The 45,825-nt window shown below is 53.8% G+C and carries 42 protein-coding genes; 12 read left to right on the forward strand and 30 right to left on the reverse strand.

Annotated features, from left to right (window positions below; translation table 11 throughout):
* From ABF287_RS14590 to ABF287_RS14605, 4 genes are all read left to right on the forward strand, one after another.
* On the forward strand, positions 1-631 hold a 631-nt coding region (locus tag ABF287_RS14590), incomplete at its 5' end, for a cyclase family protein (RefSeq protein WP_347185728.1).
* Entirely contained in the window at positions 628-1,557 is a 930-nt protein-coding gene (locus ABF287_RS14595; protein ID WP_347185729.1) for a 3-keto-5-aminohexanoate cleavage protein, read from the forward strand. The genes ABF287_RS14590 and ABF287_RS14595, both read left to right, overlap by 4 nt.
* Positions 1,558-1,566: 9 nt before the next feature.
* A complete protein-coding gene (locus ABF287_RS14600) occupies positions 1,567-2,142 on the forward strand; it encodes an OsmC family protein (RefSeq protein ID WP_347185730.1) in 576 nt (191 codons plus the stop codon).
* 69 nt (positions 2,143-2,211) lie between these two features.
* The gene (locus ABF287_RS14605) at positions 2,212-3,198 is read left to right on the forward strand and encodes a fumarylacetoacetate hydrolase family protein (protein ID WP_347185731.1); all 987 of its coding nucleotides are present in this window, start codon (positions 2,212-2,214) and stop codon (positions 3,196-3,198) included.
* A 110-nt stretch (positions 3,199-3,308) separates the two neighbouring features.
* Here ABF287_RS14605 and ABF287_RS14610 read toward each other — a convergent pair whose 3' ends face one another.
* The 3 genes from ABF287_RS14610 to ABF287_RS14620 all read right to left on the reverse strand — a co-directional run bounded on the left by ABF287_RS14610 (position 3,309) and on the right by ABF287_RS14620 (position 6,587).
* Positions 3,309-4,073, reverse strand: coding sequence for an ATP-binding cassette domain-containing protein (locus ABF287_RS14610; protein ID WP_347185732.1), 765 nt, complete (start codon positions 4,071-4,073; stop codon positions 3,309-3,311).
* Between the two features lie 10 nt (positions 4,074-4,083).
* Positions 4,084-5,394 carry a sugar ABC transporter permease gene (locus ABF287_RS14615; RefSeq protein ID WP_347185733.1) on the reverse strand — a complete coding sequence of 437 codons (1,311 nt, stop codon included), beginning with the start codon at positions 5,392-5,394 and terminating at the stop codon, positions 4,084-4,086.
* A gap of 164 nt (positions 5,395-5,558) precedes the next feature.
* Complete coding sequence (locus ABF287_RS14620; RefSeq protein WP_347185734.1) at positions 5,559-6,587, reverse strand: substrate-binding domain-containing protein; 1,029 nt, start codon at positions 6,585-6,587, stop codon at positions 5,559-5,561.
* Between the two features lie 319 nt (positions 6,588-6,906).
* Between ABF287_RS14620 and ABF287_RS14625 the strand changes: the two genes are divergently transcribed.
* On the forward strand, positions 6,907-8,058 hold the full coding sequence (locus ABF287_RS14625; protein ID WP_347185735.1) for an ROK family transcriptional regulator: 1,152 nt from the start codon (positions 6,907-6,909) through the stop codon (positions 8,056-8,058).
* Positions 8,055-9,536 carry a CRTAC1 family protein gene (locus ABF287_RS14630; RefSeq protein WP_347185736.1) on the forward strand — a complete coding sequence of 494 codons (1,482 nt, stop codon included), beginning with the start codon at positions 8,055-8,057 and terminating at the stop codon, positions 9,534-9,536. Before ABF287_RS14625 ends, ABF287_RS14630 begins: the two co-directional genes overlap by 4 nt.
* Here the strand turns inward: ABF287_RS14630 and ABF287_RS14635 are convergent.
* Entirely contained in the window at positions 9,533-10,849 is a 1,317-nt protein-coding gene (locus ABF287_RS14635; RefSeq protein WP_347185737.1) for a cytochrome c peroxidase, read from the reverse strand. The genes ABF287_RS14630 and ABF287_RS14635 overlap by 4 nt on opposite strands.
* A 380-nt stretch (positions 10,850-11,229) precedes the next feature.
* On the opposite strand from ABF287_RS14635, the gene ABF287_RS14640 reads away from it, so the two are divergent.
* Together ABF287_RS14640 and ABF287_RS14645 are read left to right on the forward strand one after the other, a co-directional pair.
* A complete protein-coding gene (locus ABF287_RS14640; RefSeq protein WP_347185738.1) occupies positions 11,230-11,841 on the forward strand; it encodes a TetR/AcrR family transcriptional regulator in 612 nt (203 codons plus the stop codon).
* Positions 11,838-12,608 carry a CPBP family intramembrane glutamic endopeptidase gene (locus tag ABF287_RS14645; RefSeq protein ID WP_347185739.1) on the forward strand — a complete coding sequence of 257 codons (771 nt, stop codon included), beginning with the start codon at positions 11,838-11,840 and terminating at the stop codon, positions 12,606-12,608. Before ABF287_RS14640 ends, ABF287_RS14645 begins: the two co-directional genes overlap by 4 nt.
* Positions 12,609-12,700: 92 nt before the next feature.
* Here ABF287_RS14645 and ABF287_RS14650 read toward each other — a convergent pair whose 3' ends face one another.
* The 16 genes from ABF287_RS14650 to ABF287_RS14725 all read right to left on the reverse strand — a co-directional run bounded on the left by ABF287_RS14650 (position 12,701) and on the right by ABF287_RS14725 (position 30,026).
* Entirely contained in the window at positions 12,701-14,203 is a 1,503-nt protein-coding gene (locus tag ABF287_RS14650; RefSeq protein ID WP_347185740.1) for a mannitol dehydrogenase family protein, read from the reverse strand.
* A complete protein-coding gene (locus tag ABF287_RS14655; RefSeq protein WP_347185741.1) occupies positions 14,203-14,976 on the reverse strand; it encodes an L-iditol 2-dehydrogenase in 774 nt (257 codons plus the stop codon). Before ABF287_RS14655 ends, ABF287_RS14650 begins: the two co-directional genes overlap by 1 nt.
* A complete protein-coding gene (locus ABF287_RS14660) occupies positions 14,973-15,977 on the reverse strand; it encodes an ABC transporter ATP-binding protein (RefSeq protein ID WP_347185742.1) in 1,005 nt (334 codons plus the stop codon). Before ABF287_RS14660 ends, ABF287_RS14655 begins: the two co-directional genes overlap by 4 nt.
* Positions 15,978-15,985: 8 nt before the next feature.
* Positions 15,986-16,819, reverse strand: a complete 834-nt coding sequence (locus tag ABF287_RS14665; protein ID WP_347185743.1) for a carbohydrate ABC transporter permease — start codon at positions 16,817-16,819, stop codon at positions 15,986-15,988.
* A gap of 12 nt (positions 16,820-16,831) precedes the next feature.
* The gene (locus tag ABF287_RS14670; RefSeq protein WP_347185744.1) at positions 16,832-17,770 is read right to left on the reverse strand and encodes a sugar ABC transporter permease; all 939 of its coding nucleotides are present in this window, start codon (positions 17,768-17,770) and stop codon (positions 16,832-16,834) included.
* A 168-nt stretch (positions 17,771-17,938) separates the two neighbouring features.
* Positions 17,939-19,234, reverse strand: a complete 1,296-nt coding sequence (locus ABF287_RS14675) for a sugar ABC transporter substrate-binding protein (protein ID WP_347185745.1) — start codon at positions 19,232-19,234, stop codon at positions 17,939-17,941.
* 116 nt (positions 19,235-19,350) lie between these two features.
* Positions 19,351-20,382 (reverse strand): LacI family DNA-binding transcriptional regulator, encoded by a 1,032-nt coding sequence (locus ABF287_RS14680; protein ID WP_347185746.1) that lies wholly within the window; start codon positions 20,380-20,382, stop codon positions 19,351-19,353.
* 558 nt (positions 20,383-20,940) lie between these two features.
* On the reverse strand, positions 20,941-21,489 hold the full coding sequence (locus ABF287_RS14685) for a Glu/Leu/Phe/Val dehydrogenase family protein (protein ID WP_347185747.1): 549 nt from the start codon (positions 21,487-21,489) through the stop codon (positions 20,941-20,943).
* The gene (locus ABF287_RS14690) at positions 21,387-21,974 is read right to left on the reverse strand and encodes a Glu/Leu/Phe/Val dehydrogenase dimerization domain-containing protein (RefSeq protein WP_347185748.1); all 588 of its coding nucleotides are present in this window, start codon (positions 21,972-21,974) and stop codon (positions 21,387-21,389) included. The genes ABF287_RS14685 and ABF287_RS14690 overlap by 103 nt, the downstream gene beginning before the upstream one ends.
* 78 nt (positions 21,975-22,052) lie before the next feature.
* Positions 22,053-23,435, reverse strand: a complete 1,383-nt coding sequence (gene lpdA / locus ABF287_RS14695) for a dihydrolipoyl dehydrogenase (protein ID WP_347185749.1) — start codon at positions 23,433-23,435, stop codon at positions 22,053-22,055.
* Between the two features lie 4 nt (positions 23,436-23,439).
* Positions 23,440-24,708 carry a dihydrolipoamide acetyltransferase family protein gene (locus tag ABF287_RS14700; protein WP_347185750.1) on the reverse strand — a complete coding sequence of 423 codons (1,269 nt, stop codon included), beginning with the start codon at positions 24,706-24,708 and terminating at the stop codon, positions 23,440-23,442.
* A gap of 3 nt (positions 24,709-24,711) precedes the next feature.
* Positions 24,712-25,725 (reverse strand): alpha-ketoacid dehydrogenase subunit beta, encoded by a 1,014-nt coding sequence (locus tag ABF287_RS14705; protein WP_347185751.1) that lies wholly within the window; start codon positions 25,723-25,725, stop codon positions 24,712-24,714.
* Between the two features lies 1 nt (position 25,726).
* On the reverse strand, positions 25,727-26,959 hold the full coding sequence (locus ABF287_RS14710) for a thiamine pyrophosphate-dependent enzyme (protein WP_347185752.1): 1,233 nt from the start codon (positions 26,957-26,959) through the stop codon (positions 25,727-25,729).
* The gene (locus tag ABF287_RS14715; RefSeq protein ID WP_347185753.1) at positions 26,956-27,705 is read right to left on the reverse strand and encodes an SDR family NAD(P)-dependent oxidoreductase; all 750 of its coding nucleotides are present in this window, start codon (positions 27,703-27,705) and stop codon (positions 26,956-26,958) included. Before ABF287_RS14715 ends, ABF287_RS14710 begins: the two co-directional genes overlap by 4 nt.
* Complete coding sequence (locus tag ABF287_RS14720) at positions 27,702-28,844, reverse strand: acyl-CoA dehydrogenase family protein (protein WP_347185754.1); 1,143 nt, start codon at positions 28,842-28,844, stop codon at positions 27,702-27,704. Before ABF287_RS14720 ends, ABF287_RS14715 begins: the two co-directional genes overlap by 4 nt.
* A 3-nt stretch (positions 28,845-28,847) precedes the next feature.
* Positions 28,848-30,026: a thiolase family protein gene (locus ABF287_RS14725; RefSeq protein ID WP_347185755.1), complete on the reverse strand. Its 1,179-nt coding sequence runs from the start codon at positions 30,024-30,026 to the stop codon at positions 28,848-28,850.
* A gap of 157 nt (positions 30,027-30,183) precedes the next feature.
* Between ABF287_RS14725 and ABF287_RS14730 the strand changes: the two genes are divergently transcribed.
* Together ABF287_RS14730 and ABF287_RS14735 are read left to right on the forward strand one after the other, a co-directional pair.
* Positions 30,184-30,651 (forward strand): Lrp/AsnC family transcriptional regulator, encoded by a 468-nt coding sequence (locus tag ABF287_RS14730; protein ID WP_347185756.1) that lies wholly within the window; start codon positions 30,184-30,186, stop codon positions 30,649-30,651.
* A gap of 266 nt (positions 30,652-30,917) precedes the next feature.
* Positions 30,918-31,550, forward strand: a complete 633-nt coding sequence (locus tag ABF287_RS14735; RefSeq protein ID WP_347185757.1) for a tyrosine-type recombinase/integrase — start codon at positions 30,918-30,920, stop codon at positions 31,548-31,550.
* A 160-nt stretch (positions 31,551-31,710) separates the two neighbouring features.
* Here the strand turns inward: ABF287_RS14735 and ABF287_RS14740 are convergent, their stop codons facing one another.
* The 3 genes from ABF287_RS14740 to ABF287_RS14750 are packed head-to-tail and all read right to left on the reverse strand — an operon-like array spanning position 31,711 to position 33,999.
* The gene (locus ABF287_RS14740; RefSeq protein ID WP_347185758.1) at positions 31,711-32,142 is read right to left on the reverse strand and encodes a GFA family protein; all 432 of its coding nucleotides are present in this window, start codon (positions 32,140-32,142) and stop codon (positions 31,711-31,713) included.
* Between the two features lie 26 nt (positions 32,143-32,168).
* The gene (locus ABF287_RS14745) at positions 32,169-33,146 is read right to left on the reverse strand and encodes a carbon-nitrogen hydrolase family protein (RefSeq protein ID WP_347185759.1); all 978 of its coding nucleotides are present in this window, start codon (positions 33,144-33,146) and stop codon (positions 32,169-32,171) included.
* Between the two features lie 4 nt (positions 33,147-33,150).
* On the reverse strand, positions 33,151-33,999 hold the full coding sequence (locus tag ABF287_RS14750; RefSeq protein WP_347185760.1) for a class I SAM-dependent methyltransferase: 849 nt from the start codon (positions 33,997-33,999) through the stop codon (positions 33,151-33,153).
* 176 nt (positions 34,000-34,175) lie between these two features.
* Between ABF287_RS14750 and ABF287_RS14755 the strand changes: the two genes are divergently transcribed.
* Positions 34,176-35,816, forward strand: coding sequence for a winged helix-turn-helix domain-containing protein (locus tag ABF287_RS14755; protein ID WP_347185761.1), 1,641 nt, complete (start codon positions 34,176-34,178; stop codon positions 35,814-35,816).
* Between the two features lie 596 nt (positions 35,817-36,412).
* On the opposite strand, the gene ABF287_RS14760 is transcribed toward ABF287_RS14755, so the two are convergent.
* Both ABF287_RS14760 and ABF287_RS14765 read right to left on the reverse strand, forming a co-directional pair.
* On the reverse strand, positions 36,413-38,104 hold the full coding sequence (locus ABF287_RS14760; protein WP_347185762.1) for an AMP-binding protein: 1,692 nt from the start codon (positions 38,102-38,104) through the stop codon (positions 36,413-36,415).
* Between the two features lie 6 nt (positions 38,105-38,110).
* Positions 38,111-39,118: a 3-keto-5-aminohexanoate cleavage protein gene (locus ABF287_RS14765; protein ID WP_347185763.1), complete on the reverse strand. Its 1,008-nt coding sequence runs from the start codon at positions 39,116-39,118 to the stop codon at positions 38,111-38,113.
* A gap of 380 nt (positions 39,119-39,498) precedes the next feature.
* Here ABF287_RS14765 and ABF287_RS14770 point away from each other — a divergent pair, with 380 nt between their 5' ends.
* Positions 39,499-40,305: a helix-turn-helix transcriptional regulator gene (locus ABF287_RS14770; RefSeq protein ID WP_347185764.1), complete on the forward strand. Its 807-nt coding sequence runs from the start codon at positions 39,499-39,501 to the stop codon at positions 40,303-40,305.
* Between the two features lie 157 nt (positions 40,306-40,462).
* On the opposite strand, the gene ABF287_RS14775 is transcribed toward ABF287_RS14770, so the two are convergent.
* From ABF287_RS14775 to ABF287_RS14795, 5 genes are all read right to left on the reverse strand, one after another.
* Positions 40,463-41,509 (reverse strand): oligopeptide/dipeptide ABC transporter ATP-binding protein, encoded by a 1,047-nt coding sequence (locus tag ABF287_RS14775; RefSeq protein WP_347185765.1) that lies wholly within the window; start codon positions 41,507-41,509, stop codon positions 40,463-40,465.
* Entirely contained in the window at positions 41,506-42,582 is a 1,077-nt protein-coding gene (locus ABF287_RS14780; protein ID WP_347185766.1) for an ABC transporter ATP-binding protein, read from the reverse strand. Before ABF287_RS14780 ends, ABF287_RS14775 begins: the two co-directional genes overlap by 4 nt.
* Positions 42,579-43,481, reverse strand: coding sequence for an ABC transporter permease (locus ABF287_RS14785; protein WP_347185767.1), 903 nt, complete (start codon positions 43,479-43,481; stop codon positions 42,579-42,581). Before ABF287_RS14785 ends, ABF287_RS14780 begins: the two co-directional genes overlap by 4 nt.
* A gap of 9 nt (positions 43,482-43,490) precedes the next feature.
* Positions 43,491-44,456: an ABC transporter permease gene (locus ABF287_RS14790; RefSeq protein ID WP_347185768.1), complete on the reverse strand. Its 966-nt coding sequence runs from the start codon at positions 44,454-44,456 to the stop codon at positions 43,491-43,493.
* A 90-nt stretch (positions 44,457-44,546) separates the two neighbouring features.
* A partial coding sequence (locus ABF287_RS14795) for an ABC transporter substrate-binding protein (protein ID WP_347185769.1) occupies positions 44,547-45,825 on the reverse strand: 1,279 nt, incomplete at its 5' end.

The following is a 45,825-nucleotide window of genomic DNA, read 5'->3' on the forward strand; positions in this document are numbered from 1 at the left end:
ACCGGGCGGCGAAGGCAGGGCCGTCGAAGATGTACATATGTCGACACACAACGGCACGCATCTAGACGCGCCCTATCACTTTCACTCGACCATGGATGGCGGCGCGCGCGCCATCACCATCGATGAAGTGCCGCTGGAATGGTGTATGGGACCGGGTGTGAAACTTGATTTTCGGCACTTTGAAAATGGCTATGTGGTCACGGCCAAGGATGTCGAAGCGGAATTGGCCCGCGTTGGTCATGAACTGAGCGCAGGCGATATCGTTTTGGTCAACACCGCCGCCGCCGATGCTTATGGCACGCCGCAATATGTCGGCACGGACTGTGGAATGGGGCGCGATGCCACGATCTATCTCACCAGCCGCGGTGTGCGGGTGACCGGCACCGACGCTTGGAGCTGGGATGCGCCCTTTACCTACACTGCCAAGCGCGTATCAGAGACGGGAGATGCATCTTTGATTTGGGAAGGTCACCGCGCAGGCATGGTCCACGGTTATTGCCACATGGAAAAAATGGCCGCTCTGGACACCCTGCCCGCGACGGGGTTCGACGTGATGTGCTTTCCCGTCAAAGTCAAAGGCGCCAGCGCCGGATGGTGCCGCCCTGTGGCTGTTATAAAGGACCAAATATGAACAAAACCATCATCACTTGCGCCATCACGGGCGGGATCGCGACGCCGACCATGTCGGATGCGCTGCCCGTCACACCTGAAGAAATCGGCACGCAATCCATCGACGCGGCCAAGGCCGGCGCTGCGATTTTGCATCTGCACGCCCGCGTCCCTGAAACGGGAAAGCCCTCAGGCGAGATCGAACATTTCGATGCCTACTTGCCACGCGTCAAAGCTTCGACGGATGCCGTTTTGAACATCACCACAGGAGGCTCTCCAAGCATGGCCTTGGAAGAACGCGTCAAAGCCGTCAGTCACTATTCGCCGGAAATGTGTTCACTCAACATGGGGTCGATCAACTTTGCGCTGCACCCCTTGGCAGAGCGCTATTCAAACTGGAAACACGATTGGGAAGAGCCATTTTTGCGCGGCAGCGAAGCGAATGTGTTTCGCAACACCTTTACCGATATTCGGCAAATTTCCGAAATGTTCAGCGGCGCGGATCACCGGATCAAATTCGAACACGAATGCTACGATGTCGGCCATCTGTACAATTTGAAATTCTGTCTAGATCAGGGCTACTTCCAAGCGCCTGTTTTCATCCAATTTGTCTTGGGCACTTTGGGCGGCATTGGCGCTGATATCGACAATCTTTTGTTCATGAAAAAGACGGCGGACAAGCTGTTGGGCGATGCATATCAATGGTCCGTTTTGGCCGCTGGCGCGCAACAAATGCGACTGGCTGCTGTGGCTGCCCAGATGGGCGGGCATGTGCGTGTGGGACTAGAGGACTCTTTGAACATCGCGCGCGGACAATTGGCCAAATCCAATGCCGAGCAAGTGTCGAAAATCCGCGAGATACTTGAAATGCAAGGCAACCAAATCGCCACGCCGGATGAGGCCCGCGCCATGCTTGGGCTCAAAGGCAGCGACAAAACCAACATCTAAGGAACGCCCATGTCCCAGATCGTGACCCGCGCCGAAACAACGCCTGAGCTGACCTCCATGCCGCCCTATCCCCGCGCCAAAATCAAACCAGGCGAACCCATTCGCTTTGCCTACCACGTGGTGGCCGAACCCGGACCGGGTCAAAGCAAACGCGGTGTGATCCTCAGCCCCCGTGCAGATTATAGCAGTTGGGACATTTTGTGCGACGAAGGCACAGGCATGGGCGGTGATGATGCCGCGCCCTCGCCTTTGGGCTATTTGATCATGGGCGCGGCCTTTTGTCTGCTGACCCATATCAAAGGCTATCTGCACAAAGCACCGATGCAGATCGACAAGATCAAAGTCGAAATTCGCGCGGAATACGCCACCATGCCACTTGATCCTGAAAACGGTGGACAGGGTTTCGGCGCATGCGATGCCTATAGCTGCCATGTCTTGATCGCCAGCGATGAGCCTGACGAGAAAATCCAAGCACTTGTCGCCGTGTGCCGCGATGCCTGTATGGCCATCGCCACAGTGGCCAACGCCGTGCCCACCACAACCAAAGTTTTCGTCAATGGCGCCAGCGAAGGCATCACCGTTTAGGCCACGATAAACCCGCCCAGCCCTAACAGCTCTCGGTTTTCACAGCCCTCGGTCTCGGGAACACAGCTCATGAAATTTGTAACTCTTGCCGATGGCACCCCTGATGGTCGACTGCACATTGTCTCACAAGACGGCACGAACGCGGTTCCTGCGCAGGCTGTCACGACCCTGCAAATGGCATTAGAGACTTGGGAGCAAAACAGCCCGACGTGGCAAGGCCAAAGCGAAGCGTTGAACGCTGGCACCGCGGCCGAGGCACAGCCCGTGGCCATAGACACCGCCCTCTCGCCGCTGCCCCGCGCGTGGCAGTGGTTGGATGGCTCGGCCTTTGAAACCCACGCTCTTTTGCTGCAACAAGCATGGGGCCAACCGGTTGTGGGACTGAATGAGCGCCCATTGATGTATCAAGGACTGTCCGACAGGTTCTTGCCCCCCACCGCGCCCGCGCGCTTTCCGTCAGCAGCAGATGGAATTGATATTGAGGGCGAATTTGGCGTGATCTTGGATGCTGTGCCCTTGGGCACCAAGGCCAAAGACGCAGGCAAATACATCCGTCTTGTGGGCATGATCAACGATTGGAGCCTGCGCGCCCTTGGTCCCATCGAGATGGCCACGGGCTTTGGCTGGCTGCAGTGTAAACCGTCTTGCGCCATGGCGCCCTTTGCTGTCACGCCAGACGAACTTGGGCACGCATGGCGCGATCACCGCGTGTGTCTGCCACTGCAAGTGCAGCTGAACGGCGCTGATTTTGGGCATGCCAACGGCAGCGAGATGAAATTCGGCTTTGACGAATTGATCGAACACGCCGCCTATTCTCGCGATCTGCCTGCGGGGACGATCCTTGGGTCTGGAACCGTGTCCAACGCCGATTACGAAAGCGTCGGGTCAAGTTGCATCGCCGAAAAACGCGCCATTGAAACGATCCAACAGGGCGAGGCCAAGACCAGCTTTATGCAAGACGGGGATCACGTGTTGATGCGCACCGCGCTTGCGGATGGCGCCAATGTCTTTGGCGATATCGCGCAAAATGTCACCGTGCTGGAGTCGAAGATTTAATGGAACGTGTCGCTTGAAAGGATGCTTTAAACCTATCCCGTCTCGACGCCTCTTTTGATAAGTGATCAGGACGGCTTAGGCCCTGATCACTCAAATCTAGACCAATGAAATTAGTCTTTTGCCTTTGGGTTTTTCCCCATGATGATCATCGAAAGAATGTCATCTTCTGTCACGTCTTCAACCCGTTCGTTACCGATCAACTGGCCGTTCTTCATCACAGCAACACGGTCACAGAGCTCCATCATTTCACGGGTGTCATGGCTGATCAGGAAAATCCCCAACCCTTGGCTTTTCAGCTCTTTGATGAGCGACGCAACCATTTCGGTTTCGTGCACACCCAAGGCCGCCGTTGGTTCATCCATGATCAAAATGCGTGCGTTGAAGTACACAGCACGCGCAATCGCCACGGACTGGCGTTGCCCACCAGACAGTGCCGAGACAGGCTCTTTGAACTTCTTAAAGTTCGGGTTAAGCCGCGCCATGATTTTGCGCGTTTCCGCTTCCATTTGGCCTTCATCAAGGAAGCCAAGTGGCGTTGTGATCTCGCGTCCCAAAAATAGGTTGCTGGCCGCATCAAGGTTATCAGCCAAAGCAAGCGTTTGGTAGATTGTCTCGATGTTCAAATCGCGGCTGTCGCGCGGGCTGGTGATCGTGGCAGGTTTGCCGTCGACAAAAAATTCACCGCTATCGGCCTGATACGCCCCTGAAAGACACTTGATCAGGGTCGATTTCCCAGCCCCGTTGTGCCCCAAAAGGCCCACAACTTCACCGGGGTAAAGATCAAGCGAAACGCCATCGACAGCATGAATACCACCAAAGGCAATAGAGATATCGCGCATTTCAACAAGCGGGGTTCCTGTACGTTCTTTAGACATTGTTCAGCCCCTATTTCGCGTTTTTGCGGTAAAGATTGTCGAGGTACACAGCGAAGACCAAAACCGATCCCACCACGATTTGTTGGATAGATGTGTCGAAGCCGATCAAGACCATGCCCGATTGCAATGACTGCATCACCAAAGCCCCCAAGATCGCGCCATAGATCGTGCCAACACCACCTGCCAGTGACGTGCCACCGATCACCGCCGCGGCAATGACGTAAAGTTCGTCCAAAAGCCCAAGCGCGTTGGTCGCGGAGTTCAGACGCGCGGAAGCCACCACACCCGCAAGACCAGCAAGTGCCCCCATCAGTGCAAAGATCTTAAGCGTCATCCATTTAACGTTGATACCCGCCAGCTCTGCGGCTTCAGGGTTGCCCCCGATCGCAAACACGTTGCGACCAAAACGGGTGCGGTTCACCAAAATCGTCATCAAGATGCCGACAGTGACCAAAATCAAAACAGGGATCGCAAAACCATGGCTAATGAAAATGCCCTCAGGCGGAATCTCGATGTTATTGGCCGCAGCATACTGCTTCACAATGCCTTTGGGCCAAGGGTAGGAATTGACCAGCAAAACAGAGCCGACGACCATCGCACAGGACAAGCCGGCGACAGTCAACTCACCCCACATCGGGCGGGTTGGAAAACCATGAGTGATCCGTTTGCGGCGTCCGTTGACCAACAAATAGATGATCACGATGCAGGCTATGACGCCAACGATCCAGCTGCCAGTGGCGCCGATTGTGCCGTAAGGTCCGCCGCCCAGCAGCTTGAATGTGTCATCAAGCGGGGAAATCGTTTTGCCGTTGTTGGCCAAAAACGCCGTTCCGCGCCAGACCAGCAAGCCGCCAAGGGTGACGATAAACGCTGGGATGCCGCGATAGGCGATCAACCAGCCGTGAAACATGCCGATCGTTGTGCCAAGCAGAATGCCGCAAATCGCCGTAATCACCCACATCAAAGGATGCCCAAGCCCAAGGAATTGCGGGAAAATATCAACCTGCAAGATCCCCATGGTCATGCCGGTGACACCCACAAGTGCACCAACTGACAAATCGATGTTGCGCGTCACAATGACCAGCACCATCCCCGTTGCCATGATCCCGATCGACGATGTCTGCACAGACAGGTTCCACAGGTTGCGCGGGGTCAGCATCGCGCCAAATCCCTTGAAAATCACGCCATAAAAATGGAAGCCCAGCCAGATCAGGGCCAGCGCGCCGAACATGCCCAAGAGCCGTGTGTCAATCTCGGTTCCGTTTACGAATTTGCGAAATAAATTCGGGCTCGCGGACTTGGTTTCGGGTAAATCTGTCATTTTGTATCGTCATCCCTAGCTCAAGCGAAGGCAGAAGGCCTCTGTGCTTGGTTGACCTAAACACGGGGGCTTAAGTCGCGTGCGGCTTTGCCGCGTCATGTTGGAAAATGGGTTGGGGTGGGGTGGTGTCGCGATCCCCAAAGACCGCGACACCTGTGTTCGGCTTACATGCCGCAACCGTCAACACCGTCCATAGCGCCTTCACAGGCTTGCTCTTTGGAGATGTGACCCGCATCGATAGCAACGCTCAGGTTGTCTTTCGTCAGCGGAGTTGGGTCCAGCAAGATTGACGGAACAGGTGTGCCCTTTTCGCCGCCAGTGAACATGCTTGCACCATCGATGTCAGCCATCATTGTGCCAGATGCCAATGCAGATGCGATTTCGCCAGCTGCAGTACCAAGATCAACGGAGTTCTTCCAAACGGACACAGTCTGCGTACCACGTGCAACGCGGTTGATCGCAGCCAAGTCACCGTCTTGACCACCAACAGGGATCACAAGACCCTGTGCGGACAAAGCAGCCACAACGCCACCGGCCATGCCGTCGTTCTGGGACAGAACAGCGTCAATGTTGTTGTCGTTTGCTGTCAGGATTTGCTCCATGTTTTTCTGAGCATTCTCAGGCTTCCAGCTGTCAGAGAAGTTTTCGCCAGCAATGTTGATTGTGCCCGCGCCCACTGCACCACCGATGACTTCCATCATACCTTGCAGCAAGAAACCTGCGTTGGGATCGCCTGGATCACCTTTGATGATCGCATAGTTGCCATCAGGCTGCACGTCCATCACGGATTTCGCGATGATGCGGCCAACGCCAATGTTGTCGAATGTCAGGTAGAAGGTGCGCTCGTCTTCGATGAGACGGTCGTAGCCGATCATTGGGATGCCTTCGTTGGCCGCTGCGTCGATTGCAGGCCCGATGGCGTCTTTGTCCCATGCGTTGATGATCAGCGCGTCAACGCCTTGGGTCATCAAAGCTTCGATGTCTGTCAACTGCTTGGCAGATGAAGACTGCGCATCGGCGGACACATATGTGTTGCCTGCTGCTTCAATTGCCGCAACCATTGCTGCTTCGTCAGTTTTCCAACGCTCTTCTTGGAAGCTGGCCCAAGAAACGCCGATCAGCTTGCCTTCGGCGAAAGCCGCAGAGCTGAATCCAACTGTTGCGACCATTGCCGCCGTCATAAGTTTTTTCATATTGTCCTCCCAGACGATTTTGGCAGCACTCCCTAACGCCGCCAATCTTTAGGACTCCAATACAAGTTGAAACCGGTTGCAATGTCAAAATAAATTCACTCAATGAAGTAAGTATTATTGCAAACAGTCATGCAATTGTGTTTTACTGTATGAAAATGGGCCCATCGAGCAATGCATGGCGCATTGAGCTCCTATTAACTTTACTCGGTGAAGTATGTCGCGTGCAATATTACATTCAGACAGCTTAAGTCGGTCCACATCTGGATGCGGCCCAGCCCTGCCCGAGAGTGATTTTGCGAAAAAGTCCACGCGAAAACAAGTGTTTGAATACGTACGCGGACACGGGAGCGCCTCTCGAAGTGATACGGCCCGCGCTCTCTCAATTAGCGCCGGTGCCGTCACGGGCATTGCGGCCGAATTGATCGCAGCAGGCCTTATTCGTGAAATCGAGGACCCGAAACGCGAAACCACGGTGCGTGGTCGTCCGCCCGTCGCACTTGCCATCGTTCCTGACAGTTTTCATGTCATTGGCATCCATCTTGCCAACGAACGGCACTCTGCGATTCTCACTGATTCTATCGGAACCGTATTGGCAGAGACAGCTCTTGACGCCCATGCACCTAAACGGTCCGTGGAGGAACTGGTCGATGAAATCAGCTTATTGATCGCCGATTTGCTCAATGTTTCTGGCATGACCAAAACGCAGATCTCAGCCATCGGTATCGGCTTTGCGGGACTGATCGATCACACGACGGGTACCGTGTCTTGGTCGCCCTTGTTAACCGAGACCGACGTCAAACTTGCGAATATCGTTTCAGAGCAAACCGACACGCCTGTTTTCATCGACAATGATGCCAATATTGTCACCTTAGCCGAGCTTTGGTTCGGCGACGGACGTGGTAAATCCAACTTCGCAGTCATGACTGTGGAACATGGCGTGGGTATGGGGCTGGTGTTGAACAATCGCCTCTTTCGCGGCGCGCGCGGCATGGGCCTCGAGCTAGGACATACAAAAGTACAAATCGGTGGCGCGTTATGCCGCTGCGGACAGCGTGGTTGCCTTGAAGCCTATCTCGCGGATTATGCACTGATCAAAGAAGCCGCTGCGGTTCTTGATATAGCCAAACTTGGCGTTGAGAAAACCGCCATGGAACAGCTTGCGACGGCATCCAAATCTGGCGATCCCTCTGCTCAAGCCATCTTTGACAACGCCAATAAATATCTCGTGCTGGGGCTTGCGAATATCGTCCAGCTGTTTGATCCAGATCTCATCATATTGTCAGGAGAACGCATGCGTTATAGCATCCCGAAAGACGTTCATCTGCGCACTGAGGTGAACAAACTAACATTGAACAAGAACGCCTGCGAGATTGTGGCACATGCTTGGGATGGATCTGTTTGGGCGCGCGGCGCAAGCGCCCTCGCACTGACCGCAGCCACCGATTATGTCACGCGAGAAAGCCGCCAATGAAAACGAACATCACGATCGTATTGATCAGCGCTCTTTGTCTGAGTGCGACTTCTGCAAGTGCGGACATCACCTTTGCCGACCGCACCGACAAATTGCCGATGCACAGCTACGACGGTGGATGGGAACACTTTGTGGGTGGCGGTGTTGCGGTGTTTGATTGCAACAAAGATCAAAAGCCAGATATTTTCGCAGCGGGTGGTGAAAACCCTGCCATCTTGCTGGAAAACCAAGGCGGTTTTGACTTCGCCCCTGCCCCCTTGATGCCTTTGATTGGCACAACAGGGGCCTATCCAATGGACATCGACAACGACGGCAGGACCGACCTTTATGTCATGCGCGTTGGCCCTGATGTCGCACTCAAAGGCGGCCCCGATTGCACGTTCACCGATGCCACGACGCAATGGGGCATCGCGCAAACGGATCAATGGACCACAGCCCTGACGGCATGGTGGGAAGAAGACGCGCGCCCCGTGATCGCGCTGGGGCATTACGTCGACCGCAAGGATGAAAACGGCCCCTTTGAAGCTTGTGACAGCAATACAATCCTGCGCCCAAGCCAGTCCGGCTACGTCGCAGAAACCCTTGCACCAGGCCATTGTGCTTTGTCGATGTTGGCAGGGCCAGACGCGCGCGGCCGCAACACGCTGCGCATCTCAAACGACCGCCATTATTATGTTCGGAACGGGCAGGAACAACTGTGGGACATTGATGAGCGGCGCTTTTTGGGAGACGCCGATGGCTGGCCCAAACTGATGCTTTGGGGCATGGGGATCGCGAGCACGGATTTGACAGGGGATGGACGCGACGAGGTGATGTTGACTTCCATGGGCGACCAACTCATGCAAATTGCCAATGCAGACGGAAGCTATTCCGCTGCACCCTTCGACATTGGCACTTATGCACATCGCCCGCACTTGGGCGACGACGGGCGTCCATCCACAGGCTGGCACGCGGAGTTTGGCGATGTTAACAATGACGGCTTGCCCGATTTGTTCATCGCAAAGGGCAATGTCGATCAAATGCCAAGCAACGCGATGCAAGACCCAAACAATCTGTTGATGCAGAACCTGACGGGTTCATTTGACGAAGTTTCAGTGACGGCGGGCGTGGCGGACATGGCGCGATCCCGCGGCGCTGCGTTTGCGGATTTTGATGATGACGGGCGGTTGGATTTGGTTGTTGTGAACCGCCGCGCGCCCATGCGGATTTACCAAAACACCAGCTCTGCAGACAATTGGATCAGCGTGAATTTGTCCCAAGGCACCAGCAATCGCGACGCCATTGGGGCTGCGGTCACAGTGAACGGGCAGACGCAGCACCGACGCATTGGCGGCGGACATGCTGGGGGCAGTCTCGTGCCGCTCCATTTCGGTTTGGGGCAGGCAAAAGACGCTGCCATCACCGTCACTTGGCCGGACGGGACAACTCAAACTGCGAGCGCCACAGCCAATCAGACCATGACAATACATAAAGACTAGCGCGGCACCGCAAGGCCGCTGGGAACAGCGTCTGGCACCCCCAGTCGTCCCGCCATTGCGGCCGTATCCGTCAAACTGTCGAGAAACGCCAACAGCGCCTTAACCTCAGACTGTTCCAACGCGATAGAAGGCGTGGAAACGGCCTGAGCGATTGACGCCATTTCGGCCTCATCGCCGAGCACCCGAAAATCATCGCCTTCAAGATTGGGCAGCACCGCTTGGGTTTGGTCGTAAGTCTGTAGCCCAACGACCGGATCAAGGTGACTTTCAAGAAACGCCTCAAGCGTGGCATGGGCGCCCGCATGTCCATAAGGCGCGGTCAAAGCCACGTTGCGCAACGACGGCGTTCGGAATTTATAGGCATCCACAGGATTGCCCGTCACCCGAAACCGCCCTTCGTCGCGGGCATGGCTTTCAAAACGGGCCGCTTTGCCTGGGCCAATTTGTGGGGCGCCCATGGCGTGGAAACCGTGATCGGTTTGGAATGGCCCGCTGTGGCACGTCGCACACCTCGCTTCGCCGTAAAAGAGCTCAGCCCCCAAAGCCGCTGCCTCGGAAAGATCCGTCTCATCACGCAAATACGCGTCAAACGGCGCCGTGTCCGACCGCCATTCTAACTCCATAAAAACAGCAATCGCATTTGAAATATCGGTGAACTGTATCTGATCGGCTTGTTCAATATGCGGATACACCGCCGCGAACTGATCCGCGTACGCATCAATCGCTGCGACACGACGCGCAATAATATCCCACGCGCCGCCCTGTCCGGTGATCAATCCCTGCCTCACAGCCTTTGACACGTCGTTCTCACCGTAGTGCCCCGCCATTTCATCAGGACTGAGAACTGGAAACATGGTTTGCGCCGACAATAGCGACGCGAACCCAACGGCCATATCGTCATCCAACGGAGTTCTGAAGCCGCTTGGACGCGTCGGATCAATAGCAATGCGCCCGTCATGGAACAGCACCGTAAATTCATGCGCGCCAAGGTTAAACAACGCGGGAGAATTGCGCGGGATACGTTGCTCTGGCATGTTATCCGGATTGGCTCTGCGCATCGGCCCTAAGCCTTCGCCTCCATCTCCAAGACCAAGCGACAATCCATCAGAGGTCCCGTGGCGCGGGTGGTGACAGGTCGCACAGGCGACGGTCTGATTGCCTGACAAGATCGGATCATAAAACAGCAATTGGCCCAGTTTTGCCTCTTCCAAATCGACGCGCCGGTAGTCAGCATCAACCACTGGCGCAGGCAATTCAGCGGCCATAGCTCCGAATGGTGCCATAGCAAATACAAGGACAATGAAACGATACATGGAATGCTCCCTAACTTGCCGATAGGTTGACGGATGCTCGCACTAGGGTCAATCAGTTGCTGCCCCGATAAGACCCGCAACACTTCAGCGGACTTCTCTTTTCGACAATCATTTCTTGTCGCAAACAGCAGCTACAACACCACCCTTACGCCACCAACCAGCCACCGGCACGTCCAAAACTTCGCTGCGCCTTAGAAATCAAGCGAGACTTGGGGCGGCGAGCCGTCGTTTGCTTCGGTTTGAGTGAGCACAAGGAACATGACTTCAAGACGTAATCATGGCGCGAAATTGGCCGATGTTTATCATGGCAGGTTTGACCTTGGACGCTTTTCAGTTTTTGAAGTTTGACTTTTACCGACATATGTCGGTAAAAGAGATTCATGCGAACACGTTTATCAAAATCTGACCGACGAAAAGAAATTCTGCAGGAAGCACGTGAAGTCTTCGTGGAAAAAGGGCTGGCAGGTGCTGAGATGGAGGACATCCGTTTGGCGTGCGGAATCTCACGCGGGGGGCTCTATCACCACTTTTCAAACAAGCGCGCCGTTCTAGACGCACTTGTCGAGGAAGAAGTCAGCTCACTCGCCAACGTTTTAAAGGCTCCAAACGTTGCGCCAATCCCCGCCTTACTTCGGGCGGGGTCTAGTCATCTTGGTGCAGACAAAGGCATCATTATGGCCTTGAACACGCTTGCTGACAGACGTGACTACCTTTCCGCGTTGGAAAGCGCATTTGCGTCGCTCCTGACGGAGCGCCTCAGCGAAAGCTTGGTCGGCTACGTGCGCGAGGGCGTGAATCCCTCGCACGTTGCTGAGCTGTTTTTGACAATCAATACACATATAAATCGACGTGAAATCTTGGGGCAGTGGTCGAGTGCCGAAGCGGCGAGCTTTGCGATTACGTCTCTGGAGGCGTTTACCCCATTGCTCAAAAACACCAGTGAACTCGCGCCAATCATCGCAAAGTTGAAACAGAAGGGAGTTTCTCAGTGATCCCATTGCCGTTCATCGCGCTCACATTTGCGATCTCTCTGGCAGGTTTTGTCTGCATTCTTGCCATTCCAGCCGCGCGTTCACCTGAAAGTGGCATCGGCCTGCCGATTTGGCTTTTGATGGTGTGGGGACCGTCTCTTGCGGCAATCATTCTATGTTTGCGCGACGGGCAGTTGGTGGATCTGCTTGGTCGGGTCGTGAAAGTCTCTACGGTCCCGCTTGTTGTGTGGGCACTGGTTGCGGCACCGTTGATCTTCCTGATTTTGCTGGGCCCGTTCGCGCCAGACACGGGCTCCCCGCTCGGCATGGGACTTCTTGCATCTATGGTCTTGTTTAACCTGATTCTGGGTCCGCTTGGTGAAGAGCTAGGCTGGCGCGGATACTTGCAAGAACATCTTAACAGCCGCATTGGGTGGCTGGCGGCTTCGCTCCTTATAGGCGCAATCTGGTTTGTCTGGCATCTTCCGCTTTGGGCCATTGACTCCCCGCACGCGCAGATTGCCATCCCACTTTTTGCGGGACATGTGATGTGCTACGCCGTCATAATAGTTGCCGCGTATACCTTATCCGGCGGGTCCATCCTTCCCGCAATTTTGATCCATTTGACCGTGAAACTTGCTTCAAATTTGGCCATATTTTGGGGATTTCGGGATCCAAATGGATGGTTTGGTACAAGTCTTTGGCTTTATTTGGCGCTCGCAATTGTATCAATCGGAACGGTCTATGTTCGAACAGGGCAAGCTGGCTGGCAGCTGCCCAGTTTCTGAGCTCATAAGCGCGATCTGAACCTTAGCGGCACTATAGTTCAATGGTAACTCGGTGCCGTCAAAGTCGAACGGCCCAAAGACAAATGATGGGTTCACTTATGACCCGCCAAATAGGTCTGGATCGCGTTTGCGATGCCATCGGCCCAAATCGCCGAAAGCGCGTTTTGGAAGGCCGTTACAAAACGATCGCTGTCGATCAGGTCGCCATAGATATTTGACATCGAAAGCCATGCAAGAGGATCATCTTTTGCGCGCAGTGCCGTGGCGTTTAGGGTCGCCCAGAAAGGATCGTTGGCGTCGATTTGGCTGCCATCATCCCGCGTCCCTGCGCACATTCTGGCCCAAGCGGCCTCAACCAAAGCGAGCCCTTCAATGGAGGTGCCAGCCGCGAGGCCATCGCGGACAGACGGAAGAACAAACCCCGGATGGCGCGACGAGCCATCAAAGGCAACCCGCCGGGTGGTGTCGACAATCTTGGGATTGGAAAACCGACTTTGGATCAAGTCGACATAAGCCTCGGGCGTCATATCAGGCACGGCATGCACATGCGGTGCTATCTCGTCCCGCGCGACTTTCGTGAACAGCGCGCCGATCAATTCATGCTCCATGCAGTCTGAAATCATCTCAACCCCAAGCACTTGTGCAGGGACGGAAATCACCTGATGGCCGCCGTTTAAAATACGGATTTTCATCGCTTCAAAGGCGTGCACATTGTCTGTGAACTGCGCGCCGACCTTATCCCAATCGGGGCGTCCTGCGCAGAACGTGTCCTCAATAACCCATTGGCGGAAATTCTCGTGGGTGACGGGGGCGGCATCATCAAGTCCGATTCCCAAGGCCAAAGCGCGCTCGGTGTCGCCTGTGGCTGGCACGATGCAATCAACCATGGAGTTGGGGAAACTGCAGTTAGCGTCAATCCAATCGGCAAGCGCGGGGTCTGACATCCGAGCCAAGGACACAACCGTCTGGCGCAACACATCGCCATTGCCCAGCAGGTTGTCACAGCACATCGCAGTAAAGGCGCCAGTCCCCGCTTGCTTGCGCAAAAGAAGCGCGGCGACCATCGCGCCAAACGCGGTGCGCGGCGTGGTCGGGTTGGCGGCATCATGCACAATATCAGGATGGGTGGCATCAAACCCCTTTGTGGCGGGATCAATAAAATAGCCGCCCTCGGTCACGGTCAGAGACACGATGCGAATGCTGGGTTGCGCCATTTGCACAATCAGTGCGGCGTTGTCTTCTTCGATTGGCAAGAAGTCGATCATTGAGCCAATCACTTCGGCTGAGGAGCTGTCAGGTGCCAATTCGATCAAAGTCGTCAAGCAATCCTGCGCGCGCAGTTTATCGCGCATGGCTGCATCTGTGACACGCACGCCCGCGCCGACTATAGCCCAGTCATGAGCCAATCCTTGTTGCATCAAACGGTGCAGATACCACGCCTGATGACCACGGTGAAAATTGCCAACACCGATATGGACGATTCCAGCGCGCAAGGATTTGCGATCATATTGAGGGCGCAAAATTGCTTCGGGCAATGCGGCCAAATTGGCGTTGCTTAGTTTCATCGGGGTCTCTTCCTGCGTGTCGTCTTTCATCAACTCATCCAATTCCCGCCGTCGACGTTATAGGTCTGCGCGACGATGTAATCGGCCTCGGACGACGCCAAAAACACAGCCATTCCGGTGAGATCTTGAGCCGTCGCCATGCGGCCAAAAGGAACGGAAGCGCCAACTTCTGCCTTTTTCTGGCCGCGTGGTTTACCTTCATATTTGGCAAAAAGCGCATCGACTTCGTCCCAATGTTCGCCGTCCACAACACCTGGCGCGATGGCATTGACGTTGATCCCGTGAGTGATCAAATCCAGCCCTGCACTTTGCGTCAGGCTGATCACCGCCGCTTTCGAGGCGCAATAGACCGCCACCAGAGGCTCACCTCTGCGCCCAGCTTGGGAGGCCATATTGATGATCTTTCCCTTAATTCCAGCAGAGATCATATGGCTTGCCACTGCCTGAAGGGTAAACAGCGGGCCTTTGACGTTGATGTCAAAAACGCGGTCGTACTCTTCGGGTGTGATTTCAACAATCGGCGCTGCCGAGAAGACTGCCGCGTTGTTCACCAAGACATCGATCTGCCCGAAAGCTGCAATCGTCCGATCAACAGCCAAAAGCACACTGGCAGGGTCGGAGACGTCTAAATGCAGCGCGATCGCCTGATCGCCCAACGCCTCGGCCGTTTCTTGGCAGCGCTCATAATCAATATCGGCAAGCGCCACACGGGCGCCGTTTTGCAGATAGGCTTCTGCAAAGGCGCGGCCAATCCCGCGTGCGCTTCCCGTGATCAGAGCGGTTTTCCCAAGCAAGCGTGTCATGCCATGCGCAACCCGTCTGCGCCGAACTTGTGCAGCTCGTTTTCCCGTGGGGACAGGGAGACCTTGTCGCCATGTTTCACAGCGATATCGCCAATCGAACGCACGGTCAGGGGCTCAGAAAACCCTTCAACATCCACATGCAAGAAGGTGTCGGAGCCCAAATGTTCGGACACGCTGACGGTGCCCTGCCAAGTCCCTTCGGACGCCACGACATCAATATGTTCAGGACGGATGCCAATGGTGGTGGCGCCGTATTTGGCGGCCTCCGCCCCAGCAATCAGGTTCATCTTGGGCGAGCCGATAAATCCAGCCACAAACAAGTTGCGTGGCGCGCGGTACAGATCAAGCGGCGAGCCGACTTGTTCGATCACCCCTGCCTGCAACACAACGATCTTGTCGGCCATGGTCAGGGCTTCGACCTGATCGTGGGTCACATAGATCATGGTGGTTTTCAGCTTGTTGTGCAGCTCGAGGATTTCCATGCGCATGCCGACCCGCAACGCCGCATCAAGGTTCGACAAAGGTTCGTCAAACAAGAACGCAGAAGGTTCGCGCACAATCGCACGGCCAATCGCAACGCGCTGGCGCTGACCGCCGGACAATTGACCGGGCTTGCGATCCAGATAATCCGTCAGGTTCAAGGACGTGGCCGCAGCATCGACTTTCGCGTCGATTACGGCCTGATCCATCTTTTCCATCCGCAGCGGAAAGCCGATATTTTTGCGCACGGTCATATGCGGATAAAGCGCATAAGACTGAAACACCATCGCCAGACCGCGTTTTGCCGGAGGCACTTGCGTCACGGTTTCACCGTCAATGACGATGTCGCCCGATGTGTTATCTTCGAGCCCCGCAATCAAGCGCAGCAGCGTGGACTTGCCGCAACCCGAAGGGCCGACAAATACCGTGAATTCACCATCTTCGATGGTCAAGTCCAGCGGTGGAATAACCTCCACGTCGCCAAACTTTTTACTAACTTTATCAAGTACGATACGTCCCATGAGAATTCCTATTTCACAGCGCCAAAGGTCAGACCTTGGACAAGTTGCTTTTGGCAGAACCAGCCCAGCACCACGATGGGGCCAACGGCGGCGGTTGATACAGCAGACAGGCGGCCGAAAAACAGGCCCTCTGGTGCGCGGTTGCCTTCGATAAGTTTTGACAAAGTGGCCGCTTCCGTGGTCGTCAAGCGCACGGTCCAATAGGCCTCGTTCCAGCAAAAGATGAACACCAACAATGCGGTCGAAGCGATGCCGCCCCATGCCAGTGGGATCAAGATTTCTTTGACCTCACCCCATGTGTTCAGCCCGTCCATTTGACCCGCTTCAATGATGTCTTTCGGGATGTCTTTGAAGTAGGTGAACAGCATCCAAATCGCGATTGGCAGGTTGATCAGGCATAGCACCATGACGATCAGAAACTTCGTGTCATAGATGCCAAGCGACTTGGCCATAAAGATCATCGGATACAACACAGCTGCAGCGGGCAACATCTTGGTGGACAACATCCACATCAAAATGTCCTTGGTGCCGCGCGTCGGGTTGAACGCCATCGCATAGGCGCAAGGCACCGCTACGAACAGCGTGAACAGGGTTGCGGCGACCGAAGTGATGACCGAATTGGACGCAAAGCGCCAATAGTCATAGTTTTCGGTCATGTTGGTGTAGTTTTCCAAGGTCGGCGTGAAGCTGAACAAGAATTCCGGTTTGACCGCATCCGCATCTGTTTTGAAGCTGGTCAGCACCATGTAGAAGATCGGGAAGAAGAATATCAATCCTACGATCCAGGCTAACGCAGGCCAGGCAACTTTGGATAGTTTGGTATGTTGGGCAACAATGGCCATTGGTTTTGGTCCTTATTCCATCAAGGTTTTGCCAAGCATCCGCAGCAGGAAGATGGCAACAATGTTTGCAAGGATGACGGCAAAGATACCCGTCGCAGAGGCGGCTCCGATGTTGTTGTTGACCAACTCACCGATGTAATACGGCAGGTTTTTGTTGCCGTTGCCGCGGCTGACAATCTCGATCTCGGCATAGAGCGACAGGTGGAAAATCGCTTGGATCATCACAACAATCGCAATGGGCCGCGCCATATGTGGCAGTGTCAAAAACCGAAACTGAGACCAGCGGCTGGCGCCGTCCAGAATGGCGGCTTCCTTTTGCTGCTGATCCTCAGATTGCAGCGAGGTCATCAAAATCAACACCGCGAAAGGGGTCCACTGCCATGTGACCATCATGATCACCGCATAGGCCGAGGTTTGCGTGGCGCGGAATGAAATCGGCTCGATCTGAGGCCAAAGTGAAAAGAACCCGCCCACCAGTGGTGCATCGCGCAAGAGGATCACGATGTCATTCGCGCCCGCCACTGCTGCCCCTTGCAGGCCCAGCACGGGATCAAGCAGCATGTTGATCCACAGCACCGCATTCACGGCCGGCATCACAAAGAAGGGTGAAATCAGCAACACACGCACGATGCCTCGACCCGGAAAGGACCGGTTGATCAAGATGGCAATTGCCACACCGAGGATCACTGTCAAAAACAAGATCGAGCAAACAATCAGCAAAGAATTCTGAATGGCCAGCCAAAATGAGTCTTGGTTCCAAACGTATTGGTAGTTTCCGAAGCCCCGCCAGTTGTCGATCGACGGGGATGTCCATTCAGGACGGCGCAGGCTGTTCAACACGTAGCGAATGAACGAGAAGAACAGTGTCATGCTTAGGGGAACAAGCATCCAGATGAGCAGCAGCACGATGGCTGGTGTCTGAAGCAGGCGGGGAATGGTGCGATTGGCCATGGCTCAATTCTCTCTCAGCATCGCACTTGGTCCGCGACGCTACTAGCTGGTTCAAATTGTGGAGCGGGTCGGGTTTAGGACAGGCTTATATAAGCAATGTCGCTTCACCGAGAAAATAATTGGGAGTCAGGCCTACCGCAGTTGGCAGGCCTGACGAGAGGAGACCTCTTAGAAGTAGCCCGCTTCTTGCATGATCGCAGTCGCTGCCGCTTGAGATGCTTCCAAAGCTTCATCTACAGACTTCGCGCCGGACAGGGCCGCTGCGATTTCTTGGGCAACCGCAGAACCGACCTCTGGGAACTCAGGGATCGCGGCGAATTGAACACCAACGTAAGGCTTGATGTCTGTTGCTTCTGGAGCCGCAGATTCAATCGCTGCCATTTCAGCGGCTGCAAAGCCAGCAGCGGCTTGGAACTCAGGGATCGCATATGTGGAGGCGCGTGTACCTGTTGGAACCTTGCCCCAACCAAAGTCTGGATGGTTGCCGACTGCTTGGATGTACTCTTTTGAAGTTGCCCATTCGATGAAGTCATGTGCAGCTTCTGAGTTAGGTGACCCTGTTGGAACAGCCATCGCCCAAGCCCACAACCAGTTCGCACCCACTGGATTGCCAGCGTTTGGAGACTGAGCGTATGCAACACCGTCTTGTGTCAAGAAGGAAGCAGCGATAGTCGCGTCAATCCACATGCCACACTTGCCTTCATTATAAAGAGCAAGGATTTCGTTGAAGGAGTTACCTTCTGAACCTGGAGGGCCGTAGTTACCCAACAGATCAACGTAGAAGTTGATTGCTTCGCTCCATGCTGCAGAATTCAACGCAGGACGCATGTCCGCATCAAACCAAGCACCACCGAAAGAGTTCACAACAGTTGTGACGAACGCCATGTTGTCACCCCAGCCTGGCTTACCACGAAGACATGCGCCGTAAACGCCGTTGTCTGGGTCGTGCATTGCCATTGCTGCACCTTTGATGTTGGCCCAGCTGTCGTTGTCACGAACAGTTACGCCAGCAGCGTCTGTAAGATCTTTACGGTACATGACCATCGAAGATTCGCCGTAGAATGGCGCCGCGTATAGCGTGCCTTCATGTGACAGACCGTTGCGCATTGCTGGCAGCATGTCGTCAACGTCGTAATCAGCGCTGAAATTCAATGGTTCGATCCAGCCTGCAGCGCCCCAGATTGGTGCTTCTTGCATGCCGATGTTGATGATGTCGTACTGGCCGCCACCGGTGGCAGTGTCAGACGTGACTTGCTCACGCAGAACGCCTTCTTCCAGTGATACCCAGTTCAGGCCCACGCCTGTTTCTGCGGTGTAAGCTTCAGCAACGGATTGCATGTTGATCATGTGGCCGTTGTTAACAATCGCGATTGTCAGTTCTTTTGCATGTCCGTCTGCAAAAGCGCCGCCTGCGGCCATGAGCGTCAGCGCTGTCGCGCCGTAGAGTGTTTTCTTTATCGGCATCCGTAGTCCTCCCAGATTTGAACGATGGGTAAAGGTTAGATGATAATACTTCGCGGCGTCAATTATTATTTTACGCGCGTAAATTTTTATTTATTTATGTTTTTAAATTCAATATATTAGGCCGAACCTCTCAAGACAAGACTGCCATTAAAAAGGGACGATTCACGGGCTTTGGACCGCTCACCCTGCTCAATTATGTCCAGAATCGTCTGCACACTGCGTGCGGAAATCGAATCATAATCTTGGGAAATCGTTGTGAGACTCGGGCATGTGAATTTAGAGAACGGATGGTCATCGTGCCCTGCTATCCGCAAGGCACAGCTTTCGTTTTGCCCCACCCGCAAACCGTTTTCATAGGCAGCAGACAGCAGTCCAATCGCCAGACGGTCATTGGAACACAGCACCGTATTGGTCGCGAACTGGCGCGTTGTCAGCGCCGCGGATCCACCGCGAAACCCGATTTCTTCGAACGCCCAACCTTCGCCATCGACCTGCACCAGTTTTGGGTCGTGCCCCAAACGCTCCATCGCCGCGATATAGGCCGACCTGCGTTTATAAGCATTGGGGTTGATCGGTGTTTTCATTTCAAAGAACACCGGCACCTCGCCGCTGCGACAAAGGTAGTCCACAATCAGTCCGATGCTTTGCTCGTTGTCTGAGCCGAAAAACGCCTCACCGACCCCATCAAGATTGGCGTCAAACAGCACCGTTGGAATTTCATCAGCAAAGGTGGCGACACCCGCAGTGTCAGACACACGCCCCAATGGCGCCAACAAAACCCCCGCAGGTTTGAGCGCGCGCAGGCTTTCTAGATTGGCCAGTTCCTGTTCAGGCCCGCCATGTGAGCTGAGCAGCAAAGGGTTAAACCCAGCCTCAAGAATAAGACTTTCAATTGTGCGTGCGATCCCTGCGAAGAACGGATCGGTCATGTTTGGTACGACAAGACCAATCGTCTTTGTCTGCCGGCGGTTCTGATTGATCGCATAAATGTTAGGCCGATAATCGTGCTGCTTCAAAGCCTTCTCGATACGCGCTCTGGTGGTCGCACGCACGCTATTAGGGTCGTTGAAATACTTGGACAGCGTCGGGCGAGAGATGCCACTCACCGACGCAAAATCCTCCATATTTTTGATTTTAGCTTCTGCCATGTTCACTCCCTGACTTCATCGCACGACTCGAGTTCAAGATTTCAACCCTGCCCACAAAATTTACGCGCGTTAACAAGAAGATTCAAATGATGAAATTTTAATTCCGTTCGTCGCCCTTCAATAAGCGCTACTTTGGCGGCAATTCACGCTTTCTTTTCAGACATTCCGAAAACCCAATCCACGCCCTATCTAAAGGACCCGCACGCATGTTCACATGCGGGAGCACGGCAAGGTTTCTTGCAATGTTCAGTCTGTGGTGAGTTACGAAAGAAATCTGGTTGCGGGAGGACACAACCGCCGAAGCCTACCGGTCCAAAAATGTATCATTTAGTATTGCTCCAATGGGCGCATTGCGGTCGCTCTCTGCGGTTTGTATCGAGGTCAACAATGCGGACAAAGCTGACCTCGGGCGGGCTTGTGCGAATGGCAAGTTTCGACGGAAGCTCGGGAATGACTCGGTTTGAACTGTTCTTGGTTTCAAGCGCAACATTTAGCTTTGCCCGTGAAGTATGAGAGTTTCACGGGCAATTTCCTAACCGCTGATTTGTCGTGATTATATTAGTTCCCATTAAGTTGAGCTTCCACATACCGGTCAGCGGCCACATGCATTCCAATATCCTGACTTTCGGCCAAGGCAATTATCTGATCAAGCGTATTGGGAAGTTTGGCAAGTCGGTCGTTTGCAAATGACGGATCATCGGTCTTCAACATTTCCATTGCTGCGTTGATGATGCCGCCTGCGTTCACAACATAGTCTGGCGCGTAAAAAATGCCCTTTTGATGCAACGCATCGCCACTTTGCCGATCAGCAAGTTGGTTGTTTGCAGCGCCAGCTACAACTTTCACCTTCAACTGTTGGATCGTGTTTTGATTGAGGATTGCGCCAAGTGCACATGGTGCAAAAACATCGGCTTGAACAGCGTAAATATCTTCAGGCGCAACCGCCGTAGCACCAAATTGAGTGACAGCTTTGTTAACAACATCCGTGTTGATATCCGTCACAATCAGTTTTGCCTTAGCGTCGTGAAGTCGTTCAGCAAGATACCAGCCAACATGACCCAAGCCCTGTATCGCAACGGTGACATCCGTGAGGTCGGACTTGCCCATATGATGCTCAACCGCACGGCGCAGACAGATAAAACACCTTTGGCTGTGACCGGTGACGGATCCCCACTTGCAAACTCACCGCTATCCAAGCCTGCAACATAAGGCGTCGTCTCGGCGACGAACTCCATGTCCGAAGGCGAAACGCCTACATCCTCGGCGGTGTAATATGATCCGTTTAGACTATCCACAAAACGGCCAAAGGCGCGCATCAGTTCAGGCGTTTTCTGAGAGCCGATGATCACAGACTTGCCACCGCCCAATGGAAGATCTGCAGAGCGGTTCTTATAGGTCATGCCCTTGGAGAGGCGTTGAACATCGGTCGTCGCGGCTTCCAGTGACGGGTAATCCCAGAGCCGACAACCACCTGCTGCTGGGCCATGCTTGGTTGAATGGATTGAAATGAGTGCCTTCAACCCGCTTGCATGATCTTCGCAATAATGAAGTGCTTCGAAGCCGTCCAAAGGATCTATTTGGGTGATCTTCATTGTCTTCCTATCTGTGATTTGATGACTTGTTGTCATTGCGTCGGTATTTGTCAGTGCGACGTCCCAAAATGGGATGCCTTAGATGTGCAGTGCGTGACCCAGTCCCGCCAAAGATGCTTCTTGGATCGCTTCACTTTGGGTGGGGTGCGCATGGATGATCGCGCCGACGTCATCGAGCCGCGCCCCCATTTCAATTGCTGTTGCGAAGCTTGCGGAAAGTTCGGCGACACCAGCACCAGTCGCCTGAAAGCCAAGGATCAAACTGTTGTCTTTGCGGGCGATAACACGCACAAACCCCGTCTCGGCTTCCATCGTCATAGCCCGCCCGTTGGCCGCGAAAGGGAAAGAACTTGTTACACTATCGATGCCCTTTGCCTTGGCTTCGGACGCAGACAATCCGCATGTAACAATTTCAGGGTCGGTGAAACACACAGCGGGAATGCAAGCTTTGTCCCAAACGCGTTTATGGCCTGCGACGATTTCAGCCACCATTTCCCCCTGCGCCATTGCACGGTGTGCAAGCATTGGTTCACCCGTCACATCACCAATGGCATAAACACCGCGCATGGAAGATTGGCAGCGCTCGTCGATCTTGATGAATGGTCCGTCCATCGTAAGTGCGAGGCTTTGGATTGAAGCGCTGTCGCTGCGTGGACGGCGTCCGACTGTCACTAGGATCTTGTCGGCAGACAGCGCGCGCTCTTTGCCATTCTCTTCAATAATCAATCCGTCTTTGCCCGACGTCTTTGCATTGACGCTCGTCAAAACCTTGACGCCAAGCGTCTTAAGCGATGCGACAAGTGGCGCGGTAAGTGCTGCATCGTACTGCGGCAATACGCGGTCGGCGGCCTCGACCACTGTGACTTCGCTGCCCAATTTGCGGAATGCTGTCCCAATCTCAAGCCCGATGTAGCCGCCGCCGACAACGACCAGCTTTTTGGGGATGTCGCGCATTGACAGTGCCTCTGTTGAGCTGATGATCTTGTCCCCAAACGGTAGAAACGGCAGCTCAACGGGGCTAGATCCCGTTGCAATAACGAGGTTTTCAGCCGAAATTGTCGTTTCTCCATCTGCACCAGTTACTCTGACGGTCTTGCCATCTATAACGGTAGCGGTCCCTTGGATAAGCTTGACTTTGGCCTTTTTAAGAAGACCTGCGACGCCGCTGTTCAGGCGTGTCACGATCCCGTCTTTCCATGCAATGGTCTGAGCAAGGTCGATTGCTGGATTTTGCGCTGTGATCCCCAAGGGGCCGTCCGATGCGGTACACATCTTATGGAAATGATCTGCTGCGTGGATCATGGCCTTAGAGGGAATGCAGCCCACGTTTAGGCAGGTGCCGCCTAGCTTTTCTTGTTCAATGACAATCGTATCGACGCCCAATTGCCCTGCACGGATGCCACAGACATAGCCGCCCGGACCACCGCCGATGATAAGAAGTTTGCACGTAAGTTCGGTCATTTTCTTACTCCGGGATGAACAAGAGTGCCGGTGTTTCCAGCAAAGATTTCAATTTCTGGACAAACACAGCCGCATCCATTCCGTCGATGACGCGATGATCGAAGGAACAAGAGATGTTCATCATTTTGCGTGGCTGAAATGCACTTCCGTCCCACATGGGGCGCATGGCCATCTTATTGACGCCCACAATCGCAACTTCGGGGTGGTTGATGATTGGTGTCGTTGCAATCGCGCCAAGTGGACCCAGAGAGGATATCGTAATCGTCGACCCTGACAGCTCGTCGCGCGAGACTGTGCCATTTCGAGCAGCCGATGATAGACGTGAAAGTTCCGCGGCATTCGCCCACAAGCTGCCGGCTTCGGCATGCATCACGACAGGTACTGTCAGGCCCGAATCCGTCTGCGCCGCAATGCCGATATTGACCGCATTGCTTTGGTGCACGATGCCTGCCTCATCATCATAGGTCGCATTTATTTCCGACTGTTCAGCCACAGCTTTGACGACTGCGGCCATGACAAACGGCAACATTGTGAGCTTGCCTCTTGTCTCAGCATGAGCCGCATTCAGTTTTCCACGCAGAACTTCCAGATCGGTAACATCGATCCCTTCGACAATCGAGATATGAGGAATGCGCGCCTTGGACAGTGCCATCTTTTCGGCAATTATTCGGCGCATTCCTTTGATCTTGATGTCTGTTCCGCCAACTTTTGGACCGACACCCGTTGCGCGTGTCACCGGACCGGCCGCGATAAAGTTATTGAGATCTTCATGTGTGATGCGTTCTGCCGGACCTGTTCCTTGAACCATGCGCAAGTCAATCCCTGCGTCCAATGCGCGTTTGCGTACCGAAGGCGGTGCCAGCGGTTTTTCACCCGAATTTAAAGGACGTTTGGCTGCCCGAGCCGCAAGCTTGGTCGCTTGAGGCACAGGCGCAGGTGCTGGCGTAGGTACTGGCTTATCCTTAACGTCGACCGTTGGGGTCTGCGCTTTGACTGAATTTTCAGTATCCGGCTCGGAAGGATCTCCGTCGCCGAGAACGTCCAACTTGACCAACACAGCACCGATAGCCAGTTTTTCGCCAGCCTCGCATGCGATCCAAGTGACAGTCCCCGCCGCCGAGGTAGGCACTTCGACCACAGCTTTGTCGGTCATGACCGAGCAAAGGACGTCATCTTCAGCGACGATGTCACCGACCTTGACCATCCATTCGTCAATTTCGGCCTCTGCAATGCCTTCACCGATATCGGGAAGATTGATTTCATAGATTCCCATGGCTTAAGCCTCCATCACGGATTTCAAAGCGGTGCCCACCCGATCAGGACCGGGAAAGTAATCCCATTCCTGCGCATGAGGATAGGGCGTGTCCCAGCCAGCGACACGGGTCACGGGCGCTTCGAGATGGTAGAAACAATGCTCTTGTACTAAGGCGCTCAGTTCTGCGCCAAAGCCGGATGTTTGCGTTGCCTCGTGCACGACAACGCAGCGCCCCGTTTTTTCCACGGAAGCGACGATCGTGTCCAAATCCAAGGGCCAAAGCGTGCGCAAATCTATGATCTCGGCGTCAATGCCGGTTTCTTTTGCCGCAGCTTCCGCGACAAAAACCATCGTGCCATAAGCTAGAATTGTAACGGCTTCGCCCTCGCGGAAAACGGAAGCCTTGCTAAGGGGCGTCACATAATACCCGTCGTCCACATCACCCAATTCGTGGTCTTTCCATGCGGTTACGGCCTTGTCATGGAGGCCATCAAACGGGCCGTTATAAAGCCGCTTTGGTTCAAGGAAAATCACCGGATCGGGGTCTTCGATAGAAGCCAGAAGCAGGCCCTTTGCGTCGCGTGGGTTGGAGGGCATCACCACCTTGAGACCGGCCACATGGGTGAACAAGGCTTCGGGGCTTTGCGAATGTGTCTGGCCGCCGTAGATACCCCCGCCTGTCGGCATGCGGATCACCATCGGGCAGCTAAACTGCTGATTGGACCGATGGCGCAAACGCGCAGCTTCTTGCGTGATTTGGTCATAGGCGGGAAACACATAGTCAGCGAACTGCATTTCAACGCATGGTCGCATGCCCTGTGCTGCCATCCCGATGCCCAACCCAACGATTGCCGATTCATTGATTGGCGTATCGAAGACCCGCTCTTCACCGAATTTGGCCTGTAGGCCAGCGGTGCATCGAAATACCCCTCCGAAGAACCCTATGTCTTCGCCGAAAATAACAACTTTTTCGTCACGGCTCAGCGCTTCGTCCATTGCGCTGCGCAGCGCCTCGATCATGGTCATTTGTGTCATCTTAGAACCCCGCGTCTTGGCGTTGGCGGCGCAGGTGCTCGGGCATCTCAGCATATACACCTTCGAAGGTTGCGGCTTTTGACATTGGCTTGGGGGCGATGAACGTGCCAAATTGTTCGACAGATTTTTGCACGGTTGTCACGTCGTCCAGCATTTCTGCTTCCATCTGTGCATGGCGTTCTTCGCTCCAAATGGCGCGGTTGATCAAATGCGTTTTCAATCGATCGATTGGGTCACCCAAAGGCCATGCACGGGCTTCTCCTTTGGGGCGGTAGCTTGAAGGATCATCGGCAGCAGAATGCGCAGCTGCGCGATATGTAAACCATTCGATGACAACTGGCCCATGGCCTGCACGGGTGCGTTCCACGGCCCAACGGGACACGGCTGCGACAGCCAAATAGTCGTTGCCGTCAACCCGCAATGCTGGCAGGCCATACCCGCGCGCGCGATCGGCATATGTTTTGGATTTACCACTGGCCACTCCAGTATAGGTCGAGATGGCCCACTGATTGTTGACGATGTTCAAGACCACCGGTGGCTGGTAAGTCGATGCTGACAACAGCGCGGAATTGAAATCGTTAGACGCTGTTGCGCCGTCGCCAATCCAACCGGCTGCGATCTGACCGTTACTGGTGAGGGCGTTGGCCATTGCCCAGCCGACGGCCTGAACAAACTGGGTCCCAAGGTTGCCTGAGATTGAGAAGAATCCGTAATCCCGAGACGAATGCATGATCGGCAATTGCCGCCCTTCAAGCGGGTCTTTGCTGTTCGAATAAATTTGCCCCATCAAGGCGTCGAGCGGGTAATCGGCCGCGACCAATAGGCTTTGCTGCCGATAGGTTGGGAAGTTCATGTCACCGGACGCGAGCTGTCTTTGAAATCCACAGCCGATCGCTTCTTCACCGGTGCACTGAAGGTAAAACGACGTTTTCCCTTGGCGTTGGGCGTTCAGCAACCGCACATCAATCGCGCGCATCTTCTGCATATCACGCAGGCCTTGCAGCAAGATGTCGTCGCCCAACTTGGCAACGTAGTCAGCCCAAGGCCCCACAGCGTTGCCTTCATCGTCCAACACGCGGATGAGACCGTTTGCAAAGTCTCGCGCGCCTTGAGCATCCAGATCAAGAGGCGGCACAGGCAGAGTTCCGGCCGCAGGAATATCCAGCAGGGAAAAGTCTGGGCTTTGACCCGGACGCGCGGGTGGTTGCGAGAATGTCAGCTTTGATTGGTTCATTTTGCTTGCATCCGAGTGCCCGCATCAAGGCGGATGATTTCACCATTGAGCATGACGTTGGTTGCGATGTTTTCGACCAAACGCGCGAATTCGTCAGGGCTGCCAAGTCGTTTCGGGAATTCACTGATGTTTGCGAGCGCGTCTTGCACGTCTTGAGGCATGCCGCTCACCATTGGTGTCAGAAACACGCCTGGTGCAATTGCCATAACCCGCACGCCTAATTTCGCCATGTCACGTGCCATTGGCAAAGTCATCGCAGCGACGCCGCCTTTAGAAGACGCGTATGCAATTTGCCCCATTTGCCCCTCAAACGCGGCGATCGAGGCTGTGTTGATAATCACACCGCGTTCCCCATCGTCCATTGGTTCGGCTTGCGACATACCCAGAGCGGATTGGCTGGCCATGTTAAAGGTTCCAATGAGGTTTACATTGATAACCTTGGCGTAAAGCACGGCATCATGAGCGGCCCCACGAGAAACAGTTTTGGCCGAAGGCGCGATACCTGCACAGTTGACTGTAAGGCGCTCCTGACCGTTTTTTGTTCGGATCTCTTTCAGGGCTGCGGCAACCTGTTCGGCGTCGGAGATGTCCGCTTGCGCCGAGACAACTCCGCTAGGTGCTTTGTCAGTATTCAGGTCGATGACACCGACGGGAACACCTAACGACATGAAATGTGAAGCGACTGCAGCCCCGAGGCCCGATGCGCCACCAGAGACAACAACGGGTGTGTCTAATTCAAGTTTCATGCTTGATACCTCTTTGCCAATTCACGGGAAATATTGATTTTCTGGATCTCGGAGGTGCCTTCGTAAATCTGGCAGACCCGAGCATCGCGATAGATCCGCTCGACAGGGTGGTCAGCAAGGTAGCCATACCCGCCCAACACCTGAATAGCGCCGGAACAGACCCGCTCAGCCATTTCACTGGCATAAAGTTTGGCGATTGATGCCTCTCGCAAACACGGGGCGCCAGAATCTTTGACACGCGCAGCGTTCAAGACCAACTGCCGCGCGGCTTCGACTTCGACATCCATCTGCGCCAGTTTGAAGCCAACCGCTTGGTGCTCGAAAATCGGTCGACCAAACGCTTGACGTTCGGCGGCATATTGAACTGCATAGCTAAGCGCGGCTTGCGCCATCCCAACGGCCTGAGCAGAGATCCCGATCCGGCCCGTTTCCAATGCGGAAAGCGCTATGCCAAGACCTTGCCCCTCAGCGCCGATCATATTGTCAGCGCTGACAACCATGTCCTCGAACCGCATGGCGCAGGTGTCCGACGCTCTTTGTCCCATTTTGTCCTCGGGCGGCCCGACGACCATGCCCTTGGTTGTGTTCTCCACATAAAACGCGCTGGTGCCTGCCTTTCCAGCCTCAGGATCGGTGACCGCAAAAACGATCGTTGCACCAGCAATTTTGGCAGACGAAATGAACTGCTTGTCGCCGTTCAATACCCAATCGTTTCCGCGTCGCACTGCACGCGTTCGGATCGCTTTGGCATCTGAGCCGGTGTGTGCCTCGGTCAAAGCAAAGGCACCAATGAACGCCCCTTGTGCTGCTGGTAAAAGCCACGCGCGGCGCTGTGCGTCGTTGCCAAACTTTTCGAGAATGGAGCAAAACGGTGCGTTGTGCACTGACATCATTGTTGAGACAGCACCATCACCTTCAGCGATTTCCATAAGCGCGAGAGCATAAGAAACATAGTCGGCCCCTACGCCGCCATTTTCATCCGACACGGTCACGCCCAATAGGCCCAGTTCACCCATTTGTACGATCACCGAAGGTTCAATGGCACGACTTGTTTCACGCGCTTTTGCGCCCAGCGCCAATACATCCTGCGAGAAACTGCGCGCAGTATTTTGGATAAGGATTTGTTCGTCAGTAAACACTGGTCACTCCCGTTCTATCGCAATGGCCAAACCTTCGCCGCCGCCGATGCAAATTGCGGCCACGCCACGTTGGGCGTCCCTTGCTTCCATGGCGTGCAGCAAAGTAACGATGATCCGCGCACCAGATGCGCCAATGGGGTGACCAAGAGCACACGCCCCGCCGTTCACATTCATCTTTTCAATCGGAATGCCGAGCGCGTGCATGAAGACCATTGGGACAACCGCAAACGCTTCGTTCACCTCCCATAAATCGACCTCGTCGATCGACCATCCAATACGGCTCAGGAGCTTTTGCGTCGCAGGGATTGGAGCCGTGGAAAACCATCTGGGGTCCTGCGCATGACCTGCCCATCCCACAATTTTCGCACGCATGGGCAATTCATCTTCAAGCGCCTTGTCCCGGGACGACAAAACCAATGCCGCCGCACCATCAGAAATCGACGACGCATTCGCGGCTGTAATCGTTCCGTCTTTGGCAAATGCTGGACGCAACAGTGGAATTTTGTCTGGTCGCGCTGACTTGAGCTGTTCGTCCCCATCAACAACAACGTCACCCTTGCGGTTCGTCACCGTTACAGAAGTGATCTCCGGCGCAAACGCCCCGTTTTTCTGGGCAAGATTCGCCCTAGACAAAGACCTGAGCGCATATTCATCCTGCGCCTCGCGCGACAATTGATATTCTGTGGCGCAGACTTCTGCGAAAGCCCCCATCAACGCGCCTTTGTCATAAGCATCCTCAAGCCCATCCAAAAACATGTGGTCGTCAAGCTGGCTATGACCAAGACGGGCACCGGACCGGCTGTTCTTGGACAAGTACGGGGCACGCGTCATGCTTTCCATTCCACCGGCTATGACAAGTTTGGCAGAGTTCGCAAAAATTGCATCATACCCCTGACACACCGCCTTCATGCCCGATCCGCAGACCTTGCTTATTGCCGTTGCAGGAACCTCGTGGCCAAGACCCGCGCCAAGCGCTGCCTGCCGCGCAGGCGCTTGACGAAGACCTGCTGGCAGCACATTCCCCATCAAAACCTCATCGACCGTTAAGTCATGAGACCCCAGTTGAGCTAGGGCGCCTTTGATTGCGACCGACCCGAGAAACGTTGCTTCCACATCTGAGAAGCATCCTTGGAACCCCCCGATAGGGGTGCGTTTTGCAGCGCTGATGATAACTTCGGACAAAATGATACCTCTCTGACTCCGCGAACACGGCTCTTGGGGATCACTCTAGGAAGAAATTTAAAATATGTGCTTTCAAATAATTTGAGATTATTGGCCATATGAAAAAGGAACATCTAAAAATATTGTATTATTAGAAATTTTCTTCTACAAATAGATCATGAAGCCAATAGATACACTTGACTGGAAGATTCTCGCAGCGTTGCAACAAGACGGCCGCCTTTCAAACGTCCAACTCGCCGAGGCAGTTGGCCTATCGGCAAGCCCGTGTTGGCAACGTGTAAAGCGGATGGAGAGCGACGGCCTTATCCAAGGCTACACGACTGTTTTGGATCAACGCCTGTTGGGGCAGTCGGAAATCGTCTTGATAGAGGTCACGCTTGAACGCCACGAGGGCTATCAACTCGAAGATGTCTGCCTACAAATCGCAGAGTTCCCCGAAGTCTTAGAAGTGCACATAACATCCGGCGAACTCGACTGCTTTGTAAAAGTTGCGTGCGACGGCACGCGTGGTTACGAAGAATTTTTGAAGAACAAACTTTACAAAGTTCCTGGAATCCGCAGCTCAAAATCTTCATTTTCACTAAGATGCTTTAAGAGCAGTCAGAGCGCGTTGATCCCCACCTAGGAACAAGACGTGGCGCACGATTGCACTTCAACAAACAGTCAAACAGAAAAATAAGAAGCCAATTTACTTCAGTCACTAGGGACTGGAGCAGCACACCACTACGGGGCCTGAAGGGCTCAAAATGATGCAGATATTCATACATGTTGTAGTATCGGCAAATGAGGGCTCGAAGCCGACCTCGGATGCGGCGCAGCATTTTGTGATATAGTGCAGCGTCAACGTCGGGTTGTCGATGTTGGAGGGCGTGGCGAACAGGAGAAACTGTCGTGCAAACACCAAACTTACCGGCCATTCGCGCGCTTCGCCCTGCTTGGAATAAGGGGCGCATCGTGGGGCAAAAGCGGCCACTGAAGCCCAAACATGTCTGGGCGATCCGTGTCAAGCTGGAACTTGCTGAAAACCATCGCGATCTGGCATTATTCAATATGGCAATCGACAGCAAACTGCGCGGGTGTGATCTTGTGCGTATGAAAGTCGCCGATGTCATGGCGTCCGGACAGATGAAAGAACGGGCATCAGTGCTGCAAAGCAAAACCCAAAAACCGGTGCGGTTCGAGATTTCTGCAGGCACCCGCGTCTCGGTTGCGAAGTGGATGGAAGATCCGTTGATGGTTGGATCCGAATACCTCTGGCCAGGGCGTTTCCACGAGCGGCTTCACATCTCCACGCGCCAGTATGCTCGCATCGTGCGGGATTGGGTTTCATCCATCGGTTTGGAAGTAACCGCCTATGGCACCCATTCGATGCGGCGCACAAAGGTCACTCAGATCTATAAGAAAACGGGCAACTTGCGCGCTGTTCAGCTGCTGTTGGGGCATACGAAGATGGATAGCACAGTTCGTTATTTGGGCGTTGAACTCGAAGATGCGCTAGCAATAGCCGAAGCGATCGAAATGTAAGTATTTGGGCCGTTCGACAAGGACGGCCCCAAACCGAACCTTCGAACATTCAGCAACGAATGACTGCTTTGGGGTTATGCAAGCCAGAGGTTGTATGGATCCAAATTAGTGGCGTGCGGATGGATGATGACCATTCTTTTTGCTTAGGTCGTCTTGCCCGCTATTCGGAAACAACTTCTCCGGAGCCACCGAAATCAGTAGGAAAGTCTTTCATCTTGGGCAGCCCGTCTTTCATCGGCAACACGGACTCGGCGTAGTTCACGTGAATGCCAGGTTTGAACTCGACGCTTTGAACTACGGCGGCATAAACGTCGATCAGCTTAAGACCCGGATGTCCTGTCATCAAATGACCCCCACACTTGGCACACCATTTTCGCTCACTGTTTTCTGTGTGGCTGTATTGGAGAACGTGCTCCTGTCCCTTTGTGATCCTGACTTGGTCCGGCTCCCAAAGTATAAAGGCATTGACCGGCCCGGCAGACCAGTGACGACAGCTCTCGCAGTGGCAGTATCCCATGCCTGCGGGCTCGCCGGTGACTTCGATCGCAACGGCACCGCAAAAGCACCGTCCTCTATGGATTTGAATCGACATGGATATCCTCCTTTTCTAGATGTGGATCAGTCCGTGAACGTTGCCGGTTGAGACGGACTGCGATTAATCGTGAGATTGAAGACGTCTGGCCGTGCATAGTGGCCGCTTGCATCAAACTTGCGTCGGGAGGCGCGTGCCTCTGACGGATCGAGATCAGCGAGCAGAAAACCCTTTTCCTTGTGCATCGGTCCGGCCATCTGTCCGCCGAAAGGCCTGTAGACTACGGCGTCGCCGGGATTGATCCACTCCTCCTTGTTGGGAAAAAGCTCGTCATAGAACGGGATGCCCTCGGGAATATCGGACGTTTCCAGAGAAGTGGCACAACCGACCACCCAACAGCCGCCTTCCCGGGCTATATGTTGCATCGTGGCCAGCCAGGTATCACCGCTGTCCCAGGTTGGGGCACAGAGAATGTCGATGCCTTGCGCGTAGAGTGCAAAACGGGCGAGTGGCATGTAGTTTTCCCAGCAGATAAGGGTCCCAACACGTCCGACCGCGGTCTCTACAACCCGAAGACCTGACGCATCTCCAAACCCCCAGACCATTCGTTCGGGGTTGGTTGGCATCAGTTTGCGGTGATTGTTCACGATCGAACCATCGGCATCGATCACAGCGCATGAGTTGAACAGTGTCGAGCCACTCATTCCACTGTCGAGCTCATTATATCCGACAACAAGAACGACCCCGTGTTCGGCCGCGGCATCTCTCAGCGGATCAAGCCCACCATTTATTCGATCAATTGAGTTGTCCTGAAGAAGAGCAAATAACTCATCCGACTTTCCCATTCCGGCACCTGGCGCTAGACGCCAAACGAACGTGGGATACCCCGGGAACCAAGCTTCAGGGAAGACGATCAGTTCGGCGCCTTGCGCGGCCGCGGAACCGATAAGTTCACAAGCGCGCTCCATCGTTTTTGCAAGGTCGAGATAGACTGGTGGTTCCTGTATTACGCAAAGTTTCACATCGTTTCCTTTCGAGTGATTGATTTTTTCGAGAGTTTGCATTTGCTCACTTGGTGCCGGCAGCGACGACGAGTTCGCAGGGTCCAATGAAACCGTCCGCGGTCTCAAATTCGGAAAGAGCATCACCAATTTCGGCCCAAACCGCTTCCTGCGCTTCGGGCTCAATACCGCTGAGCATCTGATGCAATGCGCCGAATGACTCCCGCTCAAAACGCAGGCAGTCGGCTGCTTTCGGGAAAACGACTGGAGCGCTAATCACCTTCTCTTCGATATCGCGAAAACCGGCGCTCTCCAGCACGCTGGTGAGTGCTCCAGGTGACCCAATACTGAACGGTCCGGGTTGACCGACGGCAGGTGGTGGCAATTGCGCGCGGTCGCGGATGATGGAAATGGGCTTGGAAAAGAAACCGTTATTCTCTGGCGTAGAATAGACAATCGCTGCAAACCGGCCGCCTGGCCTCAATGCGCGCATTATGTTGGTCAATGCCCTTTGCTGATCGGGAAAATAGATGAGTCCAACCCGACTGATTGCCGCATCAAAGCTGTCAGGTGCCACATCAAGATCTTCGCCGTCGGCCTCCAGTGTTTCGACATTGTGCAGCCCTTGGATGCGCGCATTCTCCAGTGCGTATTCGAGAATATCAGGGGAAATGTCAGTGGCTAGGATACGGCCGGATGGACCCGCGCGCTGCGCCGCAACCAACGTCTGCTGTCCCGCGCCTGCCGCAATATCCAGAACCGCGCTCCCTTGCCCGACCTTTGCCATATCGAGCATTACGTCGGTCGCTGGACCCAGCCAGGTTGCCAAGAACCCACCCCAGGCGTTCCACGCTTCCGCCGCATCCTGCCATTGCTGTCGTGTCGTTGCTTTGTATGTCGCTGCATTAAAGGCCATTTTCCGCTCCTCGCTAGTGCCGTTTCGATCTCTTTCGTCCGGGCGTTCCTTCATCATTCGCAAAACGGTCATCAAGCGTCCCGAAGAAAAACCTAAGAAAATGCTACGTTTCGGCTATAGTGCTGAAAAAATGGGAAAAGTGGTCATGTACAGGAGACTCCAAAGCGCGCCCATAGATGGTCGAGCGTATGCCTGAAATACGTTTAGGAGAAGCGCGCGTTCATACCGAGACAGGTAAGATTCGGAGCAAGAAGGGGGAAGCTCATCTTGAACCGAAATCCATGGCTGTTCTGCATTTTCTCGTTGAGCGGCATGGTAAGGTTGTAAGTCGCGAGGAATTGCTGGATGCCGTATGGCCTGGCATACATGTGGGGGATGACTCGCTCACTGCCGCAATCATTAAGATCCGCCGCGCATTGGGCGACGACGCGCGTAACCCGGCGTATATCGAGACAATCCCAAAACGTGGCTACCGCCTGATTCCTGCAGTGGAAGTCTCTGCAAATGCTGCTTCAGGCAGTTCAGAGGCGGTTGGAGAGCCGGGGCTAGTAAGGTCGGGCCACAAGATTCTGCGAGTCCTTACGGCGGTTTTGGCTGTGCTTGGAGTCGCGCTCTATCTCGTCCTTCCCTTGAGCAACCCAGCCGAGCAGAAGCAATCAACTGTCAATGCCCAGGCAGTTATTAAGGTGATGCCATTTGCCAACGTCAGCGGTGATCCCGAGCAGGATTACTTAGCTCTCGGGATCAGTGACACCGTTCTGAATGACTTGGCCCATCAGTCCGAGTTTGCCGTCCGACAGGTGCTCGAAAGCGGGGATGCACTGTCCCCTCCTCCGGACTACATCTTGCAGGGCAGCATTGCTCACATCGGCGATCGTCTGCGGGTTGTCGCCCGTTTGCTTGATGGAGGCGACGGTGAAGTCCTCAAGGCGCTTCAATTCGACAGGCCCTTCGACGAACTGTTGGCCATAGAGGACGAAATACGAAAAAACCTGCTGAGCGAAATCTCTTACTCAATTATTGAAGAGGAAAGGTCCCGGCGCGCACGTGGTTACACTGAAAATGTGACCGCCTATGATTTCTTTTTAAGGGGTCAAAGCCAGCTTCTCGTTCGCACCGCTGCAACAAATTCCCGTGCAAGGGAGCTTTTTCGAACCGCAATCGCAGCTGATGAAGCCTTTGCCCGCGCCTATGGCGGGCTCGCGCTCAGCTATGCTGCGGAATACCGAAACGGTTGGGACGATGACGGCCAAGCAGCGTTGGAAAACGCGCTAAAATTTGCCCAGACTGCGATCGGTATCTCGCCCGACCTGCCCGAGCAGCATTGGGTGATCGGGTACGTCCAAACCCAACAAAGGCAGTACACAGTGGCCGAGACGCATCTCAATCGAGCCATAAAAATCTCTCCAGGGTTTGCTGATGCCTATGCGCTTCTGGGTGGAATTGCGACATATCGTGAAAATCCAGAAGACACGATCCCACTTCTGCGTGAAGCGCTGCGGATCAATCCAAGTGCAGGCTACCTCTACTTTCTTCTTCTTGCCCGAGCGTACTATTTCTTGGGTGACTACGAGCAGGCACATATCAATCTCAGCGAAGCGCTAAACCGAAACCCAGAAAACCTAGAGTCTCATCTCTATTTAGCCGCGACTTTGCTTAATCTCGATCGCGCGGATGAGGCTGAATGGGAAGCAATGGAAGTCTTGGGTCTAGATCCCAACTTCAGCCTTGGAGTTTGGAGCGAAACTTATCCTATGAACCAAGGAGTTCAACTCGATCGGTTTCTGGCAGATCTCCGCCTTGTCGGATTCTCTTAAAAGAACCTCTGTGGTCTTTGTCTCAGTGCGTCGACTACGCTTTTCAACCGACCGGCTGCTTTGGGGGCAAAGCAGACTTTCGCTGCGCAACACACATGTGTTTTATGTTGAAGGTTCGCTTCTTCTTGAATTGAGGTCAAGCTTTGCAACTGCAGCGAATTCACACTTTCCGCCCTTAGCACGGAACACAGGCGGCGCGATCTATGATCTGCAAGCCATGCTTGAGGCCGCACTTTGTTCTACGCAGCTTTCACCGTGCCTCAGCCCCATAAAAGTAGCAGCACCGACCTCGAGCAGCCTTAACGCAAAAAAACCACCCGAAGGTGGCTAAGTTTTTGTCTTTATGCAGATAAATTTGGTTGCGGGAGGGCGCAACCGCAGAAGTCTACCAATGCTCAAGTGCGTGTTTTAGTTTATCGTCCCAACAATTACATGGCCGCTCCAAATCAACAGATGGCAGATGGTCTATTGGCCAACTAGGAGCGAATTTAGTTATGGTGACACGACATCGCCTTTGCAAAACAGATAGCATCGAAGTGAGCACATGCGGGTCGCCGGAACGGCAGGTCCATGTGCTCACGTGTCTTGTCGCTCTTCTATTTTCTCGCCCGCTCAACCGCTTTCATTGCCATTGATCTCACGTCAGCTTTTTGAACTTTGCCATTGGCGTTGCGGGGAATTGCGGCACTGGAAATACCCCAGTAATCTGGCACCTTATAGTCGGCAATTCGGCGCAGAAGGTAATCACGAATGTCTTCGTGGTTTAGCGTCTCGTCCTGTGTGGAAATCAGTGCAAACGCCTTTTCTCCCAAGATGGGGTCCGGAACACCGACAACGGCACAATCTTCGATGGCGTGATGGCTCAATAGTTGGTTTTCAACCTCGGCACTGAAGACCTTAAATCCACCCCGATTGATCATATCTTTCAATCGATCATGCACATAGACAAAGCCATCCGCATCGATGGTTCCGATATCTCCGGTTTTCCAAAAGCCTTGATGGTAGGCGTCTTTGTTCGCAGCCGGGTTGTTCCAGTATCCTGGGCTGACATTCGGACCGCGCACCCAGATTTCTCCGGCTTCACCGTAATCAAGTTCAACCCCGTCCTGATCAACGATTTTGATCTCATCACAGTGGAGAGATAACCCGACGCTCGAAGAATTTTGTTCGGTGAGTTGTGGAGGCATCATGGTACAAACAGCGGTTGTTTCCGTTGCCCCATACGCGTTTACCATACGTAGGCCAGGGATGAGTTCGCCAAACCGTTCAATCGTAGCAGGTGACATCACCGATCCGCCGTAAATGGCATAGATCCATGAACTTAGATCATAATTTTCAGCTGCCGACTTCATCACCAAAAGCTGATACATCGCGGGCACGAGAACGGTATAGGTGACGTTCTCGGTTTCGATGAGTTCCAACAAATCATTTGGAGAAAACTTGGGCATCAAAACAATCGTACCCGCCGAGGCAAGCGTCACGGAAATCAATGGCCCGAAACCCGCGATATGTGTGCCCGGGATCGCGAGTACGCTTTTTATTGGACGGTCGATTGCAAGCGCGTAGACATAATGCAGACAGGTGTGGACCAAATTGGAATGCGTGAGACAGGCCCCCTTTGGTTTTCCTGTCGTTCCGGACGTATAGATAATGACGGCCGTATCAGAGCCATCAATGGCGGGAATCGGTGCCTGTCCGAGCGTCTTGACAGACTCCAACATGCCAGAGAGCCCTTCGTCTGAATCAATAAGAAAGAGCTTTTTGATAGAAGATGTTTTTGGAAACTTGCTGCTCCATTCTGATGCAGAAATTGCAAGAATTGGCCGGCTGTCTGAAAGAATGTGATCAATATCTGCCGGACCAAGACGCGTGCCCAAGGGAATAGCGATACCACCGGCACGGATACAGGCCAGCATCGCGACCAAAAATTCCAGCCGATTGTCGAGCAGCACCACGGCTCTGTCGCCAGGAGCCAAGCCAGCCTCAATGAAGGTATGTGCAACCCTCGTGATCATCGCGTCAAAGTTGCGCCAATTAATTCGCCGCTCGCCACATACAACGGCTTCGCGTTCAGCTGAGGTCAATGCGGAAGCACGGATCATAGCATCGTAATTTTCAGGTTTGTCCCTGAAAACTTGCGACAAATTCAGCCCTGTCTCGAGAACCTCATTTATCTCTTGGTCGACGATCCAGCTTCCATCTTTGTGCTCGCCAAATGGAGGTTGCTCATTGCCAGTTGGTGTTAGCGGGTTGCAGAGCAACCCGTTGATCATTGTTTTATTGGTCATTCGAACCTACGCTTTGCCACTGCACATTTTATTGAACTCTGCGCCAGTCATAAGATCCCGACCCAGACCTTCGCAGATTGTCTTTGCGATTTGGAAGACCTCAAGGTTTGACTGAATCAGCTCATCGCTATGCGGCCACTTCCAAACGGTGTCTTCCATCCCAACGCGAATATGAAGCCCCATAAGAAGGGCAAGCGTTGACAAGTGCAAGCTTGCGCGGCCGCCAGCACACACAACGATGTTCGCATCCGGGTCCACTTGGCGAATGAGATCGACCTGACGCACCAGACCATTGATCATGCTCTCTGGGTTATACATTGGGGTACAACCAGGCAGACCAGCAAGCAGCAACCACGTCACAGGGCCCTTTACGACACCACTGTCAATCAGGAGACGACGCGCATTGTCGATATCACCATCCGTGTACACCGCAAGCTGAGGTGTCATGCCCGCATCAATAACCTGACGCGTCTTTTCAATGATCGTATGAGGCGGCTTAACAAACAGGTTGTCGCCCAAAATCAAAGCCGTTGTGTTGATCGGCACTGCGCTCACAAGACGGTTGTCTAGAACGTGTTTCATCTCATCTGCTTCATCACCATCGACAGCAACGAGACATGCATCGAGCGCGATTTTTGGGTGCGCCGTGCGCAGTTCACCTAGAACTTCGTTGAACAGCCCATAGTCCAGAACGTTGTAACCTTTTTTGTCGCGAACGTGGATGTGAATGATCTGTGCACCCGCATCAACGCATTCATTTGCCGACTGGAGGATTTCCTCAACCGATTGGGCTTGGTTCGGGTTTTCGGCCTTGGTGTAAAAGGCACCGTTGATCGCGACAGAGATTGCGGCACTGGGCGGGCTCTCCCAACGTGGCATCTGTTCCGCGCCAGAGATTGCGCTTGCGCCAACCGACATGACTTCGGGATAGCCATACGGGCGCCAATATGTTGTCGCGCCTTCTGATTCTGTGAACTTCTTTACTCTGTCCCAGACAATCGTGTTATTTTCCATCTTCGATCTCCCATTTCTCAATATCCCCCGAGCACCAGAACCAGCCGTTTGCAAAGCACGGTGCAAGGTCTAGGAGAACCTAGAATCGGGTTCAGATCTTTGCTCTGCAGTGCGCAGTCAAAAAATATTCCAATTCAGCCATTTCCATGAATTCGAGGAACTCTAAGCAATATTTGGGCACCAAGACTTTGGTGAAATTGCCCCATATCGGGCAAAGAGGATTGATGTGGTTCTCTAAATTTTGAATGTGTTCTCAGGCCAGATTTCCACGTCAGTCAGGGGAGGTATGACCATTTGGTTCCACGGGACACTAGCCACCGCGCGTGAAATTTGTTATTGTTTACGTATATTTGGACGCGGAACACAGGACGCTCACTGGCATGAAACAACAATTAGAAGATAGCGACAAATGGAGTCTAGCTAACATTCGAATTCTGGCCATGAGCTTTAAAAGCGGGGACACTGTTGAACGCCATAGCCATTCAACAGGACAGTTGATTTATGCGGTGAGCGGCATCATGGAACTGCGCACAAATGATAAAATCTGGCGCATTCCTCCTCAGCGTGGGCTATGGATGCCGAAGGAAATCGAACATGAAATGACAGCCCTAAGTGATGTTGAGCTGCGAACGGTTTACCTTCGAGATGACGAAACAACCCCCGAAATCAGTGCCGAGCAGCAGGTCATTTCTGTAAATCCTCTGCTGCGAGAATTGATCTTGCGCGGCCTTGATATCGCTGACAGCCAAGATGCAATTGCGTTCAAATCTCAGATTCTGTCGCTTGTTCGGATGGAGCTTCAAGAATTGGTTCTCGACGGCATTCTCAAGTCACGATGGGAACTTCCGCTTCCTGCCGATCTCGACAAACGTCTCTCTAAACTGTGTGAAGCAATCATCGAAGATCCTGGCAGCAAGATGACGCTGGACGAATGGGCCAAGTCGGTTGGAGCTTCAACACGAACGTTGTCTCGTCTCTTCCAATCCGAATTCGGGACGTCCTTTAACAGTTGGCGCCAACAGGTTCGTATCTCATCTGCTATGTTGCAAATAGACCAAGGGAAACAAATCACCACGATTGCGGGTGACCTTGGGTATGAAACGCTTACGGCTTTTTCTCAAATGTTCAAAAAAGCAACTGGCAAGACACCGAGCAGTTATGCCGCTCAAAAGGACTCGAGACGCTAACGCAGGGTCTACAATCATTCCGTTTGATAGTTGGTTAGCGAGTTCCTAACGCGCGGGCCTCGATACACTCGACATACGTTTTGGGGCAATTTCGAACCATCTCGTGTTCGAAATTGCCCCACCAACATTCGCATCTTTTGCCTAACTCGCCACCGCCCTAAACGGCAAGCTGCTCGCCTTCTGAATTGGGGCGACGATGAGCCAATAAGTCGAACAAATGACACCGCACGGCACAATCGTCCGCGGCCAGATAAAGATCAGGTTCCTGCGCCTCGCATAGCGGATCGACATGCATGCAGCGAGACGCGAACCTGCATCCGCGCGGCGTATCGATCGGCGAAGGCACATCGCCCTCAAGAACAACTCGTTCGCGATTCACAAGCGGATCGGTATTCGGAATCGCCTGCATAAGGGCTTGAGTATAGGGATGTTTGGGTCGGCGCATCACGTCTTGGACCGCACCCATTTCAACGACGCGGCCAAGATACATCACTGCAATTTTGTCGCAGATATATCCAACCGTCGCAATGTCATGCGAAATGTACAACACCGCGAGCCCAAGGTCTTGGGACAACTCGTCCAGAATCTGCAGAACGCCAGCCTGCACAGAAACGTCCAGCATCGACACGGGTTCATCCGCCACAATAAATTCCGGATCAAGAACAAGTGCGCGTGCAATTGCGACACGTTGACGTTGTCCCCCAGACAAATCCGCAGGATAGCGGTGCTCATAATCTTCGACGGGCAGACGCACATGCGTCAGCGCCTCGCGGACTTTTTCTCTTCGGGACACGGGATCGCCTTTGCGATGAATCTTCAGCGGTTCTTCGACAATCTCGCCAATTGTCAAACGCGGGTTGAGCGAACTATAGGGGTCTTGAAAGATGATCTGCGCTTTTGATCGAAAGGACTTTAGCTCGTTGCCTTTGATTTCGGTGATCGACTCGCCCTTGAACTGAATGTCGCCTGCGCTTGGTTCGTGCATCCGAACAAGCGTCATCCCAAGTGTAGATTTACCACATCCACTCTCTCCGACCAGGCCAACGACTTCGCCTGATCTGATTGAAATATCGATCCCATCAAGCGCCTTCGCCACTCTCGCCGGCTGACCCGTAAGAGCCGCGATAATACCACCGCTCAGGTTAAAGTGTTTCTTAAGATCTTTGGCTTGTACAACAGTGTCGCCAAGTTTGTGCTTTCTCATGTGAGGTCTCCGGCGCCAATCGCCCAGGTTTCGGATTTATTGGCGATTGTTCTGAACTGTTCGGTCTTGTCGACGTGGTGACAGGCGACCCTACGGCCGTTCGATTTCTGGATCAGTGTGGGCTCTTCTGCGGAACATATCTCGGACGCCAAGGGACAGCGGTTTTGGAACCGGCACCCTTTGGGCGGATCAAGAAGGTTCGGTAGACTGCCCGCAATCGAGATAAGCGGCGGTCTTTCTTGGCCCTCTTCAAGCATCCGAGGAAAGGCGTTGTGCAAGCCGATCGTATAAGGGTGCTCAGGCGAAACCAGAACCTCTTGAACAGGACCTGCCTCGACGATTTTTCCTGCATACATCACCGCAACGGTGTCACAATTTTCAGCCACCAACCCGATGTCATGTGTTACCAAAATCATGGATCTTTTGAGCATTTCTTGGATCTTCCGAATGCTCGCCATAATCTGATCTTGCATGATCGGGTCCAAGGCTGTCGTCGGCTCATCCGCGAGCAACAGGCCCGCGTTCAAGCTCAGCGCCATCGCAATCACAGCGCGTTGGCGCATGCCTCCTGAAAACTGATGCGGAAATTCGTGAAGTCGTTTCGGCAGCAAGCCCACAAGTTCAAAGAGAGACTCCGCACGTTCCCATGCGATATCTTTGCTCACCTTTTCATGAGCAAGGATGGATTCTACGATCTGATCGCCAATACAGACAACCGGATCAAGCGAGTTCATCGCGCTCTGTGTGACCAATGAAATTTTGTTCCAGCGGACATCCCGCAGTTCAGATTGCCCCATCGCAAGAAGGTCATCACCATCAAGCTTGACCTCGCCGGTGACCTTTGTGCCCTCAGGAAGAAGCCGCATCAGTGCCTTAACGACCGTACTTTTGCCGCAACCGGATTCACCGACAAGCCCCAGAACACTGCCAGGCTGGAGATCAAAGTCGATCCCATCAAGGGCATGAAAATATCCGTTTCGGGTTCGGTAAGACACCTTAAGATCGCGCACGGAAAGCTCAACCGATGGTTTGCGTTCAAGACGCGCGTCTAGGTTCGTTTTAGAGTTGGTCATTTGTCGCCTCTCAAACGTGGGTTGTTATATTCTTCGAATGCGCGTCCAACGAGATAAAGCGCAGAAATGAGCACCACCAAAGCAAGTGAAGGGGGAACAACCCACCACCAAGCGGTGCGAAGATTGCCGCTTGCAAAGGCTGTGTTAAGGATTTGACCCCATGATGTCGTGGATGGATCTCCAAGGCCGATAAAGCTGAGACTTGCCTCTGTCAGAATGGCGAATGCCACCGACATCGTCACCCAGAGAAACACGACGCGGAACACGTTTGGCACGATGTGTTTTAGAATGACATGCGTGTGCGATGCGCCAGCCGCGCGGGCCCAACGGACGTAAACACGTTCACGCTCTGTCAACACCGCAGACCGGATAATCCGCGCGCCGTTTCGCCAGAAAAGTACAACGATTACGATAATTGTGTTGTTGATGCTCGGCCCAAGAAGCCCAACCGCGACAATGGCAAAGGGAAGCGTTGGAATTGACAATGCAATATCGGTGATCCGCATCAGCACATCGTCGACGATCCCGCCGAAATAGCCTGCGACTACACCGAAAAGTGTTGAGATAATTCCGACGGCAAACGCCCCCAGAAAGCCAACAAGAAGGGCCACTCGAAAGCCCAAGATGAACTGAGAGAACACATCGTGACCAAAGGTCGTGGTCCCGAACCAATGGTCAGCTGTGGGGGGCTGAAGTCGGTTGAGCCGTCCAGTTTCGGTCAGTGCGGCCTCAAACGGGGGATGTGTTGCGATGAATTCCGCGAAGATCGCAATGAGGACATATATCGCGATAATGATCAATCCTACGAGGGCAAACCGGTCGCGCAAGACGGCCTGAAACGGACCTGTTAACCATGAATAGCGTTGCCGCGAAGAAGTTGTTTTCGTTAAGTTTTGCATGAGATGCTCTTATTTATAGACGACGCGTGGGTCGAGTTTCCCGTAGGCAAGGTCAGCGGCAAGATTTGCCAACACGATCATCACCGCCATTAGGAAGAACGCAGCCTGCGCAAGCGGGAAATCCTGACGTGTCACGGCAAGAACCAACTCGCGGCCAATTCCAGGCCAGCTAAAGACGATTTCGATGACGACAATGCCAGCAATTGTTTCCGCCAAAGCAGGGAACAACCACGTGATCAATGGAAGCAACGAGTTCCGCCCAGCGTGCCAAGCAACACGTTTTTCAGAGACACCCTTCGCACGTACCAGTTCAATATAATCCTCGTGTTTATTCTCGACGACACCGGAACGCATAAGAAGCAGGTTCTCGGGCAGAAAATAGATGATGACGGCCAAAACGGGCAAAATGAGATGGATGAAGAATTCGACCTGCAAGAAGCGCGCCCACCCTTCTTTGCCATGAGAATCCCCCATACCAAAGCCAGGCAGCCAGCCGAGCCAGCTTGAGAAAATCGCCAAGAGAGCAATCCCCAAAATGAAGCTTGGTGTGCCGCGGATGATCGTCGCACCAAGGACGCCAGACCGTTCGATGACCCCACCTCGGCGAGACCAGCCCACAATCATGCCCAAGCCCGAACCGATCAGCGCCCCAAGTAACAACCCGGGCAAAGCGATCCACAAGGAGTTCACAATGCGTGGCACAAGGACGTCCCATACCGGTTGGCGATAGAAGAAACTGTCCCCGAAATCGCCGACTACGAGGCCGCCAATATAACGCAAATATTGATCCCAAAGAGAGCCTGTCAGCCCCCAACGCTCCAAGAGGGCTTGGCGGGCTTCTTCCGACATTCCCCGCTCAACCATCATTGCGGTTGGGTCGGCTGGAACGATCCGAAACATGAAAAACATAATCGTAGTGACCGCGAAAATAACCAATATCGATTGGATTAGTCTGCGGATGATGTAAGCGCGCATAATCGCTTCCCAAAGTTCGTGTTACGTAAAAGAAAGTGGTACTGTCCCCCCACGAAAAGGGGGGACAGCCCATACAGTTTTGTTGAGGTCTTAGTTTACCGGAAAGTGGAGATTGCCTTGTGCATCCCAGCCGTAACCGGCTTCCTCCAAGATTGATCTCGCGGCTTGGATATCAAAGTCGATTGCTTCGATCTCTGAATTATACCACCGACCAAGAGCGCTTGGCACAGGACCCTCGGCAGCCGGCACGGCAAACCCTTGCCACCCTTCAATCATGACGCGGTTCTTATCGCTGGCGGTCCGGATCGCGCGGCGGAACGCACGGTCACTGAACGGACCACTTTCGTTATTGCCCCAGACGTAAAGCGTACCGTGGGATGGCACTTCGATGAACTCGATGCTGTCTTCTTGTGCGGCCAAGTCGGACATAGAGGCCACCGGCAATACGGTCGTCGCGATGTCACCTGTGCCATCTGACATGGCGGCGCGAATTGCATCGGCCTGACCAAGAGCGAGGCGGCGGATACCATCGTAATCAGCAGCTTCCCAGTGGTCAGCAAACGTCGCAAGTTCGTGCACTTCATTTGGACGCCATGTTTGGAAACTAAACGGGCCGCTTCCGATCACGGCTTTGTCTGCCACAACATCCCATTCCAGAAGATCGCCGTCATGCGCAGACCAAATATGTTCAGGCAAAATAAACATATAAGTCAGCACAGTCATTTCAAAGGCTGCATCTGGTTTTTCTAGATTGATCCGGAACGTCAGGTCGTCGACTTTCTCAGCGTTGACGATGTTTGAGGTCCGAGACGATACCGCCGGTGGCTGTAGGTCAACAATGGTGTTGATCGTATATACAGCATCCTCAGCCGTCACAGCTTCACCATCATGGAAAGTCATGCCTTCGCGGAGTTTGACGTCCACAGTCGTGTCATTCGTCCACTCCCAGCTTGCCGCAGCCCAAGGAACAGTTTGCCCGTCCGAGTTGTTCTTAGCAAAAGTGTCATAGATGAAACGCATCCAACCGACCGCGCTTTCCTCGGCCAAAGGATTGTAAGTACTTACATCCTCGAAATAGGCCCAATCGAGCCAGCGGTCCTCTGTAAGCGGTGTCGCCTGAAGCCATGGGTTAACCAATTCTTCGTGCGCAGCAACAGGTTCGGGGCTCGTAACGTTGGCCCATTTGTCTGAGTTATAGACAATCCCGTTGATCCGGTTGATGACTGGGAAGAATGGCATTTCTTCGACAAACTCTTGCTGAAGCGCGTGAACCGCCTCGACGCGTTCTTCTGGATTGATAAGGGCGCGTTGCGCAGCTGCGCGTTCGCTATACTCTTCGTCACACCACTTAGAGCCGTTACGACGCAGG

It is taken from the genome of Pacificibacter sp., from assembly GCF_039769035.1.
GTDB lineage: Bacteria > Pseudomonadota > Alphaproteobacteria > Rhodobacterales > Rhodobacteraceae > Celeribacter.

Bases quoted from the DNA above. Each gene is read 5' to 3' on its own strand.
- ABF287_RS14630 (WP_347185736.1), top strand. From the start codon at position 8,055: ATGAAAACGAACATCACGATCGTATTGATCAGCGCTCTTTGTCTGAGT.
- ABF287_RS14705 (WP_347185751.1), bottom strand. From the start codon at position 25,725: ATGACACAAATGACCATGATCGAGGCGCTGCGCAGCGCAATGGACGAA.
- lpdA (WP_347185749.1), bottom strand. From the start codon at position 23,435: ATGACCGAACTTACGTGCAAACTTCTTATCATCGGCGGTGGTCCGGGC.
- ABF287_RS14615 (WP_347185733.1), bottom strand. From the start codon at position 5,394: ATGACAGATTTACCCGAAACCAAGTCCGCGAGCCCGAATTTATTTCGC.
- ABF287_RS14690 (WP_347185748.1), bottom strand. From the start codon at position 21,974: ATGAAGATCACCCAAATAGATCCTTTGGACGGCTTCGAAGCACTTCAT.
- ABF287_RS14775 (WP_347185765.1), bottom strand. From the start codon at position 41,509: ATGAGAAAGCACAAACTTGGCGACACTGTTGTACAAGCCAAAGATCTT.
- ABF287_RS14640 (WP_347185738.1), top strand. From the start codon at position 11,230: ATGCGAACACGTTTATCAAAATCTGACCGACGAAAAGAAATTCTGCAG.
- ABF287_RS14605 (WP_347185731.1), top strand. From the start codon at position 2,212: ATGAAATTTGTAACTCTTGCCGATGGCACCCCTGATGGTCGACTGCAC.
- ABF287_RS14785 (WP_347185767.1), bottom strand. From the start codon at position 43,481: ATGCAAAACTTAACGAAAACAACTTCTTCGCGGCAACGCTATTCATGG.
- ABF287_RS14635 (WP_347185737.1), bottom strand. From the start codon at position 10,849: ATGTATCGTTTCATTGTCCTTGTATTTGCTATGGCACCATTCGGAGCT.
- ABF287_RS14655 (WP_347185741.1), bottom strand. From the start codon at position 14,976: ATGACACGCTTGCTTGGGAAAACCGCTCTGATCACGGGAAGCGCACGC.
- ABF287_RS14710 (WP_347185752.1), bottom strand. From the start codon at position 26,959: ATGAACCAATCAAAGCTGACATTCTCGCAACCACCCGCGCGTCCGGGT.
- ABF287_RS14755 (WP_347185761.1), top strand. From the start codon at position 34,176: ATGGTCGAGCGTATGCCTGAAATACGTTTAGGAGAAGCGCGCGTTCAT.
- ABF287_RS14780 (WP_347185766.1), bottom strand. From the start codon at position 42,582: ATGACCAACTCTAAAACGAACCTAGACGCGCGTCTTGAACGCAAACCA.
- ABF287_RS14685 (WP_347185747.1), bottom strand. From the start codon at position 21,489: ATGGGCAAGTCCGACCTCACGGATGTCACCGTTGCGATACAGGGCTTG.
- ABF287_RS14680 (WP_347185746.1), bottom strand. From the start codon at position 20,382: ATGGCAGAAGCTAAAATCAAAAATATGGAGGATTTTGCGTCGGTGAGT.
- ABF287_RS14665 (WP_347185743.1), bottom strand. From the start codon at position 16,819: ATGGCCATTGTTGCCCAACATACCAAACTATCCAAAGTTGCCTGGCCT.
- ABF287_RS14760 (WP_347185762.1), bottom strand. From the start codon at position 38,104: ATGACCAATAAAACAATGATCAACGGGTTGCTCTGCAACCCGCTAACA.
- ABF287_RS14660 (WP_347185742.1), bottom strand. From the start codon at position 15,977: ATGGGACGTATCGTACTTGATAAAGTTAGTAAAAAGTTTGGCGACGTG.
- ABF287_RS14670 (WP_347185744.1), bottom strand. From the start codon at position 17,770: ATGGCCAATCGCACCATTCCCCGCCTGCTTCAGACACCAGCCATCGTG.
- ABF287_RS14715 (WP_347185753.1), bottom strand. From the start codon at position 27,705: ATGAAACTTGAATTAGACACACCCGTTGTTGTCTCTGGTGGCGCATCG.
- ABF287_RS14765 (WP_347185763.1), bottom strand. From the start codon at position 39,118: ATGGAAAATAACACGATTGTCTGGGACAGAGTAAAGAAGTTCACAGAA.
- ABF287_RS14745 (WP_347185759.1), bottom strand. From the start codon at position 33,146: ATGCAAACTCTCGAAAAAATCAATCACTCGAAAGGAAACGATGTGAAA.
- ABF287_RS14610 (WP_347185732.1), bottom strand. From the start codon at position 4,073: ATGTCTAAAGAACGTACAGGAACCCCGCTTGTTGAAATGCGCGATATC.
- ABF287_RS14675 (WP_347185745.1), bottom strand. From the start codon at position 19,234: ATGCCGATAAAGAAAACACTCTACGGCGCGACAGCGCTGACGCTCATG.
- ABF287_RS14700 (WP_347185750.1), bottom strand. From the start codon at position 24,708: ATGGGAATCTATGAAATCAATCTTCCCGATATCGGTGAAGGCATTGCA.
- ABF287_RS14770 (WP_347185764.1), top strand. From the start codon at position 39,499: ATGAAACAACAATTAGAAGATAGCGACAAATGGAGTCTAGCTAACATT.
- ABF287_RS14650 (WP_347185740.1), bottom strand. From the start codon at position 14,203: ATGAAAGACGACACGCAGGAAGAGACCCCGATGAAACTAAGCAACGCC.
- ABF287_RS14620 (WP_347185734.1), bottom strand. From the start codon at position 6,587: ATGAAAAAACTTATGACGGCGGCAATGGTCGCAACAGTTGGATTCAGC.
- ABF287_RS14750 (WP_347185760.1), bottom strand. From the start codon at position 33,999: ATGGCCTTTAATGCAGCGACATACAAAGCAACGACACGACAGCAATGG.
- ABF287_RS14790 (WP_347185768.1), bottom strand. From the start codon at position 44,456: ATGCGCGCTTACATCATCCGCAGACTAATCCAATCGATATTGGTTATT.
- ABF287_RS14730 (WP_347185756.1), top strand. From the start codon at position 30,184: ATGAAGCCAATAGATACACTTGACTGGAAGATTCTCGCAGCGTTGCAA.
- ABF287_RS14740 (WP_347185758.1), bottom strand. From the start codon at position 32,142: ATGTCGATTCAAATCCATAGAGGACGGTGCTTTTGCGGTGCCGTTGCG.
- ABF287_RS14600 (WP_347185730.1), top strand. From the start codon at position 1,567: ATGTCCCAGATCGTGACCCGCGCCGAAACAACGCCTGAGCTGACCTCC.
- ABF287_RS14595 (WP_347185729.1), top strand. From the start codon at position 628: ATGAACAAAACCATCATCACTTGCGCCATCACGGGCGGGATCGCGACG.